The following is a 57,671-nucleotide window of genomic DNA, read 5'->3' as shown; positions in this document are numbered from 1 at the left end:
ATTTTGTCCACTTCCTCCACCGTAAATTCGGCGGCGTCAGTTTTCACCTTCTGCCCCACCTTAGGCGGATAATCTATTTGCGCGTACACCCAGCCGCCGATGGTATCGCAGTTTTCCGTATCCAGCTCCAGCTCGAAGAAGTCGTTGACGTCCTCCAGCAGCATTTTGCCGTCCACAGAATAAGTCTTGCTGCCCTTATCCTCTACCTCCGGCCGTTCCTCATCAAACTCGTCCTGAATCTCGCCGACGATTTCCTCCAGAATATCCTCGACAGTCACCATACCGGCGGTGCCGCCGTATTCGTCGATTAAAATTGCCAGCTGGCTGCGGTGCTTCTGCAGCATGCGCAGCAGCTTACTGATGGGCAGAGATTCCGGCACCAGCAGCACGTCGCGGGCCAAAGCGCGCAAATCCGGCGTAGTCCCGGCGTTTAAATCGCGCAGCAAATCCTTGATATGCAAAAAGCCGACGATATGGTCCTTGTCCTCCTGACAAATAGGATAGCGCGTCATGCGCTCGTTGAGCGCCGTTTTGATATTTTCCTCCACAGCTTCCTCTAAATACAGGCATACCATATCCGTGCGCGGCACCATAATATCGCTGGCGCGGCGGTCGGAAAAATCGAAAACATTATCCAGATAGGTCAGCTCCGTCTTATCGATATAGCCGTGCTTATGGCTTTCTTCCATTAATATACGTATCTCTTCCTCGTTATGGGCTTCTTCCGCCTCGCTGGCGGCTTCCACGCCCAAACGGCGCAGCACCCAGTTAGCCACATGGTTCAAAATCCACACGGCGGGATACATCAGCTTGTCGAACATCAGCAGCGGCCATGATACAAAAAGTACGATCTCTTCCGTGCGCTGAATGGACAAAGACTTGGGCACCAGCTCGCCTAAAACAATGTGCAGAGCGGTAATAACGCTGAAGCCCACCACAAAGGCCAGCGTATGCTCCATCTGCGGCGACAGGTTCAACAGCTGAAATACGGGGTGCATAATCTGCGCCACCGTAGGCTCGCCAATCCAGCCAAGACCCAGGGAAGCAATGGTAATGCCCAGCTGGGTTACGGAAAGGAAAGCGTCCAGATGCTCCGTTACCTCTTTAGCGTGTACCGCCCGGCGGTTGCCTTCTTTAATTAAGGTGTCCAAACGCGAGGGGCGCACCTTCACAATGGAAAATTCCGACGCCACAAAAAAACCGTTCAGCGCCACCAGGAAAAACACTACGATAATATTAAAGATAATTATAAGATAGTCCAAACACATCTGTCGGCTGCACAAAACGCAGCGGGACAGGTTCACCTCCGTAAAAAATTATAGTATTCTTATTTCGCCATAGGCATATGTTGTACATCAGCTCTCGCTTCGCTTTCAGCTCGCGAATCGCTGTGTACAAGCATTATATCATAATTCGTCAGCAAATAAAAATAATATTTTAAGCAGGCAGATAAATTTTAAATGGTTTTTACTTATCCAGCACGTTGAGCTGCAAAACGTCCGGACGGGAATAATGACCGCAAGCGTCGAACTCCATGCGACTGGCAGGAACCTTATCCATATCTAAATCGGCGTAAATAATTTCTTCCTTATCCCAGACCGGCTCGGTCGCATAATGGCCGTAAGGGTCGATAACGCAGCTGCCGCCGCGGCAGACAATCTCCGGCAGCCCGGCGATTTCGTCCGCGCTTTGCAAATCCGCAGGATACATTGCCTTCGTAAAAAATTGGTCGCAGTTGATGTAGTAGCAGCGTCCCTCTAGGGCGATGTGCTGAATGGTCGCCTGCCATTCCGGGTTATCGTTGGTATTGCAGGATATGAGCAGCGTTACGCCCTTCTGATACAGCGCCACCCGCGCCAGGGGCATATAGCTTTCCCAGCAAATAAGATTGCCTATGGGACCCCAGGGGCTTGCGACAACCGGAAAATAATTTTTATCAGCGTCTCCCCAAACCACGCGCTCCGAGCCGGTGGGCTTCAGCTTGCGATGTACGGCGGCCAGCGTTCCGTCCGGCGCGAAAATAAGATTGCTGTTGTACAGCGTACCGCTGACGGCGTCGCGCTCGGACACGCCAATGCTCACAAAAGCCTTAGCCTTTTTAGCGGCCTTGCCTAAAGCGGCAGTTTCCGCGCCGGGGACCACAATGGAGCCGTCGTAATAACGCGTCCAGTCCGAGCGCCCCGCTTCCTTGCGGCTGCCCACAGTAAAGCCAAAGGTCATACCGAAGGGATAGCAGGGAATAATAAGCTCCGGCAGCACGATTAAATCCGCCTTTTTCCTGCCAGCTTCTTTTATCAGCGCCACGCATTTTTCCAAGGTCGCATCCTTATCAAACATTACAGGAGCCATTTGCACTACGGCAACGCGGCACGTCTTTTGTAAATCCAACATAAATTTTACCCCCTCAAGACAAATTAAAAATTAAATTGTATATCGTAAACGATATCATAAAAAGAAAAACCGTGCAAGAAAATTTTCATCTCACACGGTTTTAGAATTAGTATTGGCCGACGAAGCGTGTTATTTTACCGCTTCTGCGCAGCGGTGGCACAGCGTCGGATGTTCGGCGTCCTGCCCCACTTCGTCGCTGTAAATCCAGCAGCGTTCGCACTTATGACCTTCGGCCGGCATTACCGTAACCTTCAAATCCTCGCGGCCCGTAGCTTCTGCGCCACCGGCAGCGCCTTCAACGATAACGGTCTGGGAAACGATGAGCAGCGTTGCCAAATCCTTTTCTACGGATTGCAGAATAGCCAGAGCTTCGCCCTCGGCGTGCAGCTCTACCTTAGCGTCCAGGGAGTGGCCAATCTTCTTGTCGCGGCGCGCCAGCTCCAGCACCTTAGTAATTTCGCTGCGGATACCGATAAAATTATCCCATTTGGTTTCCAAAGCTTCGTCGATATATTCTTCTTTAACCTCCGGCCACGGCAGCATCTGTACGGATTCGGGAGCGTTGGCGGGCTTCTTCATGAACTGCCATACCTCCTCCATAGTGAAGCTCAACACAGGCGTCAGCATCACAATCAAATCCATAAGAATTTCGTGCATCGCGGTCTGCGCGCTGCGGCGCTCCTTGCTGCCGGCCTTGTAAGCGTACAGGCGGTCTTTGACAATATCCAGATAGAAGCTGGACATTTCCACGGTGCAGAAATTATGGATGGCGTGGTACAGCACATGGAAATCGTAGCTGTCGTAAGCGGCGGTAACCTCTTTTTTCAAAAGCTGCAAATGCATCAGCGCCCACTTATCCAGCTCCAGCATTTCATTGAAGGGCACAGCGTCCTTTTCATAATCAAAATCGTTGGTATTGCCCAGGATGTAGCGCATGGTATTGCGAATCTTGCGGTACACCTCGGACAGCTGCTTCAAAATCTTCGGCGAAATGCGGATATCGGCCTTATAATCTGAAGAAGCGGCCCACAGGCGGATAATGTCCGCGCCGTATTGCTTGATTACGTCCTGCGGCACAATGACGTTGCCGACGGATTTGGACATCTTGCGGCCTTCGCCGTCAACTACATAGCCGTGGGTCAGCACGGATTTATAAGGAGCCTTGCCGGTAACGGCAACGGAAGTCAGCAAAGAGGACTGGAACCAGCCGCGGTGCTGGTCGCTGCCTTCCAGATACATATCCACGGGCCAGCACAGCTCCGGACGTTTAGCGGCCACAGCCATATGGGAAGAACCGCTGTCAAACCATACGTCCATGATATCCGTTTCCTTGCGGAAATGATTGTGTCCGCACTTGGAGCAAACAGTCCCGGACGGCAACAGCTCTTCGGCGGAATGCGCCCACCAGGCGTCGCTGCCCTCTTTTTCAAACCAATCGGCAACGGCGTTGATGGTAGCCTCGTTAATCAAATGCTCGCCGCATTTATCACAGTAGAATACGGGGATGGGCACGCCCCAGACGCGCTGGCGGCTGATGCACCAATCGTGACGGTCGCTGACCATATTATGGATACGCTGACGGCCCCAGGAGGGAATCCACTGTACGTCTTTGTCGATAGCCTGCAAAGCTTCGTCGCGGAAGCCGTCGACGGAAGCGAACCATTGAGCGGTAGCGCGGAAAATGATGGGGTTCTTGCAACGCCAGCAGTGAGCGTACTGGTGCTTAATGTTTTCTTTGCCCAAGAGGCAGTTCAGCTCGGCCAGGTATTTCAGTACCGGAATATTGGCGTCGAAAACAAACATGCCCTTAAAGCGCTCGCCCGCTTCTTCCGTCAGCTTGCCCTGGGAATCTACCGGGCACAGAACTGGCAGCTTGTATTTCAAACCGGTTTCAAAGTCCACATCGCCGTGTCCGGGAGCGGTATGTACGCAGCCCGTACCTGCTTCCAGCGTTACATAGTCGGCCATAACTACGAGGGAACGACGGTTGTTATATTCGGGGAAGGGATGTACGCACTCGGCGTACTCCATATCGCGGCCCATAGTAGTGCCCAGCACGTTGGACAAATCCTTATGGCATTTTTTGCCGACCTCGTCCAACAGCTCCTTCGCCATAAAGAGCACTTCGCCTTCGCACTCCACCCAGGCATATTCCAAATCAGGGTTCAGAGCCACCGCCACGTTCGCCGGAATAGTCCAGGGCGTGGTCGTCCAGATTACCATGTAAGCCTTTTTGCCCTTTGCGGCCTCCGGCGTCATGCCGTTATCCTTAACCAAAGGCATCTTTACGAAAATAGTGGGAGTCTTTTGCTCGCCATATTCAATTTCCGCTTCAGCCAGCGCAGTTTCACAATGGGGGCACCAGTACACGGTCTTTTTGCCCTTGTAGATATATCCCTTATTGGCCATCGTGCCGAATACGCGAATCTGCTCCGCTTCAAAGCTGTGACGCAGAGTAATGTACGGGTTTTCCCAATCGCCCAGCACGCCCAGGCGTTTAAAATCCTCACGCTGGATATCCACCCATTTCAAAGCGAAATCGTGGCACTTAGCGCGCAGCGTCAGCACGTCCAGCTCGTTGCGGTTCAGGCCCAGCTCCTTGATGCAGGCGTGCTCGATGGGCATACCGTGAGTATCCCAGCCCGGAACATACGGAGTATCGAAACCGCGGGCATATTTATATTTAATGATGATATCCTTCAAAATTTTATTCAGCGCCGTGCCCATGTGAATCTTGCCGTTGGCATAGGGAGGGCCGTCGTGCAGCACAAATTTCGGCCGGCCGGCATGCAGCGCCTGCTTTTTATTATAAATGTCATTTTCCTGCCAAAATTTCAAAAAGTCCGGTTCACGCTGCGGTAAGCCTGCGCGCATCGGGAACTCAGTTTCAGGCAGATTCAGTGTTTTACCATAATCCATTGTCCATAACCTCCAAGTGAAAATATAATACAATAAAAAAGCTCCGTCCCGCTAACAAGGGACGAAGCCAATAAATACTCCGTGGTACCACCCTCATGACAGCGACCCAAGCCGCCGCCACTCGTGTGCGCTTTATCGGGCGCAACCGTATGGAACTACTGCCTTCGTCCCATCCGCTCCAAAGTGATTTTCACCTGTTTTGCTGACGGCCGGGCTCACACCATCCCCAGCTCGCTTGCTCCGCGCCGCAGGCTACTGTCTTTATCATCGCGTTAGCAATATTTAAAACAACTATCATTATATCTTAGGGAACTGTAGAAGTCAACCCAAACGGTAATTTTTCCTGCCCTACTTTTTCTCGTACTTAAAATCAAAAACGCCGAAGCCGTCGGTATGAGTTAAGTGACTGATATCGTTCAGGCGGTAAATATTATGCTCGTGCCATTTATTGATGCCCAAAACCGTCACGCTGGCAGGCGCGATATCCACCGAAAAATTAAAATCCACCACCTGCTGCATATCCATCCCCAACCAGCGAAAAATAATATTCTGCACCGTGCCCTTATGCGCCACGATTAAAAGATTTTCCTTTTCCAAATCGGCGCAGCGCCACAGGCCCTTAACATTGCGCTCATAAAATTCGCGGCGCGTTTCCCCGCCGGGATAATTGCGGTGGTCCAGCTCCCTATCCGACGCCGCCTTACGAAAGCAGCCCTTGGCCTCCTCCTCGGTCATGCCCGCCGCAATGCCGTTATTCTTTTCGCGCAAAAAAGAGCAGTATTCTATCTCGCCCGAAAAATTCATTGCCTGCGCAATAATCCGCGCCGATTCGGCGGCCCGCTGCAAATCGCTGGCTAAAATGCGCAGCTTTTCCTTGCGTCCGTCAAAATCCAGCGCCAGCTTGACCGCCGCCGCCCTAATCTGCGCCCTTCCCTTATCCGTCAGCTGCGAGTCCGTCCAGCCGCCGGTCAGATGCAGAGTATGGTGAGTCGCCTCGCCATGTCGCACCAAAATAATCATCGCTAAACCTCCGCTCCACTATTCGGATTGATTGTTAAAGTTTTTTATCAGCTCCAGCTGCGTTTCCAGCAGATGCTGCATATGCTTGCGGTGCAGCATGGATTTTTTCACCTGCTCGGCGTAGGTCTGCTCCGCCAGCGAGGCCCTAGCCTCGGCTTCAAAAATTATTTTGCGGCTGCGCTCCTCGGCGTCGCCGACAATTTTACGGTACTTGCTGTTGGCCTCCAGCATCATTTTGCCCACCTCGCTGCGGGCATCCTCCAGCAGCTTATTGGCTTCCGCCGCCGCCGCATTGCCGCGCTTTTTGCACAAATCCTCGGTCGTCAAACGCAGCTTATCCGTTTCCGCCTCGGCGGTGCGCCGCAAATTATCGGCATAAGCCTTGGCCTCCTCGCGCAGCTTATTGCTTTCGGCCATAGCCGCCTGCAGCATATTATCCGTTTTGACCTTGGTCTGATTATAAAGGTTTTCCGCGTGAGCCATAGTATCGTCGTGCAGCTTTTGCGCCGCCGCCTTAGCGTCCGCCAGCTGCTGCTCGCACTTCACGGCGGTTTCCTGCTCCAAAAGCGCCGCCTTCTTTTCGCTGTTGGCCTTCACCTCGTCGGCAGTTTCCTGCGCTACCGTCAGCGTGCTCTGCATGGTGGCCTCCATCTGCTGATAATATTCCAGCTTGGAGCTTACCCGCTCGATGGTTTCCTTCTGCTCCAGATTATCCAGATACAAATACTGATATTCCTTAATCAGCTCGGACATAAACTTATCCACTTCTTCCGTTTCGTAACCGCGGAAGCCCTTGGAAAAGCTTTTATTTTTTATATCGTCAGGAGTCAGCATCTTTTTCCTCCTACTTTATTATATATAACGCTTCAGCGTTACGCTGATGCGCCCTTTTTTCGTCGTGCCGCGAATTTCCGCTACTTCTACGCGCCCGCGGCCGCGGAAGGATAAAACGTCGCCTTCGCTGACGGGCTGCGCCGCCTTTTTGGCTTCCTTCCAGTTGACCTTGACGTTCAGGCTCTTTATTTCATCCGCCATTCGGCTGCGGGACACGCCGTATCCTGCCGCCGCCACTGCGTCCAGGCGCAGGTCCGCCACCGTAGCGTTAATGACCTTCACCTTTTCTTCCTTCTGCAGCAATTCTTCCCGCGGAATTTCCGTCAGCGCTACGGGGGCCGCGCCGATTTGCGTCAGATTGCCCAGCAGATAATTCAAGAGCGTCTTATCCACTACCAGCTGTGCGCCTTCGGGAACGAAAACGATGTCGCCCAAGGCTTCGCGCTTGCAGCCCGTGCCCATAAACGCGCCCAGAATATCGCGGTGGGACAAATCGTAATAGCGCTTATCCCAGGACGCCAGGAGGAAGGCCATGCCGAAATCCGGCCGTCCGTAAAAATCTTCGGCCACAAAAGCCGCCTTCACTCTTTCGGCGTTGGCGAAACCGCCGTCCGCCTCCAGCTTCACGCTGTCAAAATTTGCGGCGATAATTTCCGCCACATTATAGGCGTGGGGGTCTAAAAATTCGCTGACGCGGAACTTGCGGCTTTTATGCGCGCCCTCGGCTAAATCCAAGAGCTTAGCCGCCAGCTGCTCGTCGCCGCCGGCTTTAAAATAACGTAAAATTTTTTCTCTGTCCGCCATAATTATTTACCCTGCAATTCGCGGCTGCGCTGCAGCACCGCCTGTACCGCGTCGTAAAAAGCGCCGCGCACACCGTGGTTTTCCAGCGCGTGGATGCCGGCGATAGTCGTGCCGCCGGGAGAAGTTACCTGGTCGCGCAGCTGCGCGGGATGCAGGCCGCTTTCAACGCACAGCTTGCCGCTGCCTGCCAGCGTCTGCGCCGCCAGCTTAATCGCCAGCGCCCTGGGCAGCCCGGCGCGCACGCCGGCGTCGGCCAGCGCGTCAATAATCACGAAGCAATAGCCCGGACCGCAGCCGGAAATCGCCGTAATAGCTTCGATAGCGCTTTCGCCCACAAATTCAGTTTCACCGCAGCAGCCGAAAATCGCGGCGGCGTCCCGCTTCATAGCTTCCGTCACGCGCTCGTCGCAGCACAGCGCCGTCATGCCCGCGCCCACCGCCAGCGGCGTGTTGGGCATGGTGCGGATTACGGGGAACCCCGGCGCATAGCGGTGCAGCTGCTCCAGCGTTACGCTGCCCATAATGGACAGCGCCCAGGCGTCCTTTTTCATCGCCGCAGCCAGCTCCGGCGTCAAAGCAACGGGCGCTACCTGCGGCTTCACGGCGAAAATAACCAGGTCGGCTTCGGCTACGGCGGCAAGATTGTCGGTCGTAGCGCGCACGCCGTAAGTATCGTGCAAATAATCGCAGCGTTTTTGGGTGCGGTTGCCTACGCTGATAGCGTCGGCAGGCAGCAGACCCCCGGCGAGAACGCCTTTAATTATCGCCTCGGCCATAGCGCCGCCGCCTACAAAGGCCAGCTTTTTAACGGATAAAGCCTTTATTTTTTCCATGGCTGCTCTCCTTTATCGTCATACATTTCCTCACCGGCGTCAATATCCACGTTTTTGGGCGCGCACACTAAAATATTGCGTCCCAGCTTGCGCATACTGCCGCCTAAAGCGTAAATAGTGCCGCTGATAAAATCGGTCATGCGCTTGGCCACCACATTGTCCGTGTTCTGGAAATTTACTACCACGGGCTTGGCGCCGCGCAGGTAGTCGGCAATTTTTTGCGAATCGTCGAAGCTCGCAGGTTCCAACACCACCACGCTCACTAATTTATTAGCCACGGGCAGATTTAAAGTGCGGCTGCTCATCTTGCCTTCTTCCAGCTGCGGCGCGGCGGCCTGCGGCTTTTTGAAGCTCAGCAGCGGTTTCTTTTCCTTCGCGGGCGCTGCTGCCTCCTGCGGCTTAACCGCCGCGATATTTTTGGGTTTGAAAATGGAAGGCTTTTCCTTAGGCGGCTCCTCCTTAGGCAGGGGCTTTTTCAATTCCAGCTCCTCGTCCAGCAGCTCCTCCTCGTCATATAAGCTTAAAGCGTCCATAATACGGTCGATAAATTTCATATATTCACCAGCTTTACATAAATTTTTAGAATTTCAAACTATAATCGCGCTGACCAAAAAGCGCTGTGCCTACGCGGACGCAGTTCGCGCCCTCTTCGACAGCGATCATATAATCGCCGCTCATGCCCATGGAAAGAATATCTATCTCCGGGCGTTGCTCCTTTAAGCGAGCGAAAGCGCGATAACCGGCGGCGAACACGGGCCGCGTTTCCTCCACGTCGTCGCACTTCCGGGCGATAACCATCAGCCCGCGCAGGCGCACGTTTTTATAAGCCGCCAGCTCAGGCAGCAGGGCTAAATAATCCTCCCTGCCGAGCCCGCTCTTTTGCTCCTCATGGGCAATATTCAGCTGCAGCAGAATATCCTGCACCTTGCCGATACGCTCGGCTTCTTTATTCACCGCCGCCAGCAAATGCTCGCTGTCCACCGATTCGATGAGGTCGAACAACGCTACGGCCTGCCGCGCCTTATTGCTCTGCAAATGGCCGATAAGATGCCAGGTTCCCTGCTTGCCCAGTGTCTCCTGCTTATGCCTGGCCTCCTGCACGCGGTTTTCGCCGATGTTCCGCACGCCCAAAGCCAAAGCTTCCGTAATCACTTCCGGCGGATGATTTTTCGTCACGGCGACCAGCGTCACCGTATTCCCGGTGAGCAAATTTTTATCCTTGCGCCGCGCCACAGCGTCCGCTATATTTTTTTGTACCTGCTTTAAATTATCAGCCAACAATTTCAGTGCCTCCCACTCGTCAGCGAATTTACAGCAAAGATTGCTTCTGCAATTATCCCGACGGCGCGCTCCGCAAAATTCCGCGCCGTTCTTATCATATTATTTTAGCATATTCGCTTGCGCTTTGTCTATGAAGCGCGAAGAATTAGCCGCCGCCCGCGAAAAAAAAATCACCGCCCCGAAAGGCGGTGAAGAAAAGCTTCCCGTGGCGTCAGCGCTGCTCCATACCTAAAACGGCGCCGCTCACGTCGCCGTTCCACACGCCGCTGACCACCAGAGTCAGGCCCGTCATCGTGCAGATGATAATCGTATCGATAAAGGTTCCCGTCATGGATACCAAGCCCTGCTCCGCAGGCCATTTAGTTTTGGCAGCCGCTTATTTCAGCACGCCGATTTCTTTATAATATTTTTCAGCGCCGGGATGCAGCGGCAGGTTGGCGATATCCTTAACAGCGTCGGCAGGCTTTAAGCCCTGCAAATTTTTCTGCGCCTTGCCCAATTCGTCGATGTGCTCCCAGAAAGATTTCGTCAGCTTATACACGGTATCCTCGCTCAAATCGTGGCGGCAGAACATAACCATTTTAATAGCGGAGGTTTGGATATCCTTATCCTGATTCGGATAGGTCTTGGCAGGAATAGTATATTTAGCGTACCAGGGATATTTAGCTTTCAAAGCGTCCAGTGTTTGGTCGTCGATTTCCACCAGCTGGCAGTTAGCGGTCAACGCCTGGGACACAGCGGCGGCGGGAGCGCCGGACATAATCCACGCGCCGTCCAGCGTGCCGTTTTGCAGCATATCGGCGGCGGGGCCGAAGGCAATCAGCTCGGCTTTAATATCCTCCGGGAATTTTAAGCCCACGGTAGTAAAATGATTTTCGCATTCGTTATAAACGGAAGAACCGGCAGCCGCTACGGCAAAATGCTTGCCCTTAACGTCGGCCAAAGTTTTAATGCCGGAGTTTTTGGTAACGACTACCTGATTTGGGTTCATATACAGGCCGCCGATAACCTTTAAATCTTTATAAGCATGGTCCTTAAAGCTGTCGGTACCGTTCAGGCATTGCAGCACGTTGGAGCTGATGGCGATAGAAACCTGCGCCTCGTTGCCGGCAACCATATTCAAATTGGCGATACCGCCCGCGGACGCCTGGCTAGCAGCCTGCACGCCCGGAACATTTTTCGTCCAGTTGTTGGTAATGGCGGCGCCAACTGCATACAGCGCGCCGGAAGCGCCGGCGGTCGGGAAGTTAATCTTCACAATTTTTTCCGGAGCCTTGGCGGCTTCCTTTTTTTCGCCGCCGCAGCCTGCCAGAGCGCCGGCCAGCATAGAAACGGCCAGAGCGACGCAGGCCAGCTTTTTGAATTTAGCAAATGATTTCATAAAATCCTCTCCCTCGTAAATTTTATTATTGAGCCTTCAGCCGAAGGCAAGGTAACGTATTATTTTTTACGCCACAACTGCACGCCGGCCACGACGGCAAAAGCCGCGATGCCGATGGCGTCCGTCAGCACACCTGGGTACAGCAGCGTCGGCGCCAGCGCGATTAAAATTATGCGCTCCAGAATATTGCAGCGCTTGATGAACCAGCCCTCCAGACCGGCTACCAAGCCCGCCGTGCCCAGCAAAGCCGTGAATACGGCCCAAAGAGTGGAATACATGGTAGCGTCCGGGTCCACGCCGATGAGCAGTACCGGATTATCCAAAAAGAAAAACGGGATGATAAAGCCGATGATGCCCAGGCGCATCGCCCACAGCCCCGTTTTCGTCTGGTCGGAACCGGCAATGCCGGAAGCCACGTAGGCGCTGATGGCCACGGGCGGCGTAATATTGGACAGGCAGGCGTAAATCAGGCAGAACAAATGCGAAGTCAGCGGCAGAACGCCCGCGTCGATAAGCACGGGCACGGCTACGGCCTGCACAATAACGTAGGCCGCCACGCCCGGTACGCCCATGCCCAAAATTGTGGACATAATCATTACCAAAAAGCCCGTCAGGTAAATATTATTATTCTCCACCAGATAGAGAATTAAATAGCCCATATTCAGGCCCATACTAGTCAGCGTTACCGTGCCGATAATGACGCCGATGATAACGCAGCACACGCCGACGGAAACGGCGCCCTTCGCGCCCTCCACCGTAGCGTCCAGAATTTTTTGCGGCGTCATGCGCGTTTCCTTGCGCAGCCAGCTGGCGGCGATGGTGCCGAAAATGGAAAAGACGGCCGCGTATAGAGGCGTATAACCCGCGAACATCAAACCGATGAGCATCACCAGCGGGATAACCAGATGGCCTTGCTCCTTCACTACCTTCATAGCGTTGGGAATATTTTCTTTAGACAAACCGGACAGCCCCAGGCGCATCGCCTCAAAATGCACAGCCATTAAAAGGCCCACGTAATACAAAAGCGCCGGAACAATGGCCGCCAGCATAACCTTAGTATAGCTGATGCCCAAAAATTCCGCCATAACAAAGCCCACCGCGCCCATAATCGGCGGGCAGAACTGGCCGCCGGTAGAAGCCACCGCCTCGACGGCTCCGGCAAATTCCTTCTTGTAGCCCGTCTGCTTCATCAAAGGAATCGTAATCGTGCCCGTAGTAGCTACGTTGGCTACAGCGGAGCCGTTAATCATGCCCATAAGCGCGGAAGCCAGCACGGCAACCTTCGCCGGGCCGCCGGGAGTCTGACCTACCAGCGTCAGCGAAAAGTCGTTGATAAATTTGGAAAAGCCGCTGTATTTTAAATACGCGCCAAAAAGTACGAACAGGAAAATATAAGTGGCGGATACGCCGATACCAGTACCCAGTACGCCCTGCGTCCCCCAGAATTGCGTAATCAGCACGCGCTTGAGCGTAAAGCCGTTATGCCCCAGATAGCCCGGCAAATATTCGCCGAACCAGTTGTAGCCCAAAAACAGCAGCGCCAGCACCGCCAAATTTCCGGAAGCACGGCGAGCCGCTTCAAAAACAACCAGCAAAGCCGCGCCCGCAATCGCCACTTCAAAATCGTCGATGCGTCCGCCCGTCATAGCGATACGCGGGAAATTCAAAATCAGATACGCAAAGCTGCCGACGCCCACGGCGATGAGCAGCATATCCCACACCGGTGGCAGGCTGCGCAGCCGTTTTTCTTTTTTATATGTTGGGAACAGCAAAAAAGTAAAGACCAGCAAAAATATGCAGTGCACGGCGCGCAAATTGATAGCGCTGATAGCGCCCAACGTCGTAAAATACAGCTGGAACGCAGCCCAGACGCACAGCAGTCCGACAATCAGCTTATTCAGCGGTTCTTTATACGTGCGCATACGCGCATCGGAATCTTTCTCTTCCAATAGCGCCTGCGCCTTTTTATCCAAATTTTCCTGCGACGCTTGTTTTTCTACCATACTACCAATCTCCCCTAACAGCGATATATTCAAATGTAAGAGTCCTGTTTATTATACACCTTTCGCGAATATTTTTCATGTGTTTTTGACAAAATTCTCATAACCGGACGGCAGTGAGCAAAAGCGCAATTTAGCTAACGTAAGCAATGGCTGCTGCCAACGGCATACATACAATCTGATGCAGCAAATAAATTTTTAAAGTATGACGTCCTGCCCAGCTTAGCAGAGGCGTCTCGCCAACAGCCAGTCGCTCCAGCGCTCCGCGTTCCCGGCAATAAGCGTACAAATAATACCCAAACGCAAACATACCGAACCACGGCAGCAGCGGAAAATAATCGCTGGAATAAAAGCCCGCATAAGGCAAACCCAACGGCAGCAAAATTTTGCTTTCATACCAGGCTTCCGGCAACGCCACCGACCATAACGCGCCTAAACCCACCGCGCCTTCGGCAACGTCATGGAAGAAAACGAACGCCATCAAGCTAAGCGCCATACCGAAAAGCGGCGGTAAATTATCGGCCTGCCCGCTTAAAGGCAGCATCAATAAGGCGGCGCAGCCCATAAAATTAAGCATGCCGAATAAAATCAGCTGCGAAGGCGCAACCGCAAACGTCAGCAGCGTGATGCCAAGCCCCAGCAAATTGAGCTGCAGGCCCCGGCGCAGGCACGACGCTTTTCCCAGGCGCCAGACGAACCCCGAAACCATGATAAACAAGCAGCAGGTTCCTTCCTGCCAGAACTGTACTAAAGGTAGCTTTACCCACGCCGGGTTCAAGCCGAACACTATATTCAAATCATACAAAAAATGGTACAGAACCACGCCCATGATGGCAACGCCGCGTATACTATCTATTAAAGAATACCGCGCAGGCCGTCGCGTTGTATTTTCTCGTTCCACCTTATTCTCCCCGTTTTACATCACACTACGTAGTGATAGTTTAACACAAACGGCGGCTGTTGCCAAAAGAAATCGGCGCAGGCTGCTTGTCCGCCGCCTGCGCCTAAGTTAATGCTTTAATATTTTATTTTTTATGCCGTGCCTCAAAGTCTTTATGGTTGTCGATAGTAACGACTTCTACGCCAGTGTCGACTTCAGCCTGCTCCGGCTTTGCGCCTTTAGCCAGCGCTACGGCTGCTTTTACGCCTTCCACGGCCATAGTATATTGGTTTTGCGCAATGGAAACGGTCTTTAAATCCGGGTTGGCAATCAATTCGGCGATTTCTTTAGAATAGTCGAAGCCAACCAGCATAACGTCCTTGCGTTTACTGTTTTTAACGGCGGTAGCAGTCGCCACGGCAGCGCGGTTATTGCAGGCGATAAAGCCCTTCAAATTGCTAATATTAGCCATAGCTTCTTCGCCCAGCTTGGTGGACAAATCTTTATCGCCAAAATCCACTAATACTTTGTCGTCAAGCTTCCAGGCTGCGGGAGCGTTAGCCTTCCAATAAGCGTTAATACCCTCCACGCGCTCCACCATATTCTGGCTCGCTAAGTTGCTGACCTTAATAGCCACGGTAGCGTTAGCATTATCCTTAACGCCGTTGTCGTGCAGTAATTTTATCATTTCAGCCGCCGCTTTTGTTCCCGCCGCGTAGTTATTAGTCATAAAGGCGGCGTCATAGCTTTTGCTGTTCAAACCCGTATCAATCAAAACTAAAGGAAGTTTCTGCTTTTGTATAGCTTCCGCTTCCGGAATAAGCTTCAAGCTGTCGGAGGGCGCCAGAATAACGGCGTCCGCTTTTTTGCCGCCCAGCTCTTTCAGCATAGCCTGCTGCGTCTGCCAGTCCATTTCCTTAAATGGGCCGCCTACGTAAACATTGCAATCGGCGGCGTCGCCGCCGTCCTTCAAGCCGCGCACTACTTCCTTCCAGTAATCGCCTTTAATGACCTTGACAAGCGCGTAAACATTTTTGCGGCCTTCCTTAATTTCGGTAACGGGAGTAAAATCCTGCTTTACCTCCGCTTTGCTGGCTTTATCAGCCAACGTCTGCTGCATGCTCGCCGGAGCGTTGGCGTCCTTTTGCTCCTGACTGCATCCAGCAGTGAAAGCGCTCAGGCTGAATGCCAAAAGTCCAACCATAAGTTTCGATACTAATTTCATACATAAGCCTCCTATTTAATTCCGTTTTATGATTAAGGACGCGCAACTTAATCTCGTATCCTTAATCATCATATTATATATTTAATTGTAACTCGTGCTATTATGCTTGTCAAGAAGTCAGCCTAACAAATTTCAAAGTTCATTCATTTATTCATATATTTCTTAGAAAGACCCGTTTTGGACGAAGCTAGGCTGTTTTATCAAAGCTGATAAAACTCTCTACTAAAAAAACTGCGCAAAAATATTATTTTTTCTCAAAAAAAGCTTGCCAAATTCTTTGAAACCTGCTATAATTCTCATTGTTCTGATGAACACTAAGTACTCCGGGATGGTGTAATGGTAGCACAAGTGACTCTGGATCATTCGGTCTGGGTTCGAGTCCTAGTCCCGGAGCCAAATGGCGCCATGGTCAAGCGGCTAAGACGTCGCCCTCTCAAGGCGAAATCCGGGGTTCGATTCCCCGTGGCGCTACCAAAGAAATTAACTCCAAGCAAAAATGCTTGGAGTTTTTTGTTTTATACTATCAATAATAATGCTCAGGCTTAGCATTGCAAACTATAAAAGTCACAAGATTATCGCTGATAAATCGAGCCAAATATGTTACAATAAAGTTCTAAGCAGCAAAACAGCGTCGCCGGTAAAAATCACGGCGACATTACATACCAAGGAGGCGTAGCTATGCATCAATATTTATTTTTTATAGGCGATTTCCCCGTGCGCATGTACGGCCTGATACTTTGCACCGCTATCTTTTTGGCTACGGGTACGGCCTACTTTTTAGCCAAGCAGGACGGGCGCTGGCACCAGCACGTTTTGGACATCGGTATTTACGGCGGTTTTGCCGGACTCATCGGCGGTCGCTTATGGGACGTATTCTTTTTCGATTGGGATTATTACAGCGAGCATCTGCTGGAAATCCCCTTCGTCTGGCAGGGCGGCATGGCAGTGCAGGGCGGTATGCTGGCAGGCATCGCCGCAGGCGTAGTGTACTGCAAGCTGCATGATATCGACTGGGTAACCTTCGGCGACATCGTATCCCCCTCCCTGCTCATCGGCCAGGCCATCGGGCGTATGGCTAATCTGCTCAACGGCGACGCTTTCGGCACGCCTACGGGCGGCAGCTTTGGCCTGCTTTACCCGGAAGGGACGCTGGCCTATAAAACCTACGGACCTGTACCGCTTTGGCCCGCCGAAGTCTGGGAGGGGCAGCTGGACGTCGTAATCTTCGCCCTGCTGCTGCTCTTCCGCACTACCAGGCACGCCCGCGGCCAGGCGCTGTGCATGTACGCCATGCTCTATTCCGTAGTCCGTTTCTTTTTGGAAATGCTGCGCGGCGATTACGCCGAGCCCTGGCTTTTTGGCTTAAAGTCGGCCCAGGCTACCAGCCTCGGCTTCTTCCTCTTCGCTCTGGCCTGCTTCATTTACTGCGGCTGGGCGGAAAAGCGCGTCAATACTGCTAAACAAAAAAACAAAAGCAAAAAGCCAACGTCAAATAAATTATAAAAAAGCGTTGACAAATCTATTCCCTTTCGCTATAATATCACTGTTACTTGAAACAAGCACAATCTTGTGACTCCATAGCTCAGCTGGATAGAGCGTTTGACTACGAATCAAAAGGTCGCAGGTTCGAATCCTGCTGGGGCCACCACTTGCAAAATTGCTCTGCACCTAAGGTTGCAGGGCTTTTTTATTTTCAACAGCTGTCTATTTTCCCAAAAGATAGCTGCTTGTTTAGTTATTATACCGCTATAAATTTACCTGCGCCCAAAAACTTAGCCCCTGCCATTGGCGGGGGCTAAGTTATATCCAATATATAAAAACATAAACGCCGAAGCAAATTCAGCATCATAAAAAATTTATTTATAATCTAGTCCAAGCTGCGATAAATTCCGGCTTCGCGTTTCTTTTCCGCCGACTTGGAGATGTACGTCCCCTTTACCACGACGAAGCCCTTCTTCGCCAGCAGATTCATAATATAATCCACATGCGGGCAGGGAGCTTTGTGATAATTATCGCTGACCATGCAGGAGGATAAATGTACGATAATCTCCTGATCATCCTCTTTAAAACGGCGCAAGCGCTTGCGCAAATTTTCCAGCTTCACGGAAAGTCCCGCGCCGCAGCAGCCGCCGCAGGTAAAGGACATATAGCGCGTATCCTCCTCATAACCGGCGAATTTGCCCTCCCTGCTGTAAAACGCATGAGTGCAATTATAGCCGCAGCAACGCTTCTGCACATGCTCGCACTGAAGAACAACCAACAGCTTGCTCATTTTATTTTACCATGCCGTACTCGCGCAGAACTGCATCCAGCTTGGCTTCGGCCTCAGCGCTGATAGGCGTCAGCGGCAAGCGCGGCGCGCCCGCAGGAATACCCGTAACCTTAGTAACGGCAGCCTTGATGGGAATAGGATTGCTTTCCATAAACATAGCCTTGGCCAGCGGCACCATTTCTTTATTCAGCTCGGCGGCGTCCTGTACGCGGCCTTCAACATAAGCCTGCATTAAATCCTGTAAAATTTTGCCGTTGCAGTTAGCCAATACGGAAATTAAGCCGCAGGCGCCCACCGCCATAAAGGGCAGAACCAAGCCGTCGTCGCCGCTGTAAATGGAAACTCTTTCCGGCAGCACACGGTATAATTCAGCAGTTTGCGCCACGTTGCCGGCCGCTTCCTTCACAGCTACGATATTCGCAAAATCGTTAGCCAACCGCGCGATGGTCGCCGGAAGAATATTGGAGCCGGTACGCCCCGGCACGTTATACACGATGATGGGCAGCTTCGTCGCACGCGCAACGGCTGCAAAATGCTGGTAATAGCCCTCCTGCGTCGGCTTGTTGTAGTACGGCCCGACAACCAGCAAGCCGTCCACGCCGCATTTTTCCATAGCCTGCGCCAGCTCAATGGTGCTGGCGGTGCAGTTAGTGCCTGCCCCCGCTACGATGGGCGCACGACCGCCAATATGCTTAACGATGGTCTGCATAAATTTAATTTTTTCCTCCATCGTCATTGTCGCAGCTTCGCCGGTCGAACCCTCGATTACCAGGCCGTCGGTACCGTTAGCCAGCAGCCAATCGGCCAGCTGACAGCCAGCCTCATAATTAACGCTGCCATCCTCGTTAAACGGCGTCACCATTGCTGTTAATAATCTGCCAAAATACGGTTTTGTCATGGAATTTACACCTCTTTATTTATTGAACCCCACAATTAAGTGCAAGATAGATAGTTTATAATTTGAAAGCCTGATGCAGCGCCGTCACAGCGTCCACCAGATGCTCCTCTTTAATGATAGCGGAAATCGTCGTATCCGAATCCATGGTCTGCAAAATAGAGATATTTTTAGAAGCCAGCGCGGATACAAAATTAGCCATAACTCCCGGTACGCCGCGCATAGCGCTGCCTACTACCGAAACCTTGGCGCATTCAGTATTGCAGGTATATTTAAAGCCAGTTTCCTCCAGCACTTTACAGGTATGCTCTACATCCGGCGAAAAGACGGCGAACATGGCCTCCTTTTCCGACAAGTTCAGACTACCTACGCTGATGCCGGCGTCGGCCAAGTCTTCAAAGAGATTGCGTCCGGCAGCGAAATCGGCAGGATTGAGCTCGATGCGGAACTGTGCCAAATCGCTGAGATGCGCCACGCCGCTGACGCAGGATTCGTTGATAGCTATTTCCGAGCCGTTGCGGCGTCCGTTGGACTCGCTGGTAATCAGCGTTCCCGGAGCGTCGCTGAAGGTAGATTTAACGTACATGGGGATATTGCTGCTCATAGCAATTTCTACAGCGCGGGGATGAATAACCTTCGCGCCGTTGTACGCCATCTGGCAAACTTCGGCGTAAGAAATCTGCTGCAAAATATTGGCTTCCTTCACCAAACGCGGGTCGGCGGTCATAATGCCTTCTACGTCGGTATATATTTCCACAAAATCAGCCTTCAGGGCCGCGCCTAAGGCTGCGGCGGAGGTATCGCTGCCGCCGCGTCCCAAGGTAGTAAACTTAAAATTATTTTCCGTCACGCCCTGGAAGCCGCAGACAACGGGAATGATGCCGGACTCCAGCAAATGCATGAGATTAGAAACATTGATATTTTTAATGCGGGCAGCGCCGAACTGCGAATCGGTGATGATGCCTGCCTGGCCGCCGGTCAGCGCCATAGCGTTGATGCCGTATTTTTGCAGCGTAGCGGCCATCACGCAAGCGGAAATAATTTCGCCGCAGCACATGAGCATATCCATTTCGCGCACATTCACAGATAAATTAACGCTCTTTAAGGTATCGATAAGCGTATCCGTAGCATAAGGAGCGCCCTTGCGTCCCATGGCGGAAACCACCACCACCGGGGAATAGCCCTTGCGTACTGCCTGCTGTACCTTATCCTTAACCGCAATACGCGCTTCGTCGCTAGCAACGGAGGTGCCGCCGAATTTTTGTACAATAATTTTCATAGATTTTTCTCCTCAATATATTAAGATACTCAACAGACCGAATAGAATGTGCCAGATACAAGTAAACGCGACGACGGCGTATATCTAATACTCCTAGGAGCGTTTACGAAGTAGATGGCATATTATCTTCGGTCTTAATATTTAGAGCCAGCCGTTGGCAATCATCACCTCAGCAATCTGCAAAGTATTCAGCGCCGCGCCCTTGCGGATCTGGTCGCCTACCACCCACAGGTTGAAGGTATTGGGATTGGATTCGTCGCGGCGCAGACGGCCTACGAAGCAATCGTCAGTTTCAGATGTATACAAAGGCATGGGATAAATCTGGTTCTGCGGATCGTCCTGCATCTGTACGCCGGGGAAAGCGTCGATAGCCTTCGCCATATCCGCTAATTCCAAATCATGCTCAAACTCGATGTTCACAGATTCACTGTGGCTGCGGTAAACAGGCACACGCACCGTAGTCGCGGTAATGCGCAGCTCGTCGTCGTGCATAATCTTCCTGGTTTCGTTGACCATTTTCATTTCTTCTTTAGTATACAAATTATCCAAGAAAACGTCGATCTGCGGAATCAGATTAAAAGCGATGGGATAATGCTTAGCCAGGCTGGCGGACGGCAGAATATGCGCCTCCATCTCGCGGCCCTCGCTGTAAGCCCTGGTCTGCTCGGTCAGCTCGTCGATGCCTTCCTTGCCCGCGCCGGAAACCGCCTGATAGGTGCTGACTACAATGCGTTTGATACGCGCCAAATCGTACAACGGTTTCAAAGCCATAACCATGATGATAGTGGAACAGTTAGGGTTAGCAATAATGCCCTTGTGCTTCAAAATATCCTCCGGATTAACCTCGGGCACAACCAGCGGCACCTCCGGATCCATGCGGAAAGCGCTGGAATTGTCGATAACTACTGCGCCGGCCTCTACGGCGTAGGGCGCGAACTCCTTGGAAATGCTGCCGCCGGCAAACAAGGCGATATCGATACCGGCAAAGGAATCTTTAGTAGCTTCCTGCACAGTATATGTTTTCCCCATAAAATCTATCTGCTTGCCCGCGCTGCGTTTGGAAGCCAAAAGGCGCAGTTCGTTAAACGGGAAATTGCGCTCCTCGATCAGCTTTAAAAATTCGCTGCCTACCGCGCCGGTAGCGCCTAAAATTGCTACGTTATATTTTTTCATAAACCTTTCCCTCTCCTTCATTACAGTAATTTATCCAAGCCGTAAACCAAACCGGTCCGGCCTAAAATCTTGCGGCAGCCCAACGCCACGCCCGGCATATAGCATTCGCGGCTTACAGGCTCGGTGCTGATGTGCAGCGTTTCGCCCTGCCCGCCGAAAATAACCTCCTGCGAAGCAACGTAACCCGGCAGACGCACGCTGTGAATCCTCATGCCTTCATAATCGGCGCCGCGGGCTCCGGCCATGGTCTCGCGCTCGTCGGGATGTCCCTGACGCATAGCCTCGCGCACCTCGGCAATTTTTTGAGCGGTAATAATAGCGGTTCCGGACGGAGCGTCCAGCTTATTATCGTGATGCTTTTCAATAATTTCCACATGGGGGAAATATTTAGCCGCCTCGCAGGCCAGTTTCATCATCACGACTGCGCCCAAAGCAAAATTAGGAGCGATCAGCACGGCGGTATTATTGGCGCGCGCCAGCTCGTCCACCTCCTGCAAATCGGCGTCGCTGAAGCCCGTAGTGCCGACTACGGCATGCACGCCTAACGGCAGCATTTTACGCAGGTTATCCATAACTACGTTGGGACGGGTAAAATCTACCACCACGTCGGGACGAACATTTTCAATGGCCTTGACCAAATCGGTATTCACGCCGAAAACTACGCCTTCGCCCAAGGCAACCTGGCCGTCTTTAATATCAACGACGTCAACCAAATCTAAATCCGGCTCCGCCCAAACCTTTTTGCAAACCTCGCCGCCCACACGGCCTAAAGCTCCGTTTACCAAAACCCTAATCATAAATAAATTCAACTCCTTACATTACGTTAACAAAAAACCGTTGAGATATTAGTCTACATATCTCAACGGTAAGCATGCTTTTTCATTCATACCATAGCTGAGATAGCCCTCCGCTGCTTTTGCAGCGACAGTCCGGCAGCTTTCACTGACGGCCCAGCACAACGGCACGGCTGCCATTGCACTTCGGCGTTAGCCCTTTCGCCTGCTTCCCAGCTCCCGCTCCACAGACTACTGATGCTTTCCGCGCCTCTATCTTAATGGTTTGTCATTAGCAAAATTATATTACGCACAGCAGCGTTTGTCAAATACAAATGTAGCAAAAGCAGAGTACATGCGCATAGTGTAAATTTGTTACAGAAACATACAGTTTACCGCCCCGTGCTGCCAAAGCCCCCGCCGCGCACAGCCTTGGCAGCCTGCTCGTCGCCGTCCGCAGTAAGGTAATTATAAAAAATGCCCTGCGCCACGCGCTCGCCCTTGGGCAAAGTCACCGCCGCATCGCCCATATTCAGCAGCGCCAGCATAATATGCCCTTCGTTATCCGCGTTATTATAATAATCGGCGTCGATAATGCCCACGTTATTCACCAGCATGATATGCTTCTTCACCGCCATGCTGCTGCGGATGTGCATGCCCAAATACTCGCCTGCCTGCATATACGCCTTCACTCCTGTGGGAACCAGCATCAGCTTGCCCGGCTCCAACGTCACTTCCTCCGGCAGGCAAAAATCATAGCCTGCGCTCAATTCCGTCTTGCGTTCCGGCAGGGGAAAATCCACGGCGGCATATTTCGTTATTTTTTCAAAACCTCTGACTTTCATAGCGTCCTCCTTATAGAAAAGGCTCCCCTAATCCTAGGAGAGCCTTTATATTATCTTACTTACGAACGAAAAATTTTATTTCTGCATGCCTTTGAGCAGCACAGCCTTGCGGGACAGATTGATGCGGCCCTTAGAGTCGATTTCCGTCACTTTAACGACGATTTCGTCGCCCACGGAAACAACGTCCTCAACTTTATCGACATGCTCGGTCGACAGTTGGGAAATATGCACCAGGCCTTCCTTGCCCGGCAGAATTTCTACAAATGCGCCGAAGTTCATCAGCCGCGTTACTTTGCCGGTGTAAATTTTGCCCGGTTCGGCTTCGGCGGTAATGCCGTTAATCATATCGATAGCCATATTAGCCGACTCACTGTTGATTGCGGCGATGTAAACGCGCCCGCTTTCTTCAATATCAATTTTCGCGCCGGTTTCGTCGACAATCTTTTTAATCGTCTTGCCGCCGGGGCCGATGACCTTAGCGATCTTATCGGGGTCGACGTGAATCGTGGTAATCTTCGGAGCGTACTTGGACAGCTCTTTGCGCGGTTCGCTGATGCATTCCATCATCTTACCCATGATAAATTCGCGCCCGCGTTTAGCCTGCGCCAAAGCCTGGGTAAAGATATCCTTGTTGATGCCGTCGATTTTAATATCCATCTGGATAGCGGTAATACCCTTAGCGGTACCGGCAACCTTAAAGTCCATATCGCCCAGAGCGTCCTCCAAGCCCTGGATATCGGTCAGGATAGTGAAATATTCGCCGTCCTTTACCAAGCCCATAGCCACGCCGGCAACAGGAGCCTTAATCGGCACGCCTGCGTCCATCAGGGACAAGGTGCTGGCGCAAACGGAGCCCATGGAGGAAGAACCGTTGGATTCCAAAACCTCGGACACCAGACGAATAGCGTAAGGGAATTCTTCTTCGGAAGGAATAACGGGCTTCAAAGCGCGTTCAGCCAAAGCGCCGTGACCGATTTCGCGGCGGCCGGGGCTGCGCAGCGGTTTGGTTTCGCCTACGGAATACGGTGGGAAATTATAATGATGGATATAACGCTTGCTGTCTTCCGCACCCAGTCCGTCCAAAACCTGCGCTTCACGCAACGGAGCCAGAGCCAGAACATTCAAAATCTGAGTTTGACCGCGGGTGAACAGCGCGCTGCCATGCGGACGCGCCAGCAAACCTACCTCGCAGGATACGGGGCGCACCTCGTCCAACTGACGTCCGTCGGGACGGATCTTATCCACAGAAATAGTGCGGCGCACAATTTTCTTAACCAGCTTTTGGGTAATATAAGCGACGTCTTTAGCGTTGTCGGGATATTTTTCCAGGAACACTTCGGCGATTTCCGCTTTTACCTTAGCTACGTTCTCTTCGCGTTCCAGTTTATTGGCGTCCATCAAAGCGTCTTTCAGCTTTTGCGCGCCGTAAGCTTCGATTTCCGCTACCAGCTCTTCAGGAGGAGCGTAGAAAGGAACCTCCATTTTCGGCTTGCCGATTTCAGCGACGATTTTTTCCTGGAATTCTACTAATTGTTTAATAACGCCATGGCCAAACCAAATTGCGTCCAGCATGGTTTCTTCGGATACTTCCTGAGCGCCGGCTTCTACCATCAAGATAGCGTCCTTAGTACCGGCTACGGCCAAGTTTAATTGAGAAACCTTAGCCTGTTCCACAGTCGGGTTAATGATGAACTCCCCGTCGACCAAACCGACGCGCACGCCGGCGATGGGGCCTTCAAAGGGAATATCGGAAATGGACAGAGCGCAGGAAGCGCCGACCATAGCGGGCATATCGGGCGCGTTGTCCGGGTCTACGGAAACGGCGGTAGCCACGATTTGCACGTCGTTGTGATAACCTTCGGGGAACATAGGACGGATAGGACGGTCGATAAGGCGGCTGGTCAAAATAGCCTGCTCGCTGGGACGACCCTCGCGTTTAATAAAGCCGCCGGGAATTTTGCCAACGGCATACATTTTTTCTTCAAAATCAACAGTCAAAGGGAAAAAGTCCACGCCCTCGCGCGGGGTTTTGGTGCCGGTAACGGCAACAACTACGGCAGTATCGCCATAACGTACTAAAACAGCGCCGTTGGCCTGCTTCGCAATCTTGCCGGCTTCAATGGTCAGAGTTCTGCCGCCAAGATCCATGCTGTAACTATGCATATTGTTATGCCTCCTCTTAATTTTTAACACATTGTGTACCTGCTAGTTATTCGCCATAAAAGCAGGAAATCCTCTTTTATATTTAAAAATTTTTACATAAAAAGCCGCAGCACAAAAACAACGACCGCGCCAATGGCGGCAAAAACAATAAACGTAGGCAGCAGGAAGAAAAACAAAGCCAAAATGCCGCCCAAAATCAGCAGCGTCATTAAAAGCCCGCTGCCGCAGCCAAAGGTATGCACCTGAACGCGCGGCGGCACGTTCTGCCGGTCATAGCCGCGCTCATAACCGCCGCTGCGCGCCTCTCCCCGACCGACATTTTTATTATCGCTGGCGCTGCCGTCCTCCTCGATAGTTACGCCCTCAAAGGTATCGCGCTCGTCCGGAGTAAGCACCTGGGCGTCGATTTTAAATTGATAGTGGCAGTAAGGACATTCCAGCGTGCCCGGCGCTACCTCGCGTCCGCAAAAGTCACATTTCATAGCCCTTCCCCCTCTTTATGACAACAGCATGAGCAGCAATCCCTCTTCATTTATATACCGCGGGTCGTGCTTCTCCAGCAAATTTACTTCTTTAATTTCTTTGGCCGTGCGGCGTATCGTACTCACCGGCACGCCAAAGCACATATCTGAAATATGGCTGGCGTTGTAATTATACACGCCGTTGCATTTCACAAAACTATAAATGACGCCCGCAGCCCAAATTTCCGGTACGCGGATTTGCCCCGTCTGTTTGCCCGAAAGCTTAAAGTAATCGCTCCACATCGTCTGCGCCAGCTTGATATCGTAAGCCGAAAAAGCGTAGGGCCGCATCATCTTGGCAATGCAGGCGCTAACCGCGTCATGCAGCACAGGCTGCGGTTTATAAGCGGTAATAGCCGTGCGGTAATCAAAGCCGCCCAGGCGCACATAGGCCGAATACAACAGCGACAAATGGCGCACAAAAACAGGAAAGCGCCTGATGAAATCTTCCCAGCTCATCGCGTCATTACAGCGTACTGCCACCCAATCCCTAGCCTGCTGCATAACCTTTTTAAAACGCTTGAACGCGCTTTTAGGCATCAGCATACCGCGGACAAAATTCATCACCATGCTCTGGTTATAAAAAATATGCCCTAAAAAGACCATATCCTTGGTTTCTACCTTCTCGCTGATGGGCAGCGTCAGCATATACTGCTCGCCGGTAAAAACATTGCAGCAGCTATAAAGTCCGTCCTCCGTTCTTCCCTCCACCGTAAACAGCACCAGCCGAGCCTGCAGCAGCTCCAAAAGCACGTCGCGGCTGACGCGGCCCTGCGCGCTGAAGCTGTCGGCGCAAATATTATCGTAAAAATGCTGTAAGGGAATTTTATCGTCGGCGATCATGCGGTAATCAAAAAGGAAATAATCCCAGAAGCATTGAGCATATTCCTCGCTGCCGGGCTTTTCCTCCGCCGCGCCGCTCATTAAAATACCGCTGTACAAAAAGGTGGCGCGCTCCACATCGCGCTCATAACGCTTATGCGAAAAAAAGGTCTGCACCGACTCCATCAGATCCTGCAAACGATCGCCGATATTCAAAAATATCTTGGCCGGTAAATCAGGCGTAGCATACACATTATAGCGGTCGTACTGGGGCAAAAAGCGTCCGTCCGGCCTGAGCATCTGCACCTTGCCATCAACAAGCAGCCTGGCCTTGGCCTCGACAGGCGCACTGTCGCCGGTAATAATATGCTTTTTCTTCAAATGAGCGTACAGCTCGATCACCGTATCAAAAAACGCGCCCACGTTTTCCGCCGTCAGCATAAAGTCGGACACATTGCGAGCGCACCAGCCCACGCAGTCGATAAAATTTTCTCTGGACATATCGCCGAGAAAGTTTTCCGAATTTCCCAGATAAATACATAAAATAGTTATATAATCCCAAGCCTGTACCAGCTCGTCTTCGTCGGCGCCCTGCCAGGCCTTCATGCGCAGAAAATTTTCCACATAGCTCTGCTGCAGGACGCCGTTCCATTCCGGGTCCTGCGCGTAAAAATCTTCCACTAAATCAAATACGTTGTCCATTCTTTCTCCATCTCTGTACATACTATAAATATTCTCTCAATAGCATAATTATAGCATACTTCCCTGCAGAGAAAAAGCAAAAACATTATACCTTACGGCAAGTCAGCCCTGACTGCGGCCTCGTAAACTGCGGCCAGAGGCACACCCTGCTCCCTGGCAAGCTGCGCCGCGCCGGCATATTCCACGTAACGGCGCTCGCCCTGCGGTGCTTGGCACAGCTTCACCTGCACCTGGCCGTAAGGCGTCCGTACCGACGCCTGCCTGCGCGGCAGCACGCTGCGCTCCATGAAGCAACGGCGAATGCCGATAGTCGTAGTTTCGCTGAAAATAATCTGCTCCAGTTTTTCGATATCCTCCTGACGGCACAGCACCTGCAGCTGCCACGCCGGGCGGTTTTTCTTCATAAAGGCAGGCAGGTACTGCACGTCCAGCGCGCCCGCCGCCAAAAGCCGCTCCATGGCGTAACCCAAAATTTCGCCGCTGCAATCGTCCACATTAGTTTCCAGCTTGCAAATAGTTTCGACTTCAGAAGTTAAAGTTTTTTTTTACTTGCTTCAATCAGCATAGCGCGCAAAATGCTGGGGCGGTCGTAAGCGCGCTTGCCCGCGCCCAAACCGATGGCTTTAATTTTAAATTGCTCCGGCAGTTCGTCGCTCGTTTTAATGGCCGCAACTGCCGCCGCGCCCGTAGGCGTCACAAATTCGCCCTGCACGGGCAGCAGGCGCACGTTCAAACCGTACTGCTGCATAATATTCGCCGTTGCAGGCACGGGAACGGGCAGCACGCCGTGCTGGCAGCGCACGCAGCCGCGCCCTTCGCACAGCTCCGGCACGATAACTTCTTCTATATGCAGGCTGTCCAGGCAAACGGCGATAGCGACTATATCCACGATGGAATCGATCGCGCCAACCTCGTGGAAATGCACCTCGTCCTTGGCAACGGCGTGGGCCTTGCTCTCGGCGTCGGCAATAATATCAAAAATTTTCAAAGCAACGGCGCGCGCTTGCTCGCTCATTTCCACAGCGTTGATGATTTCCATAACCTCCGGCAGTCCGCGATGCTCGTGCGCGTGATGATGCTCGTGCGGCGTATGGCAATGTTCGTGCGCGTGCTCATGTTCGTGTTCATGGCAATGCTCGTGCTGATGGTCATGTATGTGCTCATGACAATGCTCGTGCTCATGCTCGTGCATGTGGCAATGTTCATGTTCATGCTCGTGCTCATGTTCATGCGTGTGCGCCACGCCTGCGCCGTGCAAAAATTCCATATCGTGGTCGTGGTTTTCATGCTCGGCGTCCAGTATCACGTCAAAATCGCAGCAAGCCACTCCGGCCTTGCTTACGCGGCTGATCTGATAAGTAAAGCCTTTTGCGCTAATGCTGTCCAGCGCTTTGCCCAAAGCTTCCTTGTCAGCGCCCAAATCCAATAAAGCTGCAACCAGCATATCGCCGCTGATACCGGCGTTGCATTCCAAATATAAAGTCCGCATAAATTTTTCCTCCTTAAATTTCATTGTAAAATCGTTATTTTACCGACGGCAGCGTTTCGTTCATGCTGCCCGTGCGATAGCCTAATAAATCCAGCGCGACATACGTAAAACCACAGCTCTTTAATTTCTGATAAATTTCACTGCGCAGCGGTTCCCTGGCAGCCAGTCCCAACTGTGCCGGAGCTACTTCAACGCGCGCCAGATTGCCGTGCACGCGCACGCGGAACTGACTAAAGCCCAGCTCCGCCAAAAATTGTTCCGCCTTATCCACCGCCGCCAGCTTTTCCTTCGTAATCTTTTCGCCGTAAGCGAAACGCGAAGCCAGACAAGCGAAGGAAGGCTTGTTCCAAGTCGGCAAAGCTAATTTTTGCGATAAAAGGCGAATTTCCGCTTTCGTAAGCTGCGCGTCGCGCAAAGGACTAACGACGTTAAGCTCTTTTAACGCTTTAAGTCCCGGACGGTAGTCGCCCAAATCGTCCACATTAGAACCCTCGCACAAAACAGCCTGCTGCTCCGCCGCCAACCGCAGGAAATTCGTAAAAAGCGTTTTTTTGCAAATATAGCAGCGGTCCGGCGGATTAGCGGCAAAGCCAGGCACTGCCAGTTCGTCAAAAGCAAAATAGCTGTGCGGAATATCATAGCGCCGACAAAATTCCTCCGCATCCTGCATATCACGCTCCGGAACCACGCCGGAGCGAGCCGTAACGGCCATAGCGTTCTTCCTCAAGGCTGCGCGGGCCGCGAACAAAAGCAGCGTCGAATCGACGCCGCCGGAAAAGGCTACCATTACCCGGCCTAAACGGCGCAATTTATCCAGCAGCGCGGCGTATTTCTGTTCCGCGCCGGTTGCATCAACGCGCTTAATCATGCTTATCACTCCCAGCGCCTACAGCCAGACGGTTAATCTGCGTCGCAATATAGCCCGCGCCGTAGCCGTTGTCGATATTGACCACGGACACGCAGTTAGCGCAGGAATTGATCATCGTCAAGAGCGCGGCCACGCCATGAAAGCTGGCGCCATAGCCCACGGAAGTTGGCACGGCGATAACCGGGTTGCGCACCAGCCCGCCGATAACGCTGGCCAAAGCGCCCTCCATGCCGGCCACGGCAACGATGCAATTCGCCTGCTGCAAAACCGGCAGCTTATCCAACAAACGATGAATGCCGCTGACGCCCACGTCGTACAAACGCTCCACATGGCAGCCGAAAAATTCCGCCGTCTGCGCCGCCTCCTCCGCCACGGGTATATCGGCAGTACCGGCCGTACAGACCGCCAACAAGCCCTCGCGCTTTTTATCGGCGCGCTCCAGCTTCAGCGTCCGTGCCACCGGGTCGTAAACCGCTTCCGGCAACACCTGCCGCACCAGCTCGTACTGAGCCTGCGTCGCCCGCGTGCCGAACACCTCGCCGTACTGCTCCGCCAGGCGTTGATAAATAGACTGCAAAAAAGCGTCCGGCTTATTGCTGCAATAAACCACCTCGGGAAAGCCGGAGCGAATTTCCCGATAAGTATCCAGCTTGGCATAGCCCATATCCTCGTATGCCTTGCGGTTGAAGTAGCGCTCCGCCTCGGCGATGGAGAGGGAGCCGTCCCGCACCTGTTCAAGCACTCTCCTAGAGTCCACTATATTCCTCCTTCTGCAGCAAGGACTTAGTCCGCGGCGCGAACTAAGTCCCTGTAATTTGCTTATTTATTATTCTTACTCCCTCAGTCATCTTCGATGACAGCCCCCTCAAAGAGGGGGCAATATAATTCAATTGAGAGTTTTACTGTTGCTTCCTCTTTGAGGGAGCTACCCTATTTTATTTTTCTTATAACAAATTAGTCATTACCGCCAGCTCCATCTTATCCGCAGCCACAATCTCCTTATGCAGCACGGGCAGCTCCTGCAGGGCCAGCATACGCGGCGGAATTTCCACGCCGGTTTTTTCGTTCAGCTCGTGCAGCTCGGCAAAAGCGTCGCTTCCTGCCAGCTGTCCGTCGCCCAAAGCGTCCAGCACGCTGTCGGCAAATTTATAAGGACTGGCCGTGGACAGTACTACAGTATAGGTTTCGTCGCTGGTCAGGAAGCGGTATTTTTCCAAAGCCCGCCAGGCCACCGCCGTATGCGTATCCATAAGATAATGGTAATCGCTGTAAATGCGACCGATAGCCTCCTTAGTTTCCAGCTCGTCCACCCACGCGCCGAAAAATTCGCTCTGGATGCGCTTCAAATCGTCGCTGTCCACCTTGTAAACTCCTTCGGTGTTCAGCTGCTTCATATACTCCGCCACTCTTGCGGAATCGCAGTCGGTCACGTTATACAGCAACCGCTCCAGATTGCTGGATACCAAAATATCCATGGACGGCGAAATCGTTTTATAAAATTCGCGGCGCTTATCGTAGGTGCCAGTGTTGATAAAATCCGTCAACACATTATTACTGTTGGAAGCGCACAGCAAACGCTCGATGGGCAGACCCATCAGCTTAGCGTAATAGCCTGCTAAAATATTGCCGAAATTGCCCGTGGGCACTACAAAATTGATGCCGTCGCCGGCTTCGATTTTACCAGACTTTACTGCGTCCACATAAGCGCTGAAATAGTAAACTATCTGCGGCACCAAACGGCCCCAGTTAATGGAATTGGCGGAAGAAAAGCTGTAGCCCTTGGTTCCTAAAGCTGCGGCCAGCGCCGTATTGCCAAAAATTTCCTTCACGCCCCGCTGAGCGTCGTCAAAATTGCCCTCGATGCCGAAAACCTTGACGTTTTTACCGGCCTGGGTAATCATCTGCCGCTTTTGCATATCGCTGACGCCGTCTTTAGGATAAAAGACGATGATCTGCGTACCCTCCACGTCGGCAAAGCCCTCTAGGGCCGCCTTGCCGGTATCGCCCGAAGTAGCGACCAAAATAACTACTTTATTCGTTTCGCCGGTCTTGCGCATGGAGCGCGTTAAAAGATGTGGCAAAAGCTGCAGAGCCATATCCTTAAAGGCCGACGTCGGCCCGTGCCACAGCTCCAGAACGCCGGTGTTTTCGTTGACCTGTACCAGCGGCGCCGGGTCTGCGCCAAATTTTTCCGGCGCGTAGGCGGCGTTGACGCACTGGCGCAGCTCGTCCTCGCTGAAATCCGTAAGATATTGCAGCAGCACATCCACGGCGCGTTCCGTGTACGGCTTGCCGCTCATGGCTTTAATATCCGTCATGCGCATAGCCGGAATGCTTTGGGGCACAAAAAGCCCGCCGTCGTCGGCCAACCCGCGGGTAATCGCGTGCGCCGAAGATACTATATCCGTTTTCCCTCGTGTACTTACATATAACATAATACAAAACCTGCCTTCTTTGCGCGGTCCGCCGGACGCAGGCCCGACTGCCGCTTCTTTCAAGCTTTTTCTTTTATCTGTTGATAGCTAGGCGTATCATTTTTAATCATATCATATTTTTTAAGTGGGAACAAGCGCTATTGCGCAAAAATCAGCGGCGTGACCACGGCGTTGGTAGCGCGCTGCAAATCGGCGGGAGCCGCTACAATCTGCATACCGCGCTGTCCGGCGCTGATAGCGATTTCCGGCCATTGATTGCAGCTGGCGTCCAAATATACGGGATAGTTTTTCTTAGCGCCCAAAGGCGAGCAGCCGCCGCGAATATAACCGGTCAGCGGCAAGACCTCCTTCAAATGCACCAGCTCGGCCCGTTTATTGCCGCTGGCCTTGGCCAAAGCCTTCAAATCCAGCTCGCCGTCGCCGGGAATGACGGCAAACATAACGCCGTTTTTATCGCCGCGCACACACAGCGTTTTAAAAACCTGCGCCGCAGGCATACCCACCTCCTGCGCCACATGCACGGCGTCCAAGTGCTCTTCGTCCACCGGATATTCCACCAGACGGTATTCTATTTTCAGCTCGTCCAATTTGCGGGCCGCATTAGTTTTTTTGTTATGTTTCATAATAAAAGCCCCCTCTACGCTAGAGAAATTATTTTATCTCTGCTATAATAGCACTAGATAACAGTAAAATGCAAATTTTACAAAGGGAAATGCGAAAGGGATTCCACATTGAAAATTAAAATTATCTGCGGACAGCTGGAAATCATCCCCGGCCGTCCCGACCTGAACTACAAAAAAATTCTTGGCGTTATGGACGAAGCGCGGGCGCGCCGGGCAGATATTCTACTGCTGCCGGAAATGTGCCTGCCCGGCTATCTCATCGGCGACCTGTGGGAGCAGCAGAGCTTTCTGGACGATTGCGAATATTACGCGCAAAAAATCATCGCCGCCAGCAGCGGCCTCTGCGTCATGTTCGGCAGCGTGGCCGCAGAACCAGGCAGGCTGAACGAGGACGGCCGCGTGCGCAAATACAACGCCGCCTTTGCCTGCTGCAACGGCCAACCACTTACCGGATATTTAGGCCGCGGCTATATTATCAAAACTTCCCTGCCCAACTACCGCGAATTTGACGACTGCCGCTATTTTTACGGACTGCATAAGCTGTGCGCGGAAGAAAATATCAACGTGCGGGACGCTTTGCAGCCGCTGGAAGTAAGTATCCGCGGCGAAAAGTTGCGCATCGGCCTCATGCTGTGCGAGGACGGTTGGACGGAAAATTACAGTCTCAACGTACCCCAAACCCTAGCGGCCAACGGCGCGCAGCTGCTGTGCAACCTTTCCTGCTCGCCCTACACCTTGGGCAAAAACCGCAAGCGCAACCGCCTTTTCGGCCAGCAGGCGCAGCAGTCCGGCATCCCGCTGATTTACTGCAATAATGTTGGCATTCAAAACAACGGCAAAAATATTTTTACCTACGACGGCTGCACCTCCGCCTACAACGGCGACGGCTCGCTCATTGCCTCCGCGCCCATGTACGCGGACACGCTGCTGGAGCTGGCCTGGGACACGGAAAGCAACATGTTATCCTTCCCCAGCCCGGTCGCATCGCTTCCCCAGGAGCCTCAGTCCGTTTATTTGGCGCTGAAATACGGCGCAGGTAAATTTTTGCAGCAATGCGGCATCCGCAAAATGACCATCGGTCTTTCCGGCGGCATCGACAGCGCCGTAGCCGCAGCCATGTACGCCGACATCCTCGGCCCGGAAAATTTGCTGCTGCTCAATCTGCCGTCGCGCTACAATTCAGCGGCCACCCGCGACCTGGCCTACCGTTTAGCCAAAGCGCTGGGAGCTAATTACGCCGTGCTGCCCATTACGGAAAGCTGCCGGCTGACTTTCGCCCAATTACAGGACACGCCCATCGTAAATTTAGGCAGCGGCAGCCAATTTAATCTGCAGCTCAGCAGTCTGGTACAGGAAAATATCCAGGCCCGCGACCGCGGCGCACGATTGATTGCCGCAGCAGCGGCAGCCTTCGGCGGCGCGTTCAGCTGTAATTCCAACAAGGCCGAGCTGGCCGTGGGCTACGCCACCTTCTACGGCGATATTGCCGGAGCGTTAGCCATCTTAGGCGATTTATGGAAGCGCCAGGTTTACGCCCTTGGCCGTTACTTAAACGAAGAAATTTTCCAGCGCGAGATTATTCCCGGGGAAATTTTTACCATTCGTCCCAGCGCCGAGCTATCCGCCAGCCAAACCGTCGGCTGCGGCGGCGACCCGCTGGTCTACCCCTACCATGATTATCTGCTGCGCGCCTTTATCGAAAACTGGCACAAGACAACTCCCGCCGACATTCTGCGCTGGTACAAAAACGGCGTCCTGGCGCAGGAGTTGGGCTGCGAAGAAGCAGCGCTGCAACAGGCCTGTCCCAACGCGCAAGCGTTAATCGACGACCTTGAACGCTGGTGGCGCTTGTTCGCCGGCTTTGCCGTGGCCAAACGCATTCAGGCGCCGCCGATTTTGTCGCTCACCAAGCGCGCTTTCGGCTACGACCACCGGGAAGCGCAACTGACGCCGTATTTTTCGCGCGAATATTACGCGCTGAAAGACGAGCTGCTGGCGCAAAAAAATAACAAGATCATCGCCAATATTTAGCGCAACTAAACCGCTTATAAAAAGTTAGCCTGCCGGGCTGCATACTTTAAAAGTACGCCGCCCGACAGGCTGTTTTGCTTTTACATTATACTACTTACTCCACGCTGTCCAGGCGCTCCAACGACACTCTGCCGTCCTCCTGCACCGTGCCGTACACCGTGCTGCGCTGTCCCAACGGCACATACGCTTCGTTCATAAGCACTTCCACGTGGCCGCCCTTCACCGGCCCGCCCCAGAAGCGGATGATTTCGTCGTTCTTCACTGTCCGCACCGCGCTGCCAACAAAGGCCACCTTCGTTCCAGCTTCCTCGTTAGCGATAGCGGCTACGTCCACCTTCTTGTACGACGACAAATCGGCTTCGCTCAAGTTGGCCATATTGTACTGGTAAAATCGCTTCTGATGGCTCTTGCTCAAAGCGTGCCCGTAAGCGTGGTCGCGGTAATCCTCCAGCTTATGCGTTTCTTCCTTAACTTCCTTGCCCAATTTTTCCGGCTGCTTTTCAATCAGCGGCATGGGGTCGACGTATTCCACCTTCTTCAGCTTCAATACCTCGCCCTTTTCGTCCTCGTCCACCTCCGCCGTCAGCATAAACGGGTGGCGGTTCAGCATACGCCCGCCGTGCTTGCCCAGGTCCGCGCGCAGCACATTGCCCTCCTCGTCCGTCACCTTGTAAATGCGTCCGAATTCGTGCCCCGTAATCGCCACGCGCAGCGTAATTTCTTCCGGCTCCTGCGTCTGCGCCGCGTCTTTCGTTTGTTCTGCTGCCGCTTGTTGCGTAGCCTTGGCTCTTTCTCCTGCCGCTTTATCCTGTTCCGGCGCGGCAGCCAGGCCGCTGACGCTTAACGCCAGCAGCCCGCACAACGCGGCCGTAGTTAATATTTTACTCATCGTCGCTACCTCCAATCCCACAATCAACGTCCTATTTTGTAATTGTCAAGCCGCTCTTAGCCGCGTCCCTTGATCACGCGCACGCGCTGGATATGCGGTGTGCCGTCGTTGTAATGCGTCAAGGTGTCCACCCTTACGCGCGCCAGCTCCGGCGCAAATTCCTGAATCATGCGGTTGTCCACCTGCACGCCCTTTTGCAGCAGGCGGTACACCACAGCCGCCATCTCGTAGCGCGTCATCGGCCTGCTGCCGTCGAACTGGCCGTTGGGGTAGCCCTCCAGAATACCGTTGCCAGCTACTACCGCCACGTAATCGTAAGCCCAGTGGTTTTCCGGCGTGTCGGGGAACAGCTTGCTCTTTTCCAAATCCAGGCCGTAACCCGTCAGGCTGTAGACCATGGCCTTCAGTTCCGCCACCTCGGTACGCAGCTCGATAATTTCTTTCGCCATCGCCTTCTTGGAGCGTGACTGATGGCTCTGCTGCCCAAAGCGCCAGGTAATACCGGCGTTAATCATATCGTCGTCGTTGCCCACGGTGCTGGACACGCTGAACAGCGTATCGTCGTTAGGCTGGTAGAACGCGCCCACAGCCACGGCGTTTTCGCCGCGGTAATGGCCGTAGCCCGCGCTCAGGTAGAATTTGTCGTCCGGGTCGAAATCCAGCGGGTGCAGCGCAGCCAGCGCGGCGGCGCCTGCGCCTACCTTATCGATGCGGCCTTTGAGCTTGTTGATTTGTACGGAGTTGTTTTCGATATTTTGGTTCAGTTCTTTCAGCTGGCTCACGTTCACGGCGTCGGTATCGGCAACGCCGGGAGCTACGTTGTGAATAATATTATCGCCCATATCGATATTAACATTTTTGCCGACGGTAACTTCTTTTTTACTGTTATCGATGTTGAAGGTATCGCCAACTTTTACGCTTTTGTCGGTGATATGCGTATCGCCAATCTTGATTTCATCACCGTCAATATAGGTATTATTTGTATCGCCAAACTTAATACTGCCGGTATTGCTAAGGTCAAGATTATCCTTCATGCTAATGTCGTAGTATTTCTTGCCATCTTTATCGGTAGCATACTCGATAGACAAATTACCCTTGTTGCCTATATAACCTTCATTTAACTCGGGAACATCACCCGTAGGCTCATGCCCCTTAGAAGTATCGGTGCTTTCGTCAGACCCAGCATCAGCTACGCCTGTATTTGTAGCGCCGCCAGCAGTTACCGTACTTCCTGCATTATTATTGTTACTGTTATTTCCAGAACTTGCATTACCACTAGCATCACCGGTTGTACTATCGCTGGCGTCAGTTTTTGGTTTTTCTCCATTGACCGTATGGTAATGGTCGTCGTTATTGGCTTTATCAATTTGATCCTGCAACCCTTTGGCCACCGCGTATAGCTGGCTACCGTTGATAGCGTCCGTGCTACCCTCAGCAATCATACCTGCGGCGACGTTGGTGATGGTACGGGTATGAATGCCGCCTTTATCATCAGTATAACCCACACTGACCGTACCATAGACTTGACTGCCCCACCCGGCAAAGTCGCCTACTTTCAAACTCAATTTAGTTAAACTACCGTCGGACGTACCAAAAACAGCGACATTCCCATCCTTATATACGGTGGTATTGCTGTAGCCCCTGTACCCTTCGGTATCAAAATATGCATTATCAGAGTAAGAACCTAAAGCTACATTGTCTTCTCCAATAGCGTCAGCTTGATAACCTAAAGCTACGCTCGACTTATCGTTTGCTGTCGATTTAGAACCCACAGCTATGCTATAAGCCCCGATTGAGTGTGCCTCATTACCGAAAGCAGAACTATAATCTCCTTCTGCTGTTGCATTGTCGCCTGCGACTGTACTATATAGGCCCTTTGCCATTGCCTTATAGCCTATAGCTGTACTATTATCCTTTTCGGCCGAAGAATAAGCCCCGATAGTTACCGCGTTTTTAGCATAAGTATTAACTGTAACCTTTCCATTATGCTGATCAATTATGATTTTATCATCATCACCACGCACAACTGTGCCTGTGCTTGCATTTGAGCCTAAAGCTAAAGAATTATCTCCAGCAGCGACGCTGGTATCGCCTATAGCTACGCTATAACCGCTGGCGGCCCTCGCTGAAACTCCAACCGCAGTACTGTTATTACATACTGCATGTGCGCTTTTACCCACAGCAGTACCATAGGAACCTAGCGCTTCCGCATTACTGCCCACAGCCGTATCGTTTGTTGAGTTAGCTATAGAATAATGGCCTATCGCCGTGCTATTATTTCCTGAAGCTCTCGCCTGAATGCCGGAAGCAGTACTATATTGAGCATACGCTTTGGCACCGTCGCCCATCGCTATGCTACTAGTGCCATATGCTACAGCAGCTTCGCCAATAGCGACAGCTTTAAAACCTTTCTTATCTGTATTATATTTAGGATTCCCATTTTCATCCACTTCAATACTGCCATCTGGGTTGTAGCTAACTTCGGCTGTTGCCGCATTTTCACCAATAGCTATAGAACGATCGCCTATAGCATAACTTGAAACGCCCATAACCACGCTTCTGCTTCCAAGCGCTCGCGAATTACTGCCTAACGCCGTACCCCTCTCGTTCGTGCTTTTGGTTCCGTCGCCAATTGCTATACTGCTATCTCCATATGCGGCGGAGTTTTCACCAATAGCGACAGCTTTAAAGCCAGCAGTATTGTATTCAGGATTTCCGTTTTCGTCCACTTTTATACTACCATCAGCGTTGTATTGAACATCGGCTGTAGCTGCATTTTCGCCAAAAGCTATGGAATGGTCGCCTATAGCGAAACTAGCAACGCCCATAGCTACGCTTCTATTTCCAAGCGCCTGCGAATCGAAACCTAACGCCGTGCTATACACGCCCATGCTTTTTGTTCCACTTCCTATAGCTACGCTGCTGTATTTTTGAGCCAACGCTTCGGAACCTATGGCGATGCTATTGCCTTCATATGTTATTCCATCATCTGTCCACGCTTCGCCTAAAGCTTGAGCATTGCTTCCTATAGCAATATCTTTGCCATGCCCTGCTACGTTGTCCTCCTTTTCCCCACTATCATGCTCAGCATGGCTACCTTCGCCAATAGCTATACCTTGCCCATCGCCTTTAGGCAAATCTCCAATAGTACCCGCCGCCAACGCCAGCCCGTTCATCCCTAGGGTCAGCGCCGCTGCCGCCACGGCTACGGCCTTGACCGCCCTGCCGCTTTTGGTATGGCTCTTAGCGAATTCGGACGCTACTACATAGCACCCTCGCGCTTTACTCCAAATTACTTTAAAAATCTTATTCATAATACGCCCTCCAATCTAAAATACCGACCGTAGTCCATATTTAAACCAAAATAGCTTCTCTCCATTATTATAGCACATATGTACCCCCCCCGCAAGCCTTTTACGTTCTGCGAATATTTACTTTTTAGGGCTTGCGGCGCTATACGTTCTGCATAGAGGTGGTTTTTTTATTTAGAAAATGGAAGGGCGCTTTGAAAAACGCAGAAACGGAAAAGATGGTAGACGTGGTTTTTTGTGAAGCAATGCTACCGCATGGTAGTGCTTTTTTAATCATCTTCTTTCGTCCCCGAAAGAAGATGCAAGAAAGGGGCAAACTTTTAAAAAGTTTGACAAACTTACGCTTTTTTGCTCGCACAAAAAAGCTTGGCAAAAAATGCTTTAAGAGACAAAGTTCTTCATTTGTAAGCGAACCATGCAATGCTATCGTAGGATAGCAGCCCAATATCATTTGAATATGATATTTTGCAGTCGAAATTTTTTTCTGCAAAACACTCCCTCAGTCTGCTCGCAAACTCGCAGCCAGCTCCCTCAAAGAGGGAGCACAAAATGTTGTCTGTAACTTTTGCCCCCTCCCAGAGGGGGCTGGCATTTTGCTTGCAAAATGACTGGGGGAGTTTGCCATTTTCTACGATAGCAGTCCCCTGCCGCGCAGACCGGAACGCACGACGGCTACGGTCGTTTTTCGATGTGCCGAAAAAGTTATATTGCAACGGATCATTCGGACGCCCGTTCACTGCGCGTGTATTCCCTCCGTACAGCCGCTTTTTTCGTTCCCTAGCGCATACGCGGAATGCAGCGGGGCGTGATTGTAGGCGGCGGAATCCGGCAAGCGGCTAAAGCTTCTTTTTGCATACTTTTTCTTACACTAAGAAAAAGTATGATTGAAAAGCAGTTACTTGCGGTAGCACGCTTCACGAAACAATATAATAAAAAAGCAAGCCCACACTCTCAAATTGCGCGAGCCTGCTATCTTTATAACTCAACTACCTAATATTATAAATTCAAATTTTTCTTTACAGCGTCCGTAACGCCGGAATAAGTTTCTATTTTATTCCGAAACCTCTACGCGCGTATCGTCGCCCTATGCTTCTACTTCGTCGTATAACGCTCTGACTACCGCGTCGGCCAACGCGCCGATGCTGGACACGCTGCGCTCCTGGGGCAAGCCCGAAGCGTCGTAACCCAGGGGCAGCTCGGTGCAAGCCGTCATTACGGGCACGTCGCGCTCCCGCCACAGTTCTTCTACTAAAGCGCGCATTATAATTCCGGCCTCCGCCAGCTTATTGGCTTTCACAAAGTCGATGACCTGCTGCGCTTTATCGCTCTGCTCCTCGTTGGGAATGAATAGTTTCAGTCCGTGCTTTGCCGCGTACTTTTGGTACAGCCCGCAGGCGCGCGTCCCCTTGGTGGAAAGCATCCACGCGCCATTTGGCGCGATAGCCTTCGTCGCCAGCACCGTGCTTCCCACAATATGAATCAAGGGCTTGGGCAACGGCTCCTGAAATTGGTCGATAAAATAATGCGCCGTATTGCAGGGCACAACCAAAATATCCGCGCCCATCGCGCAAAGCTGCAATAAATCGGCCTGCAGACGCGGCAGCGGCGACGGCCCCTTGCCGAAAATAGCCGTTCCCCGGTCAGGAATTTCGGCGTCGCCGATCATATACACTACGGGATGCTCCTGGTCCGTAGCAGCGGGGCACTTAGCCGCCAGCTGCCGCAGGAATTCCGCGGCGGCGGCCGGCCCCATACCGCCTAAAACGCCTAAGCGCTTGCCATTCTTTCTATATTTTACAGCCATTCTCCAGCCCCTCTTTCCTGAAAAATCTTTCCTATCGTAAAACGCGCAGGGAAAATTTATTTTCTGCAGCGCCTACCGCTGCTCCAGCAAATAAATATCGCTGATTTCTTTTACCGTATGCACATTAGTCGGAATCTGTTTGGTTTTCAGCACGCGGCGGTATTCCAAACCGCGCACCAGAATATATTTATGCTGGTTGCTGCGCAGCGCTTCGGCTAAAGCGCCGGTTTTGGGCAGCATTTCAATGCCGGGCTTGCCTGCGTAATACATAAAGCCGGGGCGTAGAAATTTATCCACATAAATAGGAACGCTGCCGTCGCACTGCTCCTGATAAACGCCGCTCATGGTTTTCACACTGAAACGGTCGGCGATAACCGGCAGCACAAAGGCGAACGCCACGCACATGGTCACCACGCCGATAAGCGTGTGCAGCCAGGCCGCCATTTGAATATCGCGATAATACCACAGCGTAAACACAGCCGCCGCGCCCAAAATCAGCGTCATGGCTCCCAGCATAATCAGGCTGAAGGACGCCTCCGGCAAATACTGGCTGCCAACAATCCAGCCCGCTCCCAGCAGCAGGAAAATCAACCCGCTGCCTGCCATCCAGCCGTAAAAGGTCGTATTGTGCCGAAACTTCGCCAGCATCCGCGAAATATTCCAGCCAATAATCACCGCCAAAGCCGGGAACATGGGCAGAATATAGGATACCAGCTTGGTTTGGCAAATAGTAAAAAAGATAAAGACAAAGCCCCACCAAACGTGGAACAGCAGCAGCTGGCGCATATCGTCGATGCGGCTGTCGCTGATGGATGCCTTGATAGATTGCAATAACAGCCCCGTCCAGGGGAACATACCCAAAATCACTACGGGGAAATAGTACCAGAAGGTAACGCGGTTAGCGTGCTCCGGCGTAGTAAAGCGCGTCAGATTGTGAAAACCCAGAAAGGTTTCAATAAATTCCATGCCATGCACCGTATACATGGCGTAATACCAAGGCGACGCGATTAAGAAATACAGGAGCAAGCCGCGAATAACGTGCATGCGCAGAATTTCCCGCAGCTGTCCCATAATTACTAAATAGATAAAGATGATCGCGCCGGGAAAAACGATGCCGATGGGGCCCTTGGTAACAGTAGCCAGCGCCATGCAGATATACATCAGCCAATATTTTTTATGCGCAAAGCTCAAAATAGCTCCCGTCATAAAAAAGAGCAGCGTCGTATCCGTCACCGCCGCCTTGCCCATATAAAAAAACTGCACACAGCTGGTTAAAATTATGGCAGACCACAGACCGGCCCGTTCGTTAAAGAGCTTCGTTGTGGAAACGTAAATCATTATAGAGGTAAAGCAGGCCATGAGCGCCGCCGGAAAGCGGGCGGCAAATTCGCTGAAGCCAAAAAGCATTTGCGATAACGCCACCAGCCAATAATACATGGGCGGCTTATCGTACCAATAAGCGCCGAAAATCCGCGGCGACAAAAAATCGCCCGTCTGAAGCATTTCCCGCGCCGTTTCCGCATACACCGGCTCGTCCGGGTCCAGCAAGGGCACGCCGCCCAGGCCGAACATAATCGTAAAAAGCGCCAGCCCAGCAATAAGCAGCAGGCTGTTTTTCTCAAGCTGTTTCATTCCTATCCCCTTATAAAAAATTTTCAAAAGCTGCAACGCCGCTTCTCTTGCCGCAGATAATCGGCATAGGTCAGGCTGACGCCGCGCTCCAAATCCATGGACGGACAAAATTCCAAAAGCTGGCGGCAGCGCGTATTATCCAGAACGGAGCGCAAAATATCGCCCTTCCGCGCCGGTCCGTAGTCAACGGCAAAAGCATGCCCCACCGCCTTGCGGAAGGCCGCCAGCAGCTGGTTCAGCGACGTTTCCTGCCGCGTGGAAACATTGATTATATTATAGCCGGGCAGCTGCACAGAACGCAGCAGCGCTTCGGCAATATCGCCGGCGTAAACGAAATCGCGCGTCTGTTCGCCGTCGCCAAAAACGGTCACGCCCTTGCCCTGCGCCAGCAGGCGGCAGAAGATGCTGACCACGCCGCCCTCGCCGCCTGCTCCCTGACGCTCGCCGTAAACATTGGCAAAGCGCAGCACAGTAGCGTCGACGCCGTACAAATCGTGATACAGCCGCAGGTAGTGCTCGCCGGCGAACTTAGTCAGCCCGTAAAACGACGTAGGCAGAGGCTGTTCCGTTTCCCGCAGCGGAATATTCAGATTATCGCCATACACCGCGGCGCTGGACGAAAAGCTGATGTGCTTGACGCCATAGCGGCGGCAGCATTCCAGCACGTTGATTAACCCGCGCAGATTAACGTCGCAGTCCTCGCCGGGATGCTCCAATGAGTAGGGAACCATGGTCTGCGCCGCCAGATGGATAACCGCGTCGAAATGTTCGACGGCAAAAACGCTGCGCAAAAACGGCTCGCGCACGTCGCCGCGCACAAAGCGGATATTTTCCGGCACGTACTCGCGCAAGCCGCTGGACAAATCGTCATAGACCAGCGTATCGATATCCCGGCGCTGCGCCAAAAGCTGCAATAAATGCGAACCGATAAACCCGGCGCCGCCGGTCACTAATAATTTCATATATTTCATCTCCTAAGATTTTTTCTTAAGATTGTAATCGCCCAGGCTTAATAAAATATGAACCTTTTATTGGGAAGGCGCGTTCTTCCCCGGCTTCGTCTTGCTTTTCACCGAAGCCATATTCAAAACGTCGGAGCCGAACGCCCTGATCGTGACGAAAGCGCCCAGCAAGAACGGCAGATACTCCGCCGTAAAGCGCCACAAAACGGCCATGATGCCCTCCACGCCTTCGGGAAGAATATTGGAAAACAAAACTACGAAGCCGGCCTCGGCAATGCCGCTGCCGCCCGGAGTCGGCGAAAAGTACAGCACTAGATTAAGCAGCACCATACGCCCCATAACCTGAACTAAATCGAAATTGATATTTAAACCGGCAAAATAAGCCGGAACCGTAGCATAAATAAAGAGCAGGCTCAGCCCCGATTCCACAAAGGCCCGCAGCACCATCAGGGGATGACGCCCCATAACGATTACCGCGTGCTTAAACTGTTGATACCAAATATAACAGTTGCGGCGCGTAGTATAAGAAAATTTCCGAGTAAACCAAAAAATAATTCTCTCCGGATAACGCGAGCGCATCAAAAGCACGGCGATAACCGGCAGCGAAATAAAAGCCACTGAAACCACCGTCAGCACCGACGCCGGCATCCATTTAACGATATCGCTATCGCTGTGCAGCACTACCGGCACCAGCAAAATCAAAAAAGAAATAGACATTATGGTGCGCACCAGCACCACCACCGTGGATTTGGCCACAGGCACGCCCGCCTTGCGCATGAACATAACCTGCGCGATAGCCCCGCCGCTAGCCCCCGGCGTTACCAACGCCAGAAAATAGTTGCTGAGCACCACGTTGACCACCTGCTTTAAGGTCAGCTGCCCATCCGTAATGCTGGCCAGCGTCAGCAAGCGCAGGCCGTCGAACAGCAGCCCCACCGCCAGGCAGCCCAGAGCCAGCAAAATGCAGCGCGGTTCAAACAGCGTCAGATAATCCAGCGCCCGTATATCGAATGTAAAGTAAATAACTGCCGCAGAAATCAACAGCACAAAGGCAAAGAGTACTGTTAAGCGCAGTAATAATTTCTTATTCATTTATCCAAACCACCAAAATTTATCAGCGTCACGCCCTGCCGCTCCAGCAGCTCCTTATTACCGGCGTCCAGATAAGCGTCCAGCTCCTCCCGCCAATGATACTGCCAGCTGAATTCCCTGCTCAGGGCCGCGGTATCCAATCCGGGATGAGTCATAATTTCGCTGACGCCCTCCGGCAAGGCGCGGATAATATTGCCAACCAAAGCGGCGTTCAAATGCCCTCCGGCCAGCATGCCGAAAAAATGCTGAGGATGGCGCACACCTCTGCCGTCGGCAGCCAACGCCGCCAGATCGGCGCAAAAGCTCAGGCCGCAGCGCCCTATTTTGCGTCCCAGGCCGGCGGTAAAGCCGCCGCTGAAGCCATAGGGCTCCTTGGGAATGCGCATCCTCTTTATATTATACTCATTGCAAAGCTTTAACACAAGCCGGTTGACCAGGGGCAGCACATGGGTGTGCTGATGGCTGTCAATATGCGTAATCGCCAGCCCCGTACCCAAAGCCTTTTCAATCTGCGCCCGCAGCTCCGCCTCCAGCTCGCTTCTGTTGACGGCGCCGCTGTAAAAGCGTTTGGCAAAGGCCACATAATCCGCAGGCAGCAGGCCGTCGTCCCCCACCAGCGTCGGCACCTGGGATGCGGGCAGCACCGTCGCCACGCTCCCTACCAGCGTTAAATGGACGCCAATGCCCAAGCCCGGATTAGCCTTCGCCAAAGCCACCGCCTCTGCGTAAGCCGGAGCGCCGGGCATCAGCGAGGTACTGGTAATGAAGCCTTCGCGATAGCCCTTGATAATCCCTTGATTGATAAGCGTATGTAAGCCGAAATCGTCGGCGTTGACAATTAATTTTTTCATTCTTAAAGCCTCTTATAATTGGCAAAATGCAGCTTTACAAAATTATGCAAAGCCGCCTTACCCAATTTCTGCGCCAGCTGACGGGCGCAAGCCGTAGCAGCGCTGCCGCCGCCCTTGGGCAAAGAGTCGGTTCCAGCGGCCGCAGCCAGTTCGTTCATCGTGCGCAGGAACCGCGCCCGCGCCAAAACGGACGCCGCCGCCACCGCCAAATCGCTTTCGGCCTTGGGCTGCTGCCGCACCTGGCAGCCTGCAAAGCGCCGGGACAATTCCCGCACATTGACGGTAGAAGTAGTAAACTGGTCGATAAGCGCCCGGCGGCAATCGGGATGGCGCGCCAGCACCTGACTCAAGGCGGCCACATGACCGTAGCCCAAAAGCTGATTCAGCTTGCCGCCCTCCGCCGCCACCTGCTCATAGCGCAAATTATAAACTTTGGGTTTCAGCTCCAGCACGCTGTAATCCACAGCCGCAGCCTTAATGGCGTCCTCCAGCTCCAAAATTTTTTTATCGGTCAGCAGTTTGCAGTCCTTCACTCCGGCAGCACGCAGCTTGGCGGACGTCGAAGCGTCGACTACAACCGCAGCCACTACCAGACTGCCGAAAAAATCTCCCTTGCCCGATTCGTCGCTGCCGGCCCATAAGCCGTCGGCAGCAATATCGGCAACAGGCGCAGCCTGGTCCGCTGCGGCGCCAGCCTCGCCGTTTACGGCGGCCTGCACCCTGGCCAGCAAAGCGCTGTCGCCGCTGTAAACTAAATTCAAGCCCTTTTTGCCATTATAAATATTCAGCGTCATTTTCGCGCCGCCCTGCTCCACTACCAGCTGATGCCCGTAATTGATAGGCTTCTCCCGCGCAATGCCCACCGCGGCGCTTATCTTGGCGCGAACCTGCTGCAAATAGGCGGCAAACTCCGCTTCCGTCAATTTATTCATAGTCAGCTCCTTATTTATTCGCCCCTGGCGACGTAATGCTTCTCCTTCCAATCCTCAAACAGCAGATAGATTAAAGGCACTACCACCAGCGTCAGCAGTGTGGAGGTCGTCAGGCCGCCGATTAAAACCACGCCCATGGATTGGCGCAGCTCCGCGCCCTCGCCGACGCCCAGCGCAATGGGCAGCATACCCAAAAGCGTGGACAGCGTCGTCATAAAAATAGGACGCAGACGTAAGGAGCATGCCTCCAACACCGCCTCGCGCAGCGGCAGACCGCGCTCCCGCGCCTGGTTGGCATAATCCAGCAGCAAAATAGCGTTCTTCGTTACCAGGCCCAGCAGCATCGTAAAGCCGATCAGGCTCATCATATTAGCCGTCTGGCCTGCTACCAAAAGCCCCAGAACGGCGCCGATAACGGCGAAGGGCAAAGAGGTCATAATAATCAGCGGCTGGGAAAAGCTTTCAAACTGCGCCGCCAATACCATGTAGACGACGACGATGGCCAGAATAACAGCCTTGGTAATTTCCGCAAAGGAACGCGCCATGTTATCGGCCTGGCCGATCTTTTTATAATTATAGCCGGGCGGCATATTCATAGCCGGAATATATTCGTCGGTAATTTTAGTAATCAAATCGCCCGGCGAAATGCCGACGGTATTGGCGTACACCACAATCTGACGCTGCTTGTCCTCGCGCTCGATACGGGTCGGGCCGCTGCCATAATCTACGCTGGCAATATCGCCCAGCCGCACGAAAGTTCCGTCGCTGGAGGAAATGCGCAGGTTCATAACGTCGTTAATATCCGTGCGCCGGCTGTGGTCCATCTGCAAAATAACGTCGTAATCGTTATCGCCGATGGTGTAGCTGTTGCTGGTGCTCTTGCCCATGAAGGCCATTTCCACTTCCTCGCCCACATAGGTTGCGTCCAGCCCCAGCTCGCTGGCCTTGGCATGATCCAGGCGAATAATAATTTCCGGTTCTTCCTCCGAATCGGAAATATCCACGTCCGTTGCGCCCGGCGTATTGCGTACCATCTCCGCCAGATCCAGCGCGTACTGACGCAGCTCCTTAATATTATTGCCGCGCAGGCCGATCTGCACCGGACGGCTGTCGCCGCGGCCGCCGCCCTGGTTGGAAACCACCGTTACCTTCAAACCCTCCACGTTGCCGAAACGGCCGCGTAGCTCGTCCATAATTTGCTGCATGGAACGCTGGCGTTCGCCGGAAGGCTTCAAGCGGATATCGAGCGCGCCCTGGTTGACGGGGTTGCGCCCGTTGCCGATGTTCAGCGCGACGATTTTAACCTCCGGCAGGCCGGACACATATTGCTGCATCGGCGTCGCCAGCTCGACCGTTTTCATCAGGCTCGTGCCGTAGGGCGCTTTAAAATTCACCGTAAATTCGCCGGAATCGTAGGTCGGCTGGTATTCCGTGCCCACGAAAGGCAGCAGCAGTAAATTCAAGCCCAGAGAAATAACGCCCACGGTCACAACGCTCTTGGGCCGTTCCAGCGCCCAGGCCATCAAATCGTTATACATTTGGCGCACGCTCTGAAAGCCCGCCTCAAATTTATCCAAGGTCCACTGCAAATATTTATTGCGGCTCCTGGCGCTTTCCTCCTCCGTTTCCACCTTAATCCAGTAAGCGGACACCATGGGCGTCAGGGAAAAAGCTACGATAGTGGAAAAAGCCACGGCAAAGGCAACCGTCAAGCCGAACTGCTTGAAGAACTGCCCGATGATCTCGCCCATATTGCCGATGGGCACGAAAACCGCCATCAGCGTAAAGGACGTGGCCAAAATCGCCAGCGTCAGCTCCTCCGTAGCCTTGCGGGCCGCAACGAAAGGCGTCTCGCCCATTTCAATATGACGGAAAATATTTTCAATAACAACAATAGCGTCGTCGATGAGCATGCCGATCGCCAGGCTCAGCGCCATCAGCGACATATTATTCAAAGTGAAATCCATAACCTTCATCATAAAGAAGGTAGCGACTACGGACGTAGGGATACACAAGCCGCCCACAATGGTAGCGCGGAAATTGCGCAGGAATAAATAGGTTATCAGCAGCGCCAGAAAACCTCCGAACAGGATGGTATTCCATACGTCGGCAATATTTTCGCGGATATAGGTGGACTGGTCGCGCACCTTTTCGACAATAATATCGGGCGGCAGGTTGGATTTTTTCAGCAGCTCCATCTTGGCGTTGACATTATCCGTTACGTCCACCGTATTGGTTTTGGATTGCTTGCGCACGAAGGCCATAACGCTGGGAACGCCGTTAGCGCTGGCAAAGGTGTCCTCGTCCTCCCAATCGTCCAGCACGTCGGCTACCTCGCCGATATAAACCGGACGGCCGTTATCGTTAGCCACCACAACCTTTTTCACATCGTCGACCGTATTATACTTGCCCACGGTGCGCACGGTAATTTCCATGTCCTTGCTTCTGGCTTTGCCGCCGGGCGTATTGTAGTTGTTTTTATTGATGATATCGCGAATCGTATGGTAGGAAATGCCATACTCGGCCATTTTTTCCGGCTTCAGCACAATGCGGATAGCACGCTGGCTGGCGCCCAGCACCGTAACCTCGGATACGCCGTCCACCATCTGCAGCTCGTCCGAAATATTATCCTCGATAATACGGCGGATCTCGCCGCGGCTGCGGGCAGTGGATGAAAAAGTATAAGCCACGATAGCGCGGGCGTTCAAATCGACGGTCTGAGTGACAGGTTCGTCAATATCGTCCGGCAAAGATTTGCGCACGCTGGAAACCTTTTCGCGCACCTCGCTGGCCTTAACCTGCGGGTCGACGCCCAAATTAAATTCCAAAACGGTTTCGCTGTAGCCCTCCAAAACCGTGGACGACAAAGTTTTAATGCCCGACACCTGACTGACGCGGTTTTCGATAGGCTTCGTAACCAGCGTTTCCATTTCCTCCGGCGAAGCGCCGTCATAGGTAACGCGCACGCTGACAATGGGCAGATCCACGTCGGGGTTCAAATCGACGCCGATTTCCGGATAGCAGCGGATACCGAATACGACCAGCAGCAAAATAAACATGGTCGTAAATACGGGCCGTTTAATAAATGTACCTATCATGCTTATTTACCAGCCTTTTCCATATCTATCCGGCTGCCCTCGCGCAACTTGTTCTGGCCTCCGGTAACGATAAGATCGCTTTCCTCCAGCCCGCTTAAAACTTCCGCCACCTTATCGTTGGAATAGCCCACGGTCAGCACGCGGCGCTGAATAACGCCCTCGGCGTCAGCCACAAAAACCGTCTGCTGGTCGTCGCGCATTACGATAGCGTGCACAGGAATCGTCAGTACATTTTCCTTGGGCTGCGCCACTAAATTTACGTTAGCGTATACGCCGGCCAAAAGACCCTCGCCGTTGTCCACGCTGATTTCTGTCGCAAAGGTGTGGGACGGCACGTCGGCCACCGGCGCAATGCGCGTAATCTTACCGATAATTTTTTTATCGGGATACGCAGGCAAAGTCACCTGCGCCTCGTTGCCCACGCTGATGCCTGCCACCTGGCCCTCCGGCACATGAATAACGGTTTTCAACACGCTGATGTCCGCCACGGAAAACAGCGGCGTGCCCGACTTAGCGTAATAGCCCTCCTGATAATAACGCTTGGAAATAATGCCGTCGGCAGGCGCAGTCAGCACCGTCGCCGCCGATTTTGCTTCCATACTCTGCAAATTGCCGCGCGCCGACTCCAGCTTAGCCGCGGCGTTGTCGCGGGCGAAACGGTAATCGTCCACCGTCTGCTGGGAAACGGCGCCCGTAGCGTATAAATTTTCATAGCGCCGCACGTCGGTTTCAGCCTTGCGCAAATTCGTCTGCGCGTCGAGATACGCGCCGCGGGCGTTCAGCAAATCCGCGTCCGTATCCACCTGCTCCAAAATTGCCAGCACCTGGCCTTTGGCAACGCGGTCGCCCTCCCGCACATAAACCTTTTCCAGGCGGCCGTCAACCTTCGCCGCCACGTCGGCCTGCCAGTCCGGGTCCAGACTGCCGCTGAAGCGCAGCTCCGGAATAATGGTCTGACGCACGGGATGCCCGGTTTCCACGGCAATAGCGCGGGACTGGGATAATCTGGCGGCGCGGTCGCGCTCGTTTTGGATATTACTGTAAATACGGTAGGCGATCACCAGACAAATCGCAACTAAAATGCCGACGACAATTCTTACCTTGCGGCTCTGTAAATTCACTGCTTCCACTCCTCGTACACGCTCTAAAAAATTTTATGCTCGATCTTAAAAATCATTTCCACCTTATACCGGCTTTCTGAAAACCGGCTTAATATCTGCTGCGTCTAACTCAATTTATAAAATCACATTTTATATTATAACCCCTTTAGCAACCTCTAAGCAAGAAAAAAAGCTCCGCAGCGTCCCTAAATGGTAACTGCGGAGTTCAGCGTTTAATTTTTGGCTACAAATTATTTTTACTTCGTGATTAACTCAATCAGCTTCAAGGTCATCAGGCAGCTTTTTTCCACGGCGTCCATGGGCATAAATTCGCAGTAGGAATGGAAATTATGCGCGCCGGTGAAATAGTTGGGCGTCAAAATGCCCTTCGTGGAAATAAAGGAGCCGTCGGTGCCGCCGCGCATCGCCAAATTTTTCGGCTCGATGTTCAGCTCTTTCATGGCTTCAAAAATATGGTCGATGCAGGCCCTGTTGTCGTCGCGGATAGCGTCGGCGATATTGCCGTAAACGTCCACGATTTGCAGCTCTACGCCGGCCCTGGGGTTCCTGGCTTTTACATAGTCCACAGCGTCGGCGATGAATTTTTTGCGCGCTTCGTACATCGCCTTGCTATGGTCGCGGATTTTCAAATTTAGCACGGCCTCGGACACGTTGCTCTGCAAGGACTCTACCCAAATGAAGCCCTCGGTGCCTTCGGTATGTTCCGGCGTCTGCATTCTGTCCAGGCAGTTGATAACGTCCACAGCCACCAGCGTCGGGTTGACCAGCGTATTTTTAGCGGACATGGGATGAGCGGTTACGCCCTTAATCTTCACCGTAGCGCTGCCGGCGTTAAAGGTTTGGTACACGACCTCGCCCAGCTCGCAGCAGTCGATGGTGTAAGCAAAATCGACGGGGAATTTGCTGAAATCCATTTTCTTGCTGCCGCACAGGCCCACTTCCTCATCGGGCACAAAGGCCAGATAAATATCGCCGTGCAAAATACTTTTGTCGTTGGCCAAGGTTTCCAACGTCACCATAATATTGGCGATAGCGGCTTTATTATCGGCGCCCAGCACGGAAGTGCCGTCGCTGACGATTAAATCGCTGCCAAGATATTTTTCCAGCTCCGGATGCTCGCTTACTTTAATGTAGATTTGTTTTTCAGCGTTCAGCAGCACGTCGCCGCCCTGATAATTTTCTACGATTTGCGGATGCACGTCGCCGGACAAATTGACGTTGACCGTATCCAAATGCGTTACCCAGCCCACCGCAGGCACCTTATGATAGCCTGCGGGCAGATTGGACGGCAGGCGACCGGTCAGCACGGAATACTCGCTGATTTCCAAATCAACGACGCCCAGCTCGGCGCAGTCGGCCTTCAACAGCTCCGCCAGCCGGCGCTGTCCGGGAGTGGAGGGAACTACGGGCGCGCCCTCGACGCTTTGGCTATTGATAGCGGCATAGCGCAGAAAGCGCTGCGCTAAACGATCCTGCATGGCAGTTTTCATTATCATTACTTCCTTTCAATAGTGATAGTTTTTCTAAATACAAAATACGTAATAAACTCCCCCAGTCACCTGCGGTGACAGCCCCCTCAAAGAGGGGGCAAAAAGTTGAAACCCAAGCCATAATTTTGCTCCCTCTTCGAGGGAGCTGTCGCGTAAGCGACTGAAGGAGTTATTTTTTCACAATACTATATACTTAAAGCTAAGGCTGTCAAATTCACTATATGGCGCCTTATCGGCAGCCCGACAGAACTAGAACCTCCTCGGATATACGTAATCAGCCTGCAGCCCCAAAGGAATATCCAGGCCCCAGAAAACGTACAGCATAATGGTCAGGCTGATGAGCAGCGCTACGGTATAGGGCAGCATGAGGGAACTCAAGGTGCCGATGCCGGCGCTCTTCACATATTTTTGGCAATACAAAATAATCAAGGGATAGAAAGCGAACATAGGCGTTACTACGTTGACGGCGGAATCGCTGACGCGGAAAGCAACCTGAGTCAGCTCCGGCGCAATGCCTACGGCCATCAGCATGGGGACGAAGATGGGCGCCAGGATAGCCCATTTAGCCGACGCGGAGGTAATAATCAAATTCAGCAGCGCTACGAAAATAATGATGCCGAAAACGGTAATCTGCGGCGGCAAAGCCAGCGACTTCAAAAATTCGGCGCCGGCAATAGCTATCAGCGCGCCCATATTGGAAGCGCCGAAAGCGTACAGGAATTGAGCGGCGAAGAAATAGAATACGATGAGCTGTACCAGGGTCTTGGTAATATCTTCCATAGCCTTGGTCACATCCTTAGGAGATTTAAACTTGCCGACCATCGCGCCGTATACCAGGCCCACAGCGCCGGTATAAATAAAGAGCAGCGAAACGATGGACTGCATTACGGGAGCCTTAAAGCTGGCCAGCATGCCGTCCTGATCGCGGAAGATGGAATCGGCGGGCAGCAGCAGCGCCACCAGCCCCACAACCATAACGAGCAGCACGCCGGAAGCCGCATAAAAGGCGCGGTTTTCTTTAGGCGTCACCGCAGTGTTGGCGTCCTCGCCCACGTCGATATCCTCATCCAGCGGGCAGTTTTTCCACAGCCAGGGCTCTACTACGCGCTCGGTAACGTACCAGCAGCTGGGAATGACGATGAAGGTTGCGCCAAAGGCGTAAAAATAATTGCACAATACGTTGACCTGATAAGTCGGGTCAATAATCTGCGCCGCGCTTTGCGTGAAGCCCTGGATTACGGGGTCGATAGCGGACGGCGTATAGTTGGCGGCAAAAGCGCCGGCAATACCGGCGAACGACGCGCCGATGCCAGCCAAGGGATGCTTGCCGCTGGCGTAAAACATATAAGCGGCTACGGGAATGATAATAACATAACCGGTATCGGGGCCCAAATGGCTCAGCATACCGACCAGAATGATAATGGGCGTAATCAAAAATTTAGGCGTAACGGACAAAATCTTTTTCAGCGCCGTATTGATATAACCGGAACCGTCGGCAATACCAATACCCAGGGTAGCGACGATTACCATGCCCAAGGGAGGGAAGCCCGCATAGTTCGTAACCATCTTGCTGAGCAGCGTTACTAAATTCTGCCCGTTGAGCATATTATTGACAACGATTTCCTTACCCGTCGTCGGGTGCACATAACCAAAGTGCATAGTGGATAAAACGGCCGACAGAATGCAGCAGATAACAAACGCGCCGATAAACAGAATCGTAATATCGGGAATTTTGTTGCCGATGCGCTCAATCAGTCCCAGCAAACCGCCGGACTGAGTTTTTTCCTGAGTTGCTTGCATAGGATAAATCACTCCTTTGAATAAAATCGCTTTTAATTATAACATATTTACCGCCGCTCTGTCATCGCCCGCTTTTTAACAACCGGGTAATCACTAAAGCCGTTTATCGTTTCTCTGCCGGAAAGAAAAATACGCTCCCAAACAAAAAACTCCTGCCATAATCACAGCAGGAGCTTTGCAGGGCCACGCCCTATTTTATTTTACTTCGGATTCCACACGCGCCAGAATAAAGCACAGGTCGGATAAACGGTTGAGGCAAACCAATACGTTGGGATTAACCGGCTCGGTTTCGGCCAGACGCAGCAGGCAGCGCTCTGCGCGGCGGGTCGTAGTGCGGGCGATATCGAGCGCGGCTGCGCCCACTGTATCTCCCGGAATCAGGAAATGCGTCAACGGCTGCAGCAGCGCGTCAAATTTATCGATAGTGCTTTCAAACAGCTTAACATGTTCTTCCTTAATATAAGGCTCAGGCAGGTTCAGGCTGGCGATGTCAGCCATTACGGACATGAGCAGCTTCTGTACGTTAAAAATCGTTTCCCGTACGTCCTCGCGGGTCACCTGGGCGCGGGCCAGCCCCAGCGCGGAGCTGATTTCATCCACCGTGCCGTAAGCTTCGACGCGCAGGGATTGCTTGGGAACACGCTCGCCGGTGTACAAACCGGTTGTGCCTTTATCGCCGGTTCTGGTGTAAACAGCAGCTTTTTTCATTCTGCACCATCCTTTCTGAAATGGACGTGAGAGTGTAAAAATAATTTTATTTTACTATTCTGCTGCGGTAGTCGAACCGCGGCCGCTTAGTAAATTTCTTCTGCTTTGAAGAAGTTGTTGATTTCGCGCTCGGCAGCTTCCGGGCTGTCGGAACCGTGAACGATGTTTTCGCCGATGCTCAGAGCGAAGTCGCCGCGGATGGAGCCGGGAACAGCTTCGATAGGATTGGTAGCGCCGTTCAGCTGACGAACTGCTTTAATAGCGTTTTCGCCGCGGATTACTGCGCAAACCAGCGGAGCGGAAGTGATGAAGTCGACCAGCTCGCCGAAGAAAGGCTTGCCTTCATGCTCGGCATAATGGAATTTAGCCTGAGCTTCGCTTACTTTAACCAATTTCAAAGCTGCAACTTGCAGGCCTTTGTGTTCAAAGCGGGCGATGATGTCGCCAATCAGATTTTTCTTTACTCCGTCGGGTTTTACGAGTACCAGGGTTTGTTCAATAGCCATTAGTTTTCTCTCCTTAATTTTCAAAATAAATTTTATCTAACAGACCGCCGCCAACGCGCCGGCAAACGCCTGCCCGCCCGCCTGCGGTCAATTTAGCAAAGCCTGCTTATTTCGCCAGCAGTTCCTGATATTTAGCCTTATCCAGCTTTTCTACCATCGCCGTAATCAGCTTCACGGCGCCCAGGTAGTCGTCCAGGTGAATTACGGACTGATGGCTGTGGATATAACGCGTAGGAATGCTGAAGGTCAGCGTCAGCACGCCGCAGCCGGACAAATGAATACGTCCGCCGTCGGTGCCGCCGCCCTCGCTGATGCTGATTTGCGTGGGCACGCCGATTTCCTTCGCGGTTGCCAGCGCAAAATCGCGCAGCGCCGTGTTGGGAATCATGCTGGCGTCAAAAATCGTAATCGCCACGCCCTTGCCGATAACGGCGGGAGCCACGTCGTCGGCCACGCCGGGAGTGCCGCCCGCTACACAGGTATCCAGAACGAAAGCGATATCGGGGTTCAGCAAATTAGCGCTGGTCTGCGCGCCGCGCAGGCCAACCTCCTCCTGCACGGTCCCCACGCCGTAAACGGTATTGGGGCTGCCGTCCGCCAGCACATTATCCATAACGTCGGCCATCACGGCGCAGCCTATGCGGTTGTCCCAGGCCTTGCCCACCAGCGTTTTGCCGTCGCCCATAGCGGCCACTTTTACGTCGGGGGTAACGGGGCAGCCTTCAAAAACGCCCAGCTCCCGCGCTTCGTCCGCGCTATTGGCGCCGATGTCGATATACATATCCTTCTTCTGCACTACCTTCGTGCGTTCCTCCGGCGGCAAAATGTGGGGCGGCTTGCTGCCGATAACGCCCACAATATCGCCCTTGCTGCCGTGAACGATAACGCGCTGGCTGAGCATAACCTGCTCCCACCAGCCGCCCAGACAGGTAAAGCGCAAAAAGCCTTCTTTGGTAATATATTTAACCATAAAGCCGATTTCGTCCATATGGCTGGCCAGCATAATTTTAGGCGCGTCTGCCTCCTCCGCCTTTTTGGTAAAGATAACGCTGCCCAGTTTATCGTAGGACACGTCGCCGTAAGCGGCCAAACGCTCCTGCAGCAAAGCCTTCATGCGGCCTTCAAAGCCGGATACGCCGCAGGTTTCCGAAAAACGGCGCAGCCATTCCAGCTTTTCCAGCTGTTTTTTCTTCTTCAACGGAATCATCTCCTAAGCAATCAGAATATCAAAATTATTTTCCCATAGCGCGGGCCTGCTCGCGCAGCAGCTTAACGCGCTCCGCCGTAGCCGGGTGCGTGCTGAACAGCTGCTTCATATCCACGCCGGAAAAAGGATTGATAATGAACATATGCGCCGTGGCTTCCGTAGCGCCGGGCATAACGCGGCGTTTGGCAAAGGCTTCAATTTTCAGCAGCGCGTCGGCCAGAGCGTTGGGGTCGCCGCACAGCTCGCCGCCGGACTTATCCGCCTCGTATTCGCGGGAACGGGAAACGGCCATCTGAATTAAAGCCGCAGCCAGGGGAGCCAGCAGCATTACTAAAATAGCGGCGATAGGATTGCGGCTTTCGCCGTTTTCGTCGCGCCCGCCGGTCAAAAACATTCCCCACTGGGCAATAGTGGAAATTGCGCCGGCCATGGAAGCCGCTACCGTGCTGATTAAAATGTCGCGGTGCTTAACGTGGCTCAGCTCGTGGCCCAGAACGCCGGCCAATTCTTCCTTCGTCAGGATATCCGCCAAAGCTGTGTTCACCGCCACGGCGGCATGCTCCGGGTCGCGGCCCGTAGCGAAAGCGTTGGGCACGGGACTGTCGATAATATATACCTTAGGCATGGGTATCTGCGCCTTTTTAGCCAGTTTTTCCACGATGCCGTAAAGCTCAGGCGCGCTGCGTTTATCCACCTGCTGAGCGTTGTAATGGGCCAAAACCATTTTATCGCTGTTCCAGTAGGTAAAAAAGTTCATAGCCACGCCGAACACCAGCATAACGGTCATACCGCGCAGTCCGCCGAAAAAGTCGCCGATGAGCATTAAAAGCAAGGTCATCAGCGTCATAAGTAAAGTGGTTTTCATTAAATGTTTTCCTCCTCAAACGACAAAATAACGCAACATTAAACAGCGCATTACCGCGCTGCTTTAATTATAACAAGAGAAAGGCTATTTTTCAATTTGCTCTTTAATAGATGTCAACATATTTTCACTGTTTTCACGAACTTTTTTCTTCAAAATCGGGTTCAGCAAACCTGCTATCATAGGAATGCCAAATTCAAAATCCACAGCCAGAGTTACCTCGCAGCCGTCCTCCTGCGGTTCGATGGTCCACTGCCCTTCCATTTTTTTCAAATCGCCGTCGGTCTGCGCGTAGGTAATTTTCAATTCGTCGGGGTAAAAGGTATCCCGTTCCGTCCAGACGATTTTACGTCCGTCGACGTTGCTGACCCAATGCGAAACGGTATAGCCCTCGCCGCGCTCCAAAATTTCCACGCTTACCAAATCCTTCATAAAATCGGGATACGCGGCCATGTCCTTCACGATATCGTAAATCTTTGCTCCCGCGCCGTTAATTTTAATTTTACTTTCTACGTATGGCATGATGCTCTAACCTCTTTTCAAAAATTACTGCCGTTCGGTTCTCAATTTCATTCCAACTTGCATTTTGCAGCCGCCGTCGTCAGCAAAAAAGCGGCGATATTTGAACAAACCGATTTACTTTATTATACCACAAGGGTATATGTTCTGCTAAGCTCTGCGTTCGCCTTCGGCTCCGCAATCGCTAAGCATTTACATTTCGCCGCAAAGGCATATGTTGTACATCAGCTCTCGCTTCGCCTTCGGCTCGTGAATCGCTGTGTACAACATTATACCATGTTTACCGCGGCTCTGTCTTCGCTTTCAGACCGCCAATCGCCGGGTGACGCGTAAAAAATTTATTCCTGCGCGCTTCCTGGAACGAATCGTTACCCAAAAGAATGTTTGCGATAAAAACAACGCCCGCGCGTACTGCGGTAGTACGCCGG

The 57,671-nt window shown here is 52.6% G+C and carries 48 protein-coding genes, 3 tRNA genes, 1 pseudogene, 1 riboswitch and 1 other annotated feature (1 of these 54 running past the window's edge); of the genes and pseudogenes, 6 read left to right on the top strand and 46 right to left on the bottom strand.

Annotated features, from left to right (window positions below; translation table 11 throughout):
• From Q4E64_RS05470 to Q4E64_RS05405, 14 genes and pseudogenes are all read right to left on the bottom strand, one after another.
• Positions 1-1,262: the 5' portion of a hemolysin family protein gene (locus Q4E64_RS05470; protein ID WP_303166743.1), read on the bottom strand. The gene continues 91 nt to the left of window position 1, outside the view; 1,262 of the gene's 1,353 nt are visible here — the first part of the coding sequence; it begins with the start codon at positions 1,260-1,262; its stop codon lies beyond the left edge, outside the window.
• Positions 1,263-1,467: 205 nt separating this feature from the next.
• Positions 1,468-2,391 carry a carbon-nitrogen hydrolase family protein gene (locus Q4E64_RS05465; RefSeq protein ID WP_303166742.1) on the bottom strand — a complete coding sequence of 308 codons (924 nt, stop codon included), beginning with the start codon at positions 2,389-2,391 and terminating at the stop codon, positions 1,468-1,470.
• Positions 2,392-2,520: 129 nt separating this feature from the next.
• Positions 2,521-5,310 (bottom strand): isoleucine--tRNA ligase, encoded by a 2,790-nt coding sequence (gene ileS / locus Q4E64_RS05460; protein WP_303166741.1) that lies wholly within the window; start codon positions 5,308-5,310, stop codon positions 2,521-2,523.
• A gap of 54 nt (positions 5,311-5,364) precedes the next feature.
• Positions 5,365-5,587, bottom strand: a binding site (T-box leader).
• Positions 5,588-5,658: 71 nt separating this feature from the next.
• Positions 5,659-6,330 carry a histidine phosphatase family protein gene (locus Q4E64_RS05455; RefSeq protein WP_303166740.1) on the bottom strand — a complete coding sequence of 224 codons (672 nt, stop codon included), beginning with the start codon at positions 6,328-6,330 and terminating at the stop codon, positions 5,659-5,661.
• 18 nt (positions 6,331-6,348) lie between these two features.
• Positions 6,349-7,164, bottom strand: a complete 816-nt coding sequence (locus tag Q4E64_RS05450) for a DivIVA domain-containing protein (protein ID WP_303166739.1) — start codon at positions 7,162-7,164, stop codon at positions 6,349-6,351.
• A gap of 18 nt (positions 7,165-7,182) precedes the next feature.
• A complete protein-coding gene (locus Q4E64_RS05445; protein ID WP_303166738.1) occupies positions 7,183-7,968 on the bottom strand; it encodes an RNA-binding protein in 786 nt (261 codons plus the stop codon).
• A gap of 2 nt (positions 7,969-7,970) precedes the next feature.
• Positions 7,971-8,801: a pyrroline-5-carboxylate reductase gene (gene proC / locus Q4E64_RS05440; protein WP_303166737.1), complete on the bottom strand. Its 831-nt coding sequence runs from the start codon at positions 8,799-8,801 to the stop codon at positions 7,971-7,973.
• Positions 8,789-9,355, bottom strand: coding sequence for a cell division protein SepF (locus tag Q4E64_RS05435; protein WP_303166736.1), 567 nt, complete (start codon positions 9,353-9,355; stop codon positions 8,789-8,791). Before Q4E64_RS05435 ends, proC begins: the two co-directional genes overlap by 13 nt.
• Before the next feature lie 25 nt (positions 9,356-9,380).
• The gene (locus Q4E64_RS05430; protein ID WP_368501522.1) at positions 9,381-10,082 is read right to left on the bottom strand and encodes a YggS family pyridoxal phosphate-dependent enzyme; all 702 of its coding nucleotides are present in this window, start codon (positions 10,080-10,082) and stop codon (positions 9,381-9,383) included.
• A gap of 229 nt (positions 10,083-10,311) precedes the next feature.
• Positions 10,312-10,458 (bottom strand): annotated as a pseudogene (locus Q4E64_RS05425) (alanine:cation symporter family protein); the annotation flags it as partial.
• Positions 10,459-11,463 carry a TAXI family TRAP transporter solute-binding subunit gene (locus Q4E64_RS05420; protein ID WP_303166734.1) on the bottom strand — a complete coding sequence of 335 codons (1,005 nt, stop codon included), beginning with the start codon at positions 11,461-11,463 and terminating at the stop codon, positions 10,459-10,461.
• Between the two features lie 59 nt (positions 11,464-11,522).
• Positions 11,523-13,466 carry a TRAP transporter permease gene (locus Q4E64_RS05415; RefSeq protein ID WP_303166733.1) on the bottom strand — a complete coding sequence of 648 codons (1,944 nt, stop codon included), beginning with the start codon at positions 13,464-13,466 and terminating at the stop codon, positions 11,523-11,525.
• A gap of 130 nt (positions 13,467-13,596) precedes the next feature.
• Positions 13,597-14,364 carry a heparan-alpha-glucosaminide N-acetyltransferase domain-containing protein gene (locus Q4E64_RS05410; RefSeq protein ID WP_303166732.1) on the bottom strand — a complete coding sequence of 256 codons (768 nt, stop codon included), beginning with the start codon at positions 14,362-14,364 and terminating at the stop codon, positions 13,597-13,599.
• Positions 14,365-14,488: 124 nt separating this feature from the next.
• On the bottom strand, positions 14,489-15,568 hold the full coding sequence (locus Q4E64_RS05405; RefSeq protein WP_303166731.1) for a substrate-binding domain-containing protein: 1,080 nt from the start codon (positions 15,566-15,568) through the stop codon (positions 14,489-14,491).
• Between the two features lie 322 nt (positions 15,569-15,890).
• On the opposite strand from Q4E64_RS05405, the gene Q4E64_RS05400 reads away from it, so the two are divergent.
• The 4 genes from Q4E64_RS05400 to Q4E64_RS05385 all read left to right on the top strand — a co-directional run bounded on the left by Q4E64_RS05400 (position 15,891) and on the right by Q4E64_RS05385 (position 17,216).
• Positions 15,891-15,964: transfer RNA gene (locus Q4E64_RS05400), tRNA-Gln, on the top strand.
• Positions 15,965-15,967: 3 nt separating this feature from the next.
• Positions 15,968-16,042, top strand: a tRNA-Glu gene (locus Q4E64_RS05395).
• Between the two features lie 204 nt (positions 16,043-16,246).
• Positions 16,247-17,071: a prolipoprotein diacylglyceryl transferase gene (gene lgt, locus Q4E64_RS05390; RefSeq protein WP_303166730.1), complete on the top strand. Its 825-nt coding sequence runs from the start codon at positions 16,247-16,249 to the stop codon at positions 17,069-17,071.
• 68 nt (positions 17,072-17,139) lie between these two features.
• Positions 17,140-17,216 (top strand) — tRNA-Arg (locus Q4E64_RS05385).
• Positions 17,217-17,435: 219 nt separating this feature from the next.
• Here Q4E64_RS05385 and Q4E64_RS05380 read toward each other — a convergent pair.
• The 15 genes from Q4E64_RS05380 to ybaK form a co-directional block, all read right to left on the bottom strand.
• Positions 17,436-17,840 carry a CGGC domain-containing protein gene (locus Q4E64_RS05380; RefSeq protein WP_303166729.1) on the bottom strand — a complete coding sequence of 135 codons (405 nt, stop codon included), beginning with the start codon at positions 17,838-17,840 and terminating at the stop codon, positions 17,436-17,438.
• A gap of 1 nt (position 17,841) precedes the next feature.
• Positions 17,842-18,738 carry a 4-hydroxy-tetrahydrodipicolinate synthase gene (dapA, locus tag Q4E64_RS05375; protein ID WP_303166728.1) on the bottom strand — a complete coding sequence of 299 codons (897 nt, stop codon included), beginning with the start codon at positions 18,736-18,738 and terminating at the stop codon, positions 17,842-17,844.
• A gap of 55 nt (positions 18,739-18,793) precedes the next feature.
• On the bottom strand, positions 18,794-20,014 hold the full coding sequence (gene dapG, locus Q4E64_RS05370) for an aspartate kinase (RefSeq protein WP_303166727.1): 1,221 nt from the start codon (positions 20,012-20,014) through the stop codon (positions 18,794-18,796).
• A 141-nt stretch (positions 20,015-20,155) separates the two neighbouring features.
• Positions 20,156-21,187, bottom strand: coding sequence for an aspartate-semialdehyde dehydrogenase (locus Q4E64_RS05365; protein WP_303166726.1), 1,032 nt, complete (start codon positions 21,185-21,187; stop codon positions 20,156-20,158).
• A gap of 20 nt (positions 21,188-21,207) precedes the next feature.
• Positions 21,208-21,984 (bottom strand): 4-hydroxy-tetrahydrodipicolinate reductase, encoded by a 777-nt coding sequence (gene dapB / locus Q4E64_RS05360; protein ID WP_303166725.1) that lies wholly within the window; start codon positions 21,982-21,984, stop codon positions 21,208-21,210.
• Positions 21,985-22,079: 95 nt separating this feature from the next.
• A riboswitch (Lysine riboswitch) is annotated at positions 22,080-22,244 on the bottom strand.
• Between the two features lie 108 nt (positions 22,245-22,352).
• Positions 22,353-22,805 carry a dUTP diphosphatase gene (locus Q4E64_RS05355; RefSeq protein ID WP_303166724.1) on the bottom strand — a complete coding sequence of 151 codons (453 nt, stop codon included), beginning with the start codon at positions 22,803-22,805 and terminating at the stop codon, positions 22,353-22,355.
• Between the two features lie 75 nt (positions 22,806-22,880).
• Positions 22,881-24,968 (bottom strand): polyribonucleotide nucleotidyltransferase, encoded by a 2,088-nt coding sequence (locus Q4E64_RS05350; protein WP_303166723.1) that lies wholly within the window; start codon positions 24,966-24,968, stop codon positions 22,881-22,883.
• Between the two features lie 92 nt (positions 24,969-25,060).
• Entirely contained in the window at positions 25,061-25,450 is a 390-nt protein-coding gene (locus Q4E64_RS05345; RefSeq protein WP_303166722.1) for a hypothetical protein, read from the bottom strand.
• A 15-nt stretch (positions 25,451-25,465) separates the two neighbouring features.
• On the bottom strand, positions 25,466-27,013 hold the full coding sequence (locus Q4E64_RS05340) for a hypothetical protein (protein ID WP_303166721.1): 1,548 nt from the start codon (positions 27,011-27,013) through the stop codon (positions 25,466-25,468).
• Between the two features lie 92 nt (positions 27,014-27,105).
• Positions 27,106-27,507 carry a nickel insertion protein gene (larC, locus tag Q4E64_RS05335; protein ID WP_368501520.1) on the bottom strand — a complete coding sequence of 134 codons (402 nt, stop codon included), beginning with the start codon at positions 27,505-27,507 and terminating at the stop codon, positions 27,106-27,108.
• Between the two features lie 38 nt (positions 27,508-27,545).
• Positions 27,546-28,502 (bottom strand): LarC family nickel insertion protein, encoded by a 957-nt coding sequence (locus tag Q4E64_RS05330; protein ID WP_303166720.1) that lies wholly within the window; start codon positions 28,500-28,502, stop codon positions 27,546-27,548.
• A 34-nt stretch (positions 28,503-28,536) separates the two neighbouring features.
• Complete coding sequence (gene larE / locus Q4E64_RS05325; protein WP_303166719.1) at positions 28,537-29,370, bottom strand: ATP-dependent sacrificial sulfur transferase LarE; 834 nt, start codon at positions 29,368-29,370, stop codon at positions 28,537-28,539.
• A complete protein-coding gene (gene larB / locus Q4E64_RS05320; RefSeq protein ID WP_303166718.1) occupies positions 29,363-30,127 on the bottom strand; it encodes a nickel pincer cofactor biosynthesis protein LarB in 765 nt (254 codons plus the stop codon). Before larB ends, larE begins: the two co-directional genes overlap by 8 nt.
• 187 nt (positions 30,128-30,314) lie before the next feature.
• A complete protein-coding gene (gene thrC / locus Q4E64_RS05315) occupies positions 30,315-31,805 on the bottom strand; it encodes a threonine synthase (protein WP_303166717.1) in 1,491 nt (496 codons plus the stop codon).
• Between the two features lie 137 nt (positions 31,806-31,942).
• Positions 31,943-32,428: a Cys-tRNA(Pro) deacylase gene (ybaK, locus tag Q4E64_RS05310; protein ID WP_303166716.1), complete on the bottom strand. Its 486-nt coding sequence runs from the start codon at positions 32,426-32,428 to the stop codon at positions 31,943-31,945.
• A 108-nt stretch (positions 32,429-32,536) separates the two neighbouring features.
• On the opposite strand from ybaK, the gene nadE reads away from it, so the two are divergent.
• On the top strand, positions 32,537-34,459 hold the full coding sequence (gene nadE / locus Q4E64_RS05305; protein WP_303166715.1) for an NAD(+) synthase: 1,923 nt from the start codon (positions 32,537-32,539) through the stop codon (positions 34,457-34,459).
• A gap of 94 nt (positions 34,460-34,553) precedes the next feature.
• Here nadE and Q4E64_RS05300 read toward each other — a convergent pair whose 3' ends face one another.
• Together Q4E64_RS05300 and Q4E64_RS05295 are read right to left on the bottom strand one after the other, a co-directional pair.
• Positions 34,554-35,348 (bottom strand): hypothetical protein, encoded by a 795-nt coding sequence (locus tag Q4E64_RS05300; protein ID WP_303166714.1) that lies wholly within the window; start codon positions 35,346-35,348, stop codon positions 34,554-34,556.
• Positions 35,349-35,404: 56 nt separating this feature from the next.
• The gene (locus Q4E64_RS05295; RefSeq protein WP_303166713.1) at positions 35,405-38,662 is read right to left on the bottom strand and encodes an ESPR-type extended signal peptide-containing protein; all 3,258 of its coding nucleotides are present in this window, start codon (positions 38,660-38,662) and stop codon (positions 35,405-35,407) included.
• A 215-nt stretch (positions 38,663-38,877) separates the two neighbouring features.
• Here Q4E64_RS05295 and Q4E64_RS05290 point away from each other — a divergent pair, with 215 nt between their 5' ends.
• Entirely contained in the window at positions 38,878-39,096 is a 219-nt protein-coding gene (locus Q4E64_RS05290; protein WP_303166712.1) for a hypothetical protein, read from the top strand.
• A gap of 647 nt (positions 39,097-39,743) precedes the next feature.
• Here Q4E64_RS05290 and Q4E64_RS05285 read toward each other — a convergent pair.
• The 15 genes from Q4E64_RS05285 to Q4E64_RS05215 form a co-directional block, all read right to left on the bottom strand.
• Complete coding sequence (locus Q4E64_RS05285; protein ID WP_303166711.1) at positions 39,744-40,463, bottom strand: aspartate/glutamate racemase family protein; 720 nt, start codon at positions 40,461-40,463, stop codon at positions 39,744-39,746.
• Positions 40,464-40,535: 72 nt separating this feature from the next.
• Positions 40,536-42,095: a glycosyltransferase family 39 protein gene (locus Q4E64_RS05280; protein WP_303166710.1), complete on the bottom strand. Its 1,560-nt coding sequence runs from the start codon at positions 42,093-42,095 to the stop codon at positions 40,536-40,538.
• A 23-nt stretch (positions 42,096-42,118) separates the two neighbouring features.
• Complete coding sequence (locus Q4E64_RS05275) at positions 42,119-43,057, bottom strand: NAD-dependent epimerase/dehydratase family protein (RefSeq protein ID WP_303166709.1); 939 nt, start codon at positions 43,055-43,057, stop codon at positions 42,119-42,121.
• A 66-nt stretch (positions 43,058-43,123) separates the two neighbouring features.
• A complete protein-coding gene (locus tag Q4E64_RS05270; protein ID WP_303166708.1) occupies positions 43,124-44,149 on the bottom strand; it encodes a lysylphosphatidylglycerol synthase transmembrane domain-containing protein in 1,026 nt (341 codons plus the stop codon).
• Positions 44,146-45,000, bottom strand: coding sequence for a ChbG/HpnK family deacetylase (locus Q4E64_RS05265; protein ID WP_303166707.1), 855 nt, complete (start codon positions 44,998-45,000; stop codon positions 44,146-44,148). Before Q4E64_RS05265 ends, Q4E64_RS05270 begins: the two co-directional genes overlap by 4 nt.
• A 2-nt stretch (positions 45,001-45,002) precedes the next feature.
• Entirely contained in the window at positions 45,003-45,932 is a 930-nt protein-coding gene (locus tag Q4E64_RS05260) for a ribonuclease HIII (RefSeq protein ID WP_303166706.1), read from the bottom strand.
• Positions 45,933-45,946: 14 nt separating this feature from the next.
• On the bottom strand, positions 45,947-49,030 hold the full coding sequence (locus tag Q4E64_RS05255) for an efflux RND transporter permease subunit (RefSeq protein WP_303166705.1): 3,084 nt from the start codon (positions 49,028-49,030) through the stop codon (positions 45,947-45,949).
• 2 nt (positions 49,031-49,032) lie between these two features.
• Positions 49,033-50,151, bottom strand: a complete 1,119-nt coding sequence (locus tag Q4E64_RS05250; protein WP_303166703.1) for an efflux RND transporter periplasmic adaptor subunit — start codon at positions 50,149-50,151, stop codon at positions 49,033-49,035.
• Between the two features lie 236 nt (positions 50,152-50,387).
• Complete coding sequence (gene pepT / locus Q4E64_RS05245; protein ID WP_368501519.1) at positions 50,388-51,647, bottom strand: peptidase T; 1,260 nt, start codon at positions 51,645-51,647, stop codon at positions 50,388-50,390.
• A 243-nt stretch (positions 51,648-51,890) separates the two neighbouring features.
• Positions 51,891-53,441, bottom strand: a complete 1,551-nt coding sequence (locus Q4E64_RS05240) for an AbgT family transporter (RefSeq protein WP_303166701.1) — start codon at positions 53,439-53,441, stop codon at positions 51,891-51,893.
• A 195-nt stretch (positions 53,442-53,636) separates the two neighbouring features.
• The gene (locus tag Q4E64_RS05235; protein ID WP_303166700.1) at positions 53,637-54,149 is read right to left on the bottom strand and encodes a cob(I)yrinic acid a,c-diamide adenosyltransferase; all 513 of its coding nucleotides are present in this window, start codon (positions 54,147-54,149) and stop codon (positions 53,637-53,639) included.
• Between the two features lie 86 nt (positions 54,150-54,235).
• Positions 54,236-54,649, bottom strand: a complete 414-nt coding sequence (gene ndk / locus Q4E64_RS05230; RefSeq protein WP_366935975.1) for a nucleoside-diphosphate kinase — start codon at positions 54,647-54,649, stop codon at positions 54,236-54,238.
• Positions 54,650-54,761: 112 nt separating this feature from the next.
• Complete coding sequence (locus tag Q4E64_RS05225; protein WP_368501525.1) at positions 54,762-55,835, bottom strand: M42 family metallopeptidase; 1,074 nt, start codon at positions 55,833-55,835, stop codon at positions 54,762-54,764.
• Between the two features lie 52 nt (positions 55,836-55,887).
• On the bottom strand, positions 55,888-56,727 hold the full coding sequence (gene htpX / locus Q4E64_RS05220) for a zinc metalloprotease HtpX (RefSeq protein ID WP_303166698.1): 840 nt from the start codon (positions 56,725-56,727) through the stop codon (positions 55,888-55,890).
• A gap of 84 nt (positions 56,728-56,811) precedes the next feature.
• Positions 56,812-57,246 carry a type II toxin-antitoxin system RatA family toxin gene (locus Q4E64_RS05215; protein ID WP_303166697.1) on the bottom strand — a complete coding sequence of 145 codons (435 nt, stop codon included), beginning with the start codon at positions 57,244-57,246 and terminating at the stop codon, positions 56,812-56,814.
• Positions 57,247-57,671: the final 425 nt, after the last annotated feature.

The organism is Phascolarctobacterium sp. (assembly GCF_030531065.1).
GTDB lineage: Bacteria > Bacillota > Negativicutes > Acidaminococcales > Acidaminococcaceae > Phascolarctobacterium_A.
This window is presented reverse-complemented; position numbering and strand designations above follow the sequence as displayed.

Excerpts from the sequence above, each read along its gene's own strand:
- Q4E64_RS05465 (WP_303166742.1), bottom strand. The coding sequence starts at position 2,391 with ATGTTGGATTTACAAAAGACGTGCCGCGTTGCCGTAGTGCAAATGGCT.
- ileS (WP_303166741.1), bottom strand. The coding sequence starts at position 5,310 with ATGGATTATGGTAAAACACTGAATCTGCCTGAAACTGAGTTCCCGATG.
- Q4E64_RS05455 (WP_303166740.1), bottom strand. The coding sequence starts at position 6,330 with ATGATTATTTTGGTGCGACATGGCGAGGCGACTCACCATACTCTGCAT.
- Q4E64_RS05450 (WP_303166739.1), bottom strand. The coding sequence starts at position 7,164 with ATGCTGACTCCTGACGATATAAAAAATAAAAGCTTTTCCAAGGGCTTC.
- Q4E64_RS05445 (WP_303166738.1), bottom strand. The coding sequence starts at position 7,968 with ATGGCGGACAGAGAAAAAATTTTACGTTATTTTAAAGCCGGCGGCGAC.
- proC (WP_303166737.1), bottom strand. The coding sequence starts at position 8,801 with ATGGAAAAAATAAAGGCTTTATCCGTTAAAAAGCTGGCCTTTGTAGGC.
- Q4E64_RS05435 (WP_303166736.1), bottom strand. The coding sequence starts at position 9,355 with ATGAAATTTATCGACCGTATTATGGACGCTTTAAGCTTATATGACGAG.
- Q4E64_RS05420 (WP_303166734.1), bottom strand. The coding sequence starts at position 11,463 with ATGAAATCATTTGCTAAATTCAAAAAGCTGGCCTGCGTCGCTCTGGCC.
- Q4E64_RS05415 (WP_303166733.1), bottom strand. The coding sequence starts at position 13,466 with ATGGTAGAAAAACAAGCGTCGCAGGAAAATTTGGATAAAAAGGCGCAG.
- Q4E64_RS05405 (WP_303166731.1), bottom strand. The coding sequence starts at position 15,568 with ATGAAATTAGTATCGAAACTTATGGTTGGACTTTTGGCATTCAGCCTG.
- lgt (WP_303166730.1), top strand. The coding sequence starts at position 16,247 with ATGCATCAATATTTATTTTTTATAGGCGATTTCCCCGTGCGCATGTAC.
- Q4E64_RS05380 (WP_303166729.1), bottom strand. The coding sequence starts at position 17,840 with ATGAGCAAGCTGTTGGTTGTTCTTCAGTGCGAGCATGTGCAGAAGCGT.
- dapA (WP_303166728.1), bottom strand. The coding sequence starts at position 18,738 with ATGACAAAACCGTATTTTGGCAGATTATTAACAGCAATGGTGACGCCG.
- dapG (WP_303166727.1), bottom strand. The coding sequence starts at position 20,014 with ATGAAAATTATTGTACAAAAATTCGGCGGCACCTCCGTTGCTAGCGAC.
- Q4E64_RS05365 (WP_303166726.1), bottom strand. The coding sequence starts at position 21,187 with ATGAAAAAATATAACGTAGCAATTTTAGGCGCTACCGGCGCGGTAGGC.
- dapB (WP_303166725.1), bottom strand. The coding sequence starts at position 21,984 with ATGATTAGGGTTTTGGTAAACGGAGCTTTAGGCCGTGTGGGCGGCGAG.
- Q4E64_RS05355 (WP_303166724.1), bottom strand. The coding sequence starts at position 22,805 with ATGAAAGTCAGAGGTTTTGAAAAAATAACGAAATATGCCGCCGTGGAT.
- Q4E64_RS05350 (WP_303166723.1), bottom strand. The coding sequence starts at position 24,968 with ATGCATAGTTACAGCATGGATCTTGGCGGCAGAACTCTGACCATTGAA.
- Q4E64_RS05345 (WP_303166722.1), bottom strand. The coding sequence starts at position 25,450 with ATGAAATGTGACTTTTGCGGACGCGAGGTAGCGCCGGGCACGCTGGAA.
- Q4E64_RS05340 (WP_303166721.1), bottom strand. The coding sequence starts at position 27,013 with ATGGACAACGTATTTGATTTAGTGGAAGATTTTTACGCGCAGGACCCG.
- Q4E64_RS05330 (WP_303166720.1), bottom strand. The coding sequence starts at position 28,502 with ATGCGGACTTTATATTTGGAATGCAACGCCGGTATCAGCGGCGATATG.
- larE (WP_303166719.1), bottom strand. The coding sequence starts at position 29,370 with ATGATTAAGCGCGTTGATGCAACCGGCGCGGAACAGAAATACGCCGCG.
- thrC (WP_303166717.1), bottom strand. The coding sequence starts at position 31,805 with ATGTTATATGTAAGTACACGAGGGAAAACGGATATAGTATCTTCGGCG.
- ybaK (WP_303166716.1), bottom strand. The coding sequence starts at position 32,428 with ATGAAACATAACAAAAAAACTAATGCGGCCCGCAAATTGGACGAGCTG.
- Q4E64_RS05300 (WP_303166714.1), bottom strand. The coding sequence starts at position 35,348 with ATGAGTAAAATATTAACTACGGCCGCGTTGTGCGGGCTGCTGGCGTTA.
- Q4E64_RS05295 (WP_303166713.1), bottom strand. The coding sequence starts at position 38,662 with ATGAATAAGATTTTTAAAGTAATTTGGAGTAAAGCGCGAGGGTGCTAT.
- Q4E64_RS05290 (WP_303166712.1), top strand. The coding sequence starts at position 38,878 with ATGGTAGACGTGGTTTTTTGTGAAGCAATGCTACCGCATGGTAGTGCT.
- Q4E64_RS05285 (WP_303166711.1), bottom strand. The coding sequence starts at position 40,463 with ATGGCTGTAAAATATAGAAAGAATGGCAAGCGCTTAGGCGTTTTAGGC.
- Q4E64_RS05280 (WP_303166710.1), bottom strand. The coding sequence starts at position 42,095 with ATGAAACAGCTTGAGAAAAACAGCCTGCTGCTTATTGCTGGGCTGGCG.
- Q4E64_RS05275 (WP_303166709.1), bottom strand. The coding sequence starts at position 43,057 with ATGAAATTATTAGTGACCGGCGGCGCCGGGTTTATCGGTTCGCATTTA.
- Q4E64_RS05270 (WP_303166708.1), bottom strand. The coding sequence starts at position 44,149 with ATGAATAAGAAATTATTACTGCGCTTAACAGTACTCTTTGCCTTTGTG.
- Q4E64_RS05265 (WP_303166707.1), bottom strand. The coding sequence starts at position 45,000 with ATGAAAAAATTAATTGTCAACGCCGACGATTTCGGCTTACATACGCTT.
- Q4E64_RS05260 (WP_303166706.1), bottom strand. The coding sequence starts at position 45,932 with ATGAATAAATTGACGGAAGCGGAGTTTGCCGCCTATTTGCAGCAGGTT.
- Q4E64_RS05255 (WP_303166705.1), bottom strand. The coding sequence starts at position 49,030 with ATGATAGGTACATTTATTAAACGGCCCGTATTTACGACCATGTTTATT.
- pepT (WP_368501519.1), bottom strand. The coding sequence starts at position 51,647 with ATGATAATGAAAACTGCCATGCAGGATCGTTTAGCGCAGCGCTTTCTG.
- Q4E64_RS05240 (WP_303166701.1), bottom strand. The coding sequence starts at position 53,441 with ATGCAAGCAACTCAGGAAAAAACTCAGTCCGGCGGTTTGCTGGGACTG.
- Q4E64_RS05235 (WP_303166700.1), bottom strand. The coding sequence starts at position 54,149 with ATGAAAAAAGCTGCTGTTTACACCAGAACCGGCGATAAAGGCACAACC.
- htpX (WP_303166698.1), bottom strand. The coding sequence starts at position 56,727 with ATGAAAACCACTTTACTTATGACGCTGATGACCTTGCTTTTAATGCTC.
- Q4E64_RS05215 (WP_303166697.1), bottom strand. The coding sequence starts at position 57,246 with ATGCCATACGTAGAAAGTAAAATTAAAATTAACGGCGCGGGAGCAAAG.